This window comes from Acetoanaerobium sticklandii (assembly GCF_000196455.1).
GTDB lineage: Bacteria > Bacillota > Clostridia > Peptostreptococcales > Filifactoraceae > Acetoanaerobium > Acetoanaerobium sticklandii.
The window spans coordinates 17,501-75,171 of the sequence record NC_014614.1 but is presented as its reverse complement, the minus strand read 5'-3'; the positions used below and the strand labels follow the sequence as shown (position 1 = coordinate 75,171).

The 57,671-nt window shown below is 34.8% G+C and carries 39 protein-coding genes, 2 rRNA genes, 1 pseudogene and 2 other annotated features (2 of these 44 running past the window's edge); of the genes and pseudogenes, 11 read left to right on the top strand and 31 right to left on the bottom strand.

Translation table 11 applies throughout. From position 1 onward, the window contains the following. Both CLOST_RS00465 and CLOST_RS00460 read left to right on the top strand, forming a co-directional pair. On the top strand, window positions 1–903 hold the 3' portion of the coding sequence (locus CLOST_RS00465) for a Y-family DNA polymerase (protein WP_013360278.1). 405 nt of this gene lie to the left of the window's left edge; 903 of the gene's 1,308 nt are visible here — the last part of the coding sequence; the start codon falls outside the window, past its left edge; the stop codon is at window positions 901–903. Then, window positions 900–1,082, top strand: coding sequence for a hypothetical protein (locus tag CLOST_RS00460; RefSeq protein ID WP_013360277.1), 183 nt, complete (start codon window positions 900–902; stop codon window positions 1,080–1,082). Before CLOST_RS00465 ends, CLOST_RS00460 begins: the two co-directional genes overlap by 4 nt. A gap of 63 nt (window positions 1,083–1,145) precedes the next feature. On the opposite strand, the gene CLOST_RS00455 is transcribed toward CLOST_RS00460, so the two are convergent. From CLOST_RS00455 to CLOST_RS00430, 6 genes are all read right to left on the bottom strand, one after another. Further along, window positions 1,146–1,958, bottom strand: a complete 813-nt coding sequence (locus CLOST_RS00455; protein WP_013360276.1) for a radical SAM protein — start codon at window positions 1,956–1,958, stop codon at window positions 1,146–1,148. Between the two features lie 20 nt (window positions 1,959–1,978). Next, window positions 1,979–3,430, bottom strand: a complete 1,452-nt coding sequence (locus tag CLOST_RS00450; RefSeq protein ID WP_013360275.1) for an alpha-amylase — start codon at window positions 3,428–3,430, stop codon at window positions 1,979–1,981. 54 nt (window positions 3,431–3,484) lie between these two features. Then, on the bottom strand, window positions 3,485–4,762 hold the full coding sequence (gene serS / locus CLOST_RS00445; protein WP_013360274.1) for a serine--tRNA ligase: 1,278 nt from the start codon (window positions 4,760–4,762) through the stop codon (window positions 3,485–3,487). A gap of 131 nt (window positions 4,763–4,893) precedes the next feature. Beyond that, window positions 4,894–5,106, bottom strand: a binding site (T-box leader). A gap of 77 nt (window positions 5,107–5,183) precedes the next feature. Further along, window positions 5,184–5,786 carry a rubrerythrin gene (gene rbr, locus CLOST_RS00440; protein ID WP_013360273.1) on the bottom strand — a complete coding sequence of 201 codons (603 nt, stop codon included), beginning with the start codon at window positions 5,784–5,786 and terminating at the stop codon, window positions 5,184–5,186. A gap of 367 nt (window positions 5,787–6,153) precedes the next feature. Further along, window positions 6,154–7,047, bottom strand: coding sequence for a mechanosensitive ion channel family protein (locus CLOST_RS00435; RefSeq protein WP_013360272.1), 894 nt, complete (start codon window positions 7,045–7,047; stop codon window positions 6,154–6,156). A gap of 15 nt (window positions 7,048–7,062) precedes the next feature. Beyond that, entirely contained in the window at window positions 7,063–9,861 is a 2,799-nt protein-coding gene (locus CLOST_RS00430) for a UPF0182 family membrane protein (RefSeq protein WP_013360271.1), read from the bottom strand. A 748-nt stretch (window positions 9,862–10,609) separates the two neighbouring features. On the opposite strand from CLOST_RS00430, the gene CLOST_RS00425 reads away from it, so the two are divergent. After that, a complete protein-coding gene (locus tag CLOST_RS00425) occupies window positions 10,610–12,115 on the top strand; it encodes an alkaline phosphatase (protein ID WP_013360270.1) in 1,506 nt (501 codons plus the stop codon). Window positions 12,116–12,218: 103 nt separating this feature from the next. After that, window positions 12,219–13,385 (top strand): YibE/F family protein, encoded by a 1,167-nt coding sequence (locus CLOST_RS00420; RefSeq protein WP_013360269.1) that lies wholly within the window; start codon window positions 12,219–12,221, stop codon window positions 13,383–13,385. On the opposite strand, the gene CLOST_RS00415 is transcribed toward CLOST_RS00420, so the two are convergent. After that, window positions 13,382–14,476 (bottom strand): alanine racemase, encoded by a 1,095-nt coding sequence (locus CLOST_RS00415; protein WP_013360268.1) that lies wholly within the window; start codon window positions 14,474–14,476, stop codon window positions 13,382–13,384. The genes CLOST_RS00420 and CLOST_RS00415 overlap by 4 nt on opposite strands. Before the next feature lie 187 nt (window positions 14,477–14,663). Here CLOST_RS00415 and CLOST_RS00410 point away from each other — a divergent pair, with 187 nt between their 5' ends. The 4 genes from CLOST_RS00410 (at window position 14,664) to speB (ending at window position 18,864) form a co-directional block, all read left to right on the top strand. Next, window positions 14,664–16,139 (top strand): aminotransferase class I/II-fold pyridoxal phosphate-dependent enzyme, encoded by a 1,476-nt coding sequence (locus tag CLOST_RS00410; RefSeq protein WP_013360267.1) that lies wholly within the window; start codon window positions 14,664–14,666, stop codon window positions 16,137–16,139. A gap of 590 nt (window positions 16,140–16,729) precedes the next feature. Further along, the gene (speD, locus tag CLOST_RS00405; protein WP_013360266.1) at window positions 16,730–17,161 is read left to right on the top strand and encodes an adenosylmethionine decarboxylase; all 432 of its coding nucleotides are present in this window, start codon (window positions 16,730–16,732) and stop codon (window positions 17,159–17,161) included. 10 nt (window positions 17,162–17,171) lie between these two features. Next, on the top strand, window positions 17,172–18,020 hold the full coding sequence (speE, locus tag CLOST_RS00400; protein WP_013360265.1) for a polyamine aminopropyltransferase: 849 nt from the start codon (window positions 17,172–17,174) through the stop codon (window positions 18,018–18,020). Continuing rightward, window positions 18,013–18,864, top strand: a complete 852-nt coding sequence (speB, locus tag CLOST_RS00395) for an agmatinase (protein WP_013360264.1) — start codon at window positions 18,013–18,015, stop codon at window positions 18,862–18,864. Before speE ends, speB begins: the two co-directional genes overlap by 8 nt. Window positions 18,865–18,968: 104 nt before the next feature. Here the strand turns inward: speB and CLOST_RS00390 are convergent, their stop codons facing one another. The 7 genes from CLOST_RS00390 to CLOST_RS00360 form a co-directional block, all read right to left on the bottom strand. Further along, window positions 18,969–19,910 carry a glycine betaine ABC transporter substrate-binding protein gene (locus CLOST_RS00390; protein WP_013360263.1) on the bottom strand — a complete coding sequence of 314 codons (942 nt, stop codon included), beginning with the start codon at window positions 19,908–19,910 and terminating at the stop codon, window positions 18,969–18,971. Between the two features lie 20 nt (window positions 19,911–19,930). Next, window positions 19,931–20,665: an ABC transporter permease gene (locus tag CLOST_RS00385; protein WP_157858269.1), complete on the bottom strand. Its 735-nt coding sequence runs from the start codon at window positions 20,663–20,665 to the stop codon at window positions 19,931–19,933. Further along, the gene (locus CLOST_RS00380) at window positions 20,634–21,758 is read right to left on the bottom strand and encodes a betaine/proline/choline family ABC transporter ATP-binding protein (protein ID WP_013360261.1); all 1,125 of its coding nucleotides are present in this window, start codon (window positions 21,756–21,758) and stop codon (window positions 20,634–20,636) included. Before CLOST_RS00380 ends, CLOST_RS00385 begins: the two co-directional genes overlap by 32 nt. Window positions 21,759–21,770: 12 nt before the next feature. After that, complete coding sequence (locus CLOST_RS00375; protein ID WP_013360260.1) at window positions 21,771–22,391, bottom strand: ABC transporter permease; 621 nt, start codon at window positions 22,389–22,391, stop codon at window positions 21,771–21,773. Between the two features lie 376 nt (window positions 22,392–22,767). Continuing rightward, window positions 22,768–24,018, bottom strand: coding sequence for a serine/threonine transporter SstT (gene sstT / locus CLOST_RS00370; RefSeq protein WP_013360258.1), 1,251 nt, complete (start codon window positions 24,016–24,018; stop codon window positions 22,768–22,770). A 322-nt stretch (window positions 24,019–24,340) separates the two neighbouring features. Beyond that, window positions 24,341–25,870 (bottom strand): carbohydrate-binding domain-containing protein, encoded by a 1,530-nt coding sequence (locus CLOST_RS13330; RefSeq protein WP_013360257.1) that lies wholly within the window; start codon window positions 25,868–25,870, stop codon window positions 24,341–24,343. A 95-nt stretch (window positions 25,871–25,965) separates the two neighbouring features. Beyond that, window positions 25,966–28,833 (bottom strand): AAA family ATPase, encoded by a 2,868-nt coding sequence (locus CLOST_RS00360; RefSeq protein ID WP_013360256.1) that lies wholly within the window; start codon window positions 28,831–28,833, stop codon window positions 25,966–25,968. A gap of 256 nt (window positions 28,834–29,089) precedes the next feature. On the opposite strand from CLOST_RS00360, the pseudogene CLOST_RS14330 reads away from it, so the two are divergent. Together CLOST_RS14330 and CLOST_RS14325 are read left to right on the top strand one after the other, a co-directional pair. Beyond that, window positions 29,090–30,193: pseudogene (locus tag CLOST_RS14330) on the top strand (cache domain-containing sensor histidine kinase); the annotation flags it as partial. A 126-nt stretch (window positions 30,194–30,319) separates the two neighbouring features. Then, the gene (locus tag CLOST_RS14325) at window positions 30,320–31,138 is read left to right on the top strand and encodes a methyl-accepting chemotaxis protein (RefSeq protein ID WP_422665478.1); all 819 of its coding nucleotides are present in this window, start codon (window positions 30,320–30,322) and stop codon (window positions 31,136–31,138) included. A 90-nt stretch (window positions 31,139–31,228) separates the two neighbouring features. Here CLOST_RS14325 and CLOST_RS00350 read toward each other — a convergent pair whose 3' ends face one another. The 9 genes from CLOST_RS00350 to CLOST_RS00310 all read right to left on the bottom strand — a co-directional run bounded on the left by CLOST_RS00350 (window position 31,229) and on the right by CLOST_RS00310 (window position 43,983). After that, complete coding sequence (locus CLOST_RS00350; protein WP_013360254.1) at window positions 31,229–33,310, bottom strand: methyl-accepting chemotaxis protein; 2,082 nt, start codon at window positions 33,308–33,310, stop codon at window positions 31,229–31,231. A gap of 118 nt (window positions 33,311–33,428) precedes the next feature. Next, on the bottom strand, window positions 33,429–34,385 hold the full coding sequence (locus CLOST_RS14130; RefSeq protein ID WP_013360253.1) for an ABC transporter ATP-binding protein: 957 nt from the start codon (window positions 34,383–34,385) through the stop codon (window positions 33,429–33,431). After that, entirely contained in the window at window positions 34,385–35,272 is an 888-nt protein-coding gene (locus tag CLOST_RS14035) for a glycine betaine ABC transporter substrate-binding protein (protein ID WP_013360252.1), read from the bottom strand. The genes CLOST_RS14130 and CLOST_RS14035 overlap by 1 nt, the downstream gene beginning before the upstream one ends. A gap of 10 nt (window positions 35,273–35,282) precedes the next feature. After that, window positions 35,283–35,855, bottom strand: a complete 573-nt coding sequence (locus tag CLOST_RS14030) for an ABC transporter permease (RefSeq protein WP_231853135.1) — start codon at window positions 35,853–35,855, stop codon at window positions 35,283–35,285. Between the two features lie 251 nt (window positions 35,856–36,106). Further along, window positions 36,107–38,137, bottom strand: a complete 2,031-nt coding sequence (locus CLOST_RS00330) for a urocanate hydratase (protein WP_013360250.1) — start codon at window positions 38,135–38,137, stop codon at window positions 36,107–36,109. A 49-nt stretch (window positions 38,138–38,186) separates the two neighbouring features. Continuing rightward, on the bottom strand, window positions 38,187–39,722 hold the full coding sequence (gene hutH / locus CLOST_RS00325; RefSeq protein ID WP_013360249.1) for a histidine ammonia-lyase: 1,536 nt from the start codon (window positions 39,720–39,722) through the stop codon (window positions 38,187–38,189). Between the two features lie 366 nt (window positions 39,723–40,088). Continuing rightward, window positions 40,089–40,916, bottom strand: coding sequence for a CPBP family intramembrane glutamic endopeptidase (locus CLOST_RS00320; RefSeq protein ID WP_013360248.1), 828 nt, complete (start codon window positions 40,914–40,916; stop codon window positions 40,089–40,091). Between the two features lie 37 nt (window positions 40,917–40,953). Continuing rightward, window positions 40,954–42,603, bottom strand: coding sequence for a M20/M25/M40 family metallo-hydrolase (locus tag CLOST_RS00315; protein WP_013360247.1), 1,650 nt, complete (start codon window positions 42,601–42,603; stop codon window positions 40,954–40,956). 30 nt (window positions 42,604–42,633) lie between these two features. Then, window positions 42,634–43,983 (bottom strand): hypothetical protein, encoded by a 1,350-nt coding sequence (locus CLOST_RS00310; protein WP_013360246.1) that lies wholly within the window; start codon window positions 43,981–43,983, stop codon window positions 42,634–42,636. Between the two features lie 140 nt (window positions 43,984–44,123). On the opposite strand from CLOST_RS00310, the gene CLOST_RS00305 reads away from it, so the two are divergent. Then, window positions 44,124–44,753, top strand: a complete 630-nt coding sequence (locus CLOST_RS00305) for a TetR/AcrR family transcriptional regulator (RefSeq protein ID WP_013360245.1) — start codon at window positions 44,124–44,126, stop codon at window positions 44,751–44,753. 165 nt (window positions 44,754–44,918) lie between these two features. On the opposite strand, the gene CLOST_RS00300 is transcribed toward CLOST_RS00305, so the two are convergent. The 8 genes from CLOST_RS00300 to CLOST_RS00265 form a co-directional block, all read right to left on the bottom strand. Then, complete coding sequence (locus CLOST_RS00300; RefSeq protein WP_041487057.1) at window positions 44,919–48,359, bottom strand: pyruvate carboxylase; 3,441 nt, start codon at window positions 48,357–48,359, stop codon at window positions 44,919–44,921. Between the two features lie 301 nt (window positions 48,360–48,660). Beyond that, a complete protein-coding gene (gene gatB / locus CLOST_RS00295) occupies window positions 48,661–50,088 on the bottom strand; it encodes an Asp-tRNA(Asn)/Glu-tRNA(Gln) amidotransferase subunit GatB (protein ID WP_330360760.1) in 1,428 nt (475 codons plus the stop codon). Next, on the bottom strand, window positions 50,081–51,556 hold the full coding sequence (gene gatA / locus CLOST_RS00290) for an Asp-tRNA(Asn)/Glu-tRNA(Gln) amidotransferase subunit GatA (protein WP_013360242.1): 1,476 nt from the start codon (window positions 51,554–51,556) through the stop codon (window positions 50,081–50,083). Before gatA ends, gatB begins: the two co-directional genes overlap by 8 nt. Window positions 51,557–51,654: 98 nt before the next feature. Continuing rightward, window positions 51,655–53,757, bottom strand: coding sequence for an aspartate--tRNA ligase (gene aspS / locus CLOST_RS00285; RefSeq protein ID WP_013360241.1), 2,103 nt, complete (start codon window positions 53,755–53,757; stop codon window positions 51,655–51,657). 60 nt (window positions 53,758–53,817) lie between these two features. Further along, window positions 53,818–54,078: a binding site (T-box leader), on the bottom strand. 146 nt (window positions 54,079–54,224) lie between these two features. Further along, window positions 54,225–54,650 carry a hypothetical protein gene (locus CLOST_RS00280; protein ID WP_013360240.1) on the bottom strand — a complete coding sequence of 142 codons (426 nt, stop codon included), beginning with the start codon at window positions 54,648–54,650 and terminating at the stop codon, window positions 54,225–54,227. A 68-nt stretch (window positions 54,651–54,718) separates the two neighbouring features. Beyond that, a complete protein-coding gene (locus CLOST_RS00275) occupies window positions 54,719–55,702 on the bottom strand; it encodes an aspartate-semialdehyde dehydrogenase (RefSeq protein ID WP_013360239.1) in 984 nt (327 codons plus the stop codon). A gap of 272 nt (window positions 55,703–55,974) precedes the next feature. Then, window positions 55,975–56,091, bottom strand: a 5S ribosomal RNA gene (gene rrf / locus CLOST_RS00270). Between the two features lie 45 nt (window positions 56,092–56,136). Beyond that, window positions 56,137–57,671 (bottom strand): 23S ribosomal RNA (locus tag CLOST_RS00265) (it continues 1,383 nt past the right edge of the window).

Below are 57,671 nucleotides of genomic sequence, written 5' to 3'. Positions count from 1 at the left end.
GAAATTGCAAGAAAAATCCAAAAAATTATATGGGATGAGCTTAAACTAGTAGTGTCTGTTGGAATAGGAGACAATCCTCTGCTTGCCAAGCTTGCTCTTGATAATGAAGCCAAGAATAATAAATCTCAAATTGCCTACTGGTCTTATGAGGATGTGCCTCGCACTGTATGGAGGATTCCAAAGCTCACTGACATGTGGGGAATTTCTTACGGCTATGAAAAGAAACTAAATGATTTAGGAATAAAATCTGTATATGAACTAGCTCACCGTAATCCACTTTTTTTAAAGAGCTATCTAGGAATCATGGGCCTTCAGCTTTACTATCACAGCTGGGGTGTGGATTACAGCAGAATCTCAGAAAAAGTAGAATCCAAGCACCACAGCTATAGCAAGGGGCAGATGCTAATGAGAGATTATGATTCTAAATTAGAGATTATGGCTGTACTTAGAGAGATGGTTGAGCAAATCTGTATTAGGCTTAGGAAATACGACATGGTTTGCGAGGCTGTGAGTCTTTATATCAGCTTCTCTAAGCACGAGGCTAGCTTTGGATTTAAAAAAACCAAAAAACTTCCTAGAGCTACTAATCACACCTCAGAGATAGCGCTTTATTTCGATGCTATATTCGAAGAGAACTGGCGTGGAGAGCTAGTAAGACAAATCAACGTTTCTTGTGAAGAAGTAAACCCTGCTGAAGCTTATCAATTAGATTTATTTGGCTCTATACAGTCAGAAAAAACAAATAAAATAGATAATATTATAGATGAGATAAGAGAAAAGTATGGAAAGACTTCAGTATTTAGAGCTTATAATCTTTCTCATGGAAGTACATTTTTGCACCGCTCTGGTTATGTAGGTGGTCATAAAGGAGCTAGTAGCTTAGATAAGGAGGAGAAAAAATGAAGGAAATAAGGGGATATAATAAGCTAGAGATGCTTTATCCAGATAGGTGTATGCTCAAATGGAAACCTATGCTTTTGTCAGAGCATGGTGAAAAGCTTTTAGATCACAAACTAGAGGTTGAAAAATTAGAAAAAGATTTTAAAAAATCTTCAAAATCACAGAAAAAAGAATTATTATGAAAAAAGCATAGTATGTTAATTTATTTCATATCAAAATAATGATATTTTTTCATTGTGTAATTTTTAATCTAGCTTTGCTAAAAGTTTAGCTTTATCATCAGGTAGTGTTCCTAATAACTTAACTATATTTGTAGGATGAGTGGTATCAAATACCGTCTTCTCAATAGGATTAAACTTTTCAAGTAGTGTTTTTATTTCTAACAACCTCTCATTCCTGTCTGCTGGAATAAAATTACCTGAACTCACCATCTGAGCTAGGTCAGTATCATCAAATATTTGCAAATTCATAGTTATTATCTTATGAGACTTGAACTGACTTAGCATTTTTGCTGTCGCCAAAGCATTTTCTACAGATTTGCCTTTTCCTGCTATTCCATACATTATAATAGAATTAAATAAAAGTCCTGCTTTATTTAACTTTTGTGCTTGCTCTATAGCTTCATTTACAGTATGTCCTTTTTTCATGAGAATTAACGCTTCTTCTAGACCACTTTCAAACCCTATATAAAGCTGTCTTAATCCCATATCGTGTAGGATTGATAACTGCTCTACTGTATACATTGAGATATTTTTTATAGAGGCATAAGACGATACAAGTGCACAGTATGGCAAATATTCATGTATCAGTTCCAAAAGCTCTTTCATTTTTTCATAACCTATAGAGAGAGGCTCTGCTCCTACCAAAAATACCTTTTCTGTATATTTATATCCGTTCATAAGCTGAGCCTTAATATCAGTTAATGACACATGGGCAAATTTTTCACCTTTGTACATATTGCAAAAAGCGCATTTATTGTATGAACACCCAATGGTGACTGGGATTAACATATTTGTCATTTCATCAAGCGGATAGTGAATTCTCGCATCTGTATACATACTAATCTCCTTTGTAAGCCTTAATCTTTACAGATATAAACGCTTACTGAGCCATCACTTACTATAAATTTTCCGTTACCCTTTTCGTCGATTTCTACCTCAGCATCTGTATGACCTAGCGCATCAATCCAAATTTCCCCTTTATGCATTTCGCCTACATTCATGGTCTTTTCCCCAGCTTCTGTACTAGTCATTATGACTGAGCATCCTTTAGGATTCTCTTTATCTCCTAGTCTCACCCATCCTATGACATGTTTATGGTCTAAGTAGTCTTCTTGAATACCATAGGCATGGTTCATTCTTAGCTTTATAAGCTTGTCAAGCATATCTGGCAAAGGTCTGATTTTATTTTCTCCACGAGTTCCATAATAATCTCCATAGAATATACATGGATAACCATCTTTTCTAAGAAGTATTGATGCATATGCAAGAGGCTTGAACCATTGTTTTACATGTGATTCTAGAGACTGATTAGGCTGAGAATCATGGTTGTCTACAAAAGTAACAGCATTTAGTGGATATTTGCTCACTATAGTGTCATTAAAAAGCTGTCCCATATCAAAGTTGCTCGCATCATAAGATGCTGCATGGAATTTAAAATGAAGTGGTACATCAAATACATCTAGCTGGTAATCCACTTCGCTCAAATAGCTTTCTATAGTTGGCATTTCAACTGACCAATATTCTCCAACAGCATAGAATTCTTCGCCAAAATCTGCTCTACTTTTTAAAACCAAGTCTTTTATAAACCAGTCATTGATATGCTTGATAGCATCTATTCTAATTCCATCTACTTTAGTTTCATTTATAAACCAGATTATCCAGTCCATAGTGCTCTTGTATACGTCTGGATGCTTGTAGTCTATATTTGTAAACATCAAATAATCATAGTTACCAAATTCCTCAGCTACATCCTGTGCCCAGTCTTTATTTTCTCCAAGGATAAGATATATTGCAGATTTCTCTGTTTCTTGATTATAATCAGTTCCATTAAAATGCTCCCATGACCATTTGAAATCAGAATATTTATTGTTTCTACCTTCAAAGTTAAACTTCGTCCAGCCTTCAATTTCATAAGGCTCCGATACTTCTTTGTTTCTATCCATAGGGTCGACTTCTACAGCCATGAACCTCTGAGTCTCATCAGCTGCAGCTTTATGGTTTAGCACTATATCTGCATACACTTTTATATTGTTATCGTGTAGCACATTTATGGCTTCTAAAAGCTCTTCTTTAGTACCATATTTCGTTCTGATACTGCCTTTTTGATCAAACTCGCCAAGATCGTAAAGGTCATAAATTCCGTATCCCGTATCATTTGTAGATGTAGCCTTCATGCAAGGAGGTATCCATATAGCCGTTATGCCTAGTTCTTTAAGATGATTTGCATCGTCTTTAAGTTTTTTCCATAGCCTGCCATCATCTTCTAAATACCATTCAAAGTATTGCATCATGATGCCATTTAAGCTCATAGCGTTCCTCCTTGCAAATGAAGACCCTAAAAATACAAACTACATAAAGTTATATTATTTTTTTATTATTTTATCTGTTCCCATGTATGGGCGAAGTACCTCTGGCACTACTACTGTTCCATCAGCTTGCTGATAGTTTTCAAGTATAGCGGCAAGAGCACGTCCTATAGCTACTCCAGAACCATTAAGAGTATGAACAAACTCAGGCTTAGATGCCTTGTCTCTTTTGAATCTAATGTTTGCTCTTCTAGCTTGGAAATCTTCAAAGTTAGAACAAGAAGAAATCTCTACGTATCTGTTGTAGCTAGGCATCCATACCTCTAGGTCATATTTGTATGCTGCAGTAAAGCCTAAATCCCCTGAGCATATACGAACTACTCTATATGGAAGTCCTAGTAGCTGAAGCACTTTTTCTGCATCTGCAGTAAGAGTTTCTAACTCTTTGTAAGAATCCTCTGGCTTTGTAAATTTAACTAGCTCTACTTTGTTAAACTGATGCTGACGGATAAGTCCTCTAGTATCTCTTCCAGCAGATCCAGCCTCTGCTCTAAAGCAAGGTGTGTATGCGCAGTATTTTGTAGTTAAATCATCGCCATTCATGATTTCGTTTTGGTGAATATTAGTAACTGGAACCTCTGCTGTAGGCACTAGGAAATACTCAAAGCCCTCTAGTTTGAACATATCTTCTTCAAATTTAGGAAGCTGTCCCGTTCCTATAAAGCTAGTACGGTTAGCAATAAAAGGAGGAAGTACCTCTGTGTAGCCATGCTCAGCTGTATGTGTATTTAGGAAGAAGTTGATTAATGAACGCTCTAATCTAGCTCCTAAATCTTTGTACAATGTAAATCTAGAACCAGTGATTTTCCCAGCTGCTTCAAAATCTAGAATATTGAGGTCTGTTCCTATATCCCAGTGTGCTTTTGCTTCAAAATCAAATGCAGTTGGCTCTCCCCATTTTCTTACTTCTAAGTTGTCTTCGTCAGTATCTCCAGTTGGTACATCTGGATGTGGCACGTTTGGTATTCTAAGAAGCTTTTGGAATAAGTCCTCTTCTACTTCTTTTACTTTATCGTCTAGATTTTTGATTTGCTCTGATAGCTCTTTTAATCTAGCCATAAGCTCATCTGTATTTTTTCCTTCTTTTTTATACTGAGGAATAAGCTTAGAGTCTACATTTTGCTCATTTTTTAAAGCTTCAACTTCTTGAAGAAGTTCTATACGCTTGTCATCAAGCTCTATTACCTCTTCAAAGCTAAAATCTTTTTCTCCTCTTTTTGCCATTAAAGGTTTGATTTCTTCTAAATCTCTTTTAATTCTTTTAATATCTAACATGTAAATCCCCCTCACTAAAATTAATATTTGATTTAGATAATAACTCAGTATTTACTAACTACCCATAATACAAAAGAATAATACTGATGTTATTATCAAATTTTGTGAAATCAAAAAAGCTCCCGTCCCTAAAAAGGGACGAAAGCTTATACTTCCGCGGTGCCACCCAAATTGTCTACAAAGACCACTTGAACCTGTAACGTAGGTAGACGTTATCTCCTAGAGCTAGCGCCTTCAAAGATAAAGCTCAGAAACGGATTCAAAAGCTTAGTACGTGAGTTTTCACCTACCACTCACTCTCTGTAGAACTTGGACTTTTTACTACTTTTCATCATAGCCTATACATATGATTTTGTATTGCTAAAAATTATATCACTTATATCAAGCTATTTCAATTGCAAAAATAAAATTAAATTTATATTTAGAATCTTTCGCAGTGAAGTTTAAAGAATGCCTTAGGCTGTTTACAGACAGGGCAGATATTTGGAGCTGCTGAGCCATCGAATATATATCCACAGCACATACATTTCCAAAGCTCTTTGTCTTCTCTTTTGAATACATTTTCAGCTTTTACATGCTCTGCAAGTGTACGATATCTTTCTTCGTGGTCTTTTTCGATATCTACTATCATTCTAAATGAAGCTGCTACCTTTGGGAAACCTTCTTCATCAGCTATTCTTGCAAACTCTGGATAAAGCTCAGTCCACTCTTCGTTTTCACCCATAGCTGCTGCTACTAGGTTAGTGTATGTATTTCCCATAACTACAGGATAATCCGCATCTACGTGAAGTGCTACTGGAAACTCTTCTCCCTCTAAGCCTGCTACTGCATGATCATAAAATATCTTTGCATGAATACGCTCGTTGTCAGCTGTCTCGTTAAAAACCTCTGCGATTCTCATGAAGCCTTCTCTTTCAGCTACTTCTGCAAACATATTGTATCTGCCTCTAGCTTGAGACTCTCCAGCAAATGCTTTGATAAGATTTCCAAGAGTTCTTGTACCTTTTAATGATTTTTCTGCCATGATATTACCTCCTGATAAAGTTATTTTGGTCAGACGACCTCTAATTCACATTTACCCACTAATATAGCTAAAAAACAGCTATATTTATGATTATAGTATAAAATCTGTATATTTTCTAATATAAATTCCAAAATCCATTATTTTTTTATTATTATTCTAAATTTATTTTCAAGATAATCCAATATTTAAAATTAAATTGTATTTATTACATTTGATATGTTTATATCACTATCATAAAAAACAGATTGAACTTTTAATAAAAAATTCAATCTGCTACTTTACTTTTAATATAGCAAGCTACTAGAAATCTGAGATACATCTTTGATTTCATTAAGGTGAGCTCACTTGAGATATTTTAATTTTTATCTTAATCTAAGTTTTTCATGTAAAGCATTCTGTGAGGATATGGAATTTGAATGTTATTAGCATCAAAATCGTCCTTTATCCTTTGCATTATTCTATAGTATGCATTCCAGTAATTCTCATTTTTTACACTAGGTAATGCGAATATCTTTATACCACTCTCTCCAAATTCTCGAAGCGCCACTGTAGGTTCTGGTTCATCATAAATATCTGGGTCCTCTTTGAATATAGTTTTTATTAGCTCGATAGCTTTTTTATAGTCTGAATTGTAATCGACCTCTATCATAAGCTGAATTTTCCTATCTATAGCAGAAGAAAAGTTCACTACATTCTCAGATGTAAGCTTTGAGTTAGGAATTATTATTTTTCTATTGTCTACTGAGTATAAAATAGTATTCATAATTTGGATTTCATTTACGCTTCCAGACACCCCAGCTGCCTCAATGAAATCTCCTACTTTAAAGGGTTTAAATATAAGTATTAATATCCCTGATGCAAAGTTAGAAAGATTATTTTGAAGAGCTAATCCAATAGCAAGTCCTAGTGCTCCTATTGCCGCTACAAATGAATTCGTAGGAACTCCTATCCTTCCAAGAGCCGCTATAGCAACTATTATAAGAAGTAGAAAATAAAGTATCTGCGATATAAATCCTATAGCAGATGGATCTACATTTGATTTTCTCATGATACGCTTAGACAAATTCCTTACGTATCTAGCAATATAAAGTCCAACTAAAAATATCAATATTCCTATTATTATGTCCATCCCATAAGCTAAGAATAGCGCCTTTAAGGTTTTTATTAAATTAAAACTTTCTTCTACTGCTGTTTGTACTTCATCTGTGACAGCCTCTGTGACTTTCTCTGTTACAGCTGCCAGATTGAAATAATTAATCATCTAGTGTCACTCCTTTTACTGCTCCAAAAGCTTAAGAATATTTCCAAGCTCGTTTATTTTCTTTTCGTACTCACTTAAGCTTCCTGATTTCAAAGCTTCTTGAGCTTGCTCATACAGTTCATTTGCCTGCTTTATAAGCCCAGCCTCATCCTCTGGTAGAGGACTATCTACTGGCATCTGCTCTATATCAATAGGTTCATCACTTACAGACGATTCTATCTGCTTATTTGGATCTGACGGACCTCCAAACAAGCTTGTAAGCGCTTTTTCGAGTGTATCTTCCATAACTACTTTATCATTGTAAGATGCTATTATTCTTCTAACCTCAGGTATAGCTTTTTCCGAATCAGCTCTGATATAAAGTGGCTCAATATATAAAATAGAGCTATTTATAGGTATTGTTAATATATTGCCCCTTAGAACCTGAGAACCTCTGCTATCCCATAAAGAAAGATCTCTAGATATAACATCGTTATTACTTATTCTGGCTTCTACTTGCTCTGGTCCAATTATAGTCTTGGATTTTGGAAACTCATACAGCTTCAGCTTGCCATAATTATCTCCATCATTTCTAGCTACTAAAAATGCTGTCATATTTTGTTTTCCTGTAGGTGTATATGGTATGCTCAGAACAAATTCAGGCTTGCCTTCACCTGGAAGCTCAAAAGTAAAGTAAAGAGATTCCATCTCCTGAATTTTGTCTTGATAATTCTGCTTTGCTATTTCCCATTTGTCTTCACGATTATAGAATATATCTGGTTGATTTGTGTGGTAGGTTCCATACATCTTAGCCTGAATGTCAAACATAGTCTGAGGATATCTCAAATGTGATATGAATTCTTTTGGCATATCTGACATAGGCTTAAATAGCTTAGGAAAAATCTTCGAATAGGTCTCTACTAAAGGATCTTTTTCATCTACTATATAGTAGTTTACATCTCCATTATAGGCATCTATTATTACTTTAAATGAGTTTCTTATATAGTTTGCATTTTCATTAAAAGGCTCTGCATAAGGAAAATATTTTGTAGTCGTATATCCGTCTATAATGTAATAAATCTTTCCATTTACAACTACTGCATATGGATCCTCATCATAACTCAAAAATGGAGCTATTTTATTTACTCTATCCATAATATTTCTGTTTATTATAATCTTGCTATCAGAATTTACTCCACCTGAAACTAAAAGCTTAAAGCTTCCTTCTCTGATTGAATATAGTGCTTTGTTTAAAAAGTTAAGCTTAATACCAGCTGTTCCTTGATATTTGGTGGTTTGAAGTTCTTCACCCATTGGATAGTCAAATTCTTGTTCATCTGTATTTACTACTACATAATCATTTGTAAGCTCTCCGAAATAAATCTGTGGTACAGTAACCTCTAGCTCTTTATAATCTGAAACTGGAGGGACATTTCTTACTACCATACTAGGCTGTCCAGATGAAGTTACTTTGTTTACAGGAGACATAGTAAGGCCGTAACCATGAGTATATTTAAGATGCTGGTTTACCCAGGTTTTAGCATTGTCGTCAAGAGCCTCTTTATCTAGCTCCCTAACAGATAGAAACATCTGAGTAAGCTTTCCATCGATTATATACCTATCTATGTCCACATCGTGAAATTTATAGTAGTTCCTAAGTCCTTGTAACTGGTTATATGCTTCCTTAGTAGGTCTGTAATCGTTTAAGCTTATATTACTTATAGTATCTTGGTTCTCAAGCAAGTCATCATAAGTTAAATCTTGATCTACAGAAAAGTTCTCTACGTCTATGTCATCAAGTCCATATGCCATCTTAGTGTATTCCAGACTGTTAGTTATATATTTTCTCTCTCTTGCCAATTCATTAGGTGATACTATGACAGCTTGGACAGCAATCTCAGCTCCTAGGCCTAGAAGGTAAACAGCAACAAGAGCTATAGGTCCAATAGCGGCTAATTTCTTATTTCTTTTATATCTTGCTAATATAAGTGCTATTGCCGATGCAATGCTTACTACCATTTGAATTCTATATACACCTAGAGTTACATTGATGTCAGTAAATCCAGCTCCATATATAGCTCCAGTTTCTGAATATAAAAGTGCAAATGAAGCTAAATAGCTTCTAAGAGCTATTATTACAAAAAACACTACCCCAATTAGCATAATTTGATCTAAAGCCAATTCCATTACTCTTTTTTGAAGACTTACAAAGCTATTCTCTGTTCGTAACCGTCTAATTTTACTACCCAATTCTTCCTTATCCATAGGCTGTCTTATAGAAATAAGTACTATATAAATAACTATAGTTATAAGCATTAAAAATATAATAAATCCAAGTAAAAAAGTGAATATTTCTGTTACTAGAGGAAGAGTAAATACATAAAAACCAATATCCTTTATAAAAATAGGGTCTTTTATATTAAAAGAAGTGGCATTTATGAATTTTAGTATTTGCATCCAAAAAGAACCTGCTATTCCAAATGAAAAGAATAGTGCAGTCAGAACAGATACTACTCCCATAGTTTGATTTAAAGTTTTTTCTTCATCTTTTGTAGTCAGTATGTTCATATATTTATAATAGTTACTCTTTATGCGCTGAAGATATATATACATAAACACTGTAAACGCAACAAAAAAAGGTATTCCTATATAAAGCTTTGCAAATACCTGCTTAATATACGTAGATGTATATCCTACTTCTTTGAACCATAAAAAATCTGTCCAAAAATCAAGTAGTTTTCCAAATGATGAAATAACTGCAATAATCACCATAAAAATTATTGTAATAGTTATTTTTTTAAAGGTTATTTTCTTTTTCGTCGATTGTGTCTCCATAATTGCCCCCATTTTATATAAATATACTATTGTTAATCTTCTAGGTTATTATTTACCCAAATATAACATAATGTATTCTCAATTAGAGTATATATTATACTTGAGGTTTTTAAAATGCTTTTCAAGGTATTAATTATATTTTTCTATAAATTTAAAAAAATCCAAATATTTTGTTTAATAAAATTTACTCGTGGTATATATACTATAAGTTCAATATAAAAGGAGCTGATTCCACCAAAATAACTCATATTATATGAAAAGATTTAGTGGCAATGCTTATTTACTTATTTAGTAGAAGGAGTGAAGGGCGTATGATTCCACCAAAAACGATAAGTGAGATTCAGATTTAAACCTAGTCTTTAGATTAAATTATTAATTTCTAACCACCCTTGAAAAAGGTGTTTATCTATAAATTAAAGATTTAGTTTATTTGATTATTGATATATTGAATTGAATTTATGGATTAAAGCTTTATTTAAAAGTAAAGTAAGTAACCTATAAAAGAATTGAAGTATTTAGATTTAAAACGAATTTAAAATATAAGTAAAGAAGACGCTGAGTAAAGCGTCTTCTTTTTTTAACTCAAATTTAAACTTAAATTCACTTATATTTAACTAACTAAGTAGTTTTTCATTCTATCATGAAATAAGAACTCCACTCATTGAAGCAATCAAAGATTGCAAATGAATTCGGGGAACCTTGTTGTATTTACAACAAAAGTACAATACTAATATTTAGGAGGAATGAAATGACTACTAGCAAAAAAATTTTATCGGCTTTATTCTTTGGTTTTATTATCATATCCTTGATAACAGCTCAGTTACTAGGGGTAAACACTCAAAGCTTTGCAGACAATTCTAACAGTATCAGCACTTCTTACAAGACTCCAAAGTACATATTCATGTTTATAGGTGATGGAATGAGCCATGTACAAGTAAATGCAGCTCAGGTCTACACTGGAAACAACGAAAGTGGCAAAGTGGCTTTAGGCGAGCTAGAGTTTACACAGTTCCCAATTGCTGGTATGGCTACTACGCAGGATTCTACTTCATTTTGTCCTGACTCTGCATCTACTGCTACCTCTTTTGCTAGTGGAGTTAAGACGCACTCTGGAGTTATAGGTAAAAAAGTAGACAAAACTCAAGATGCTAAAAATATCACTGAAATATTCAAAGAAAATGGTAAAAAAATTGGTATCATAAGCACTGTAACTATCAATCATGCTACTCCAGCTGCATATTATGCTCATGCTGAAAGCCGTAATCAGTATTATGATATTGCTATTCAAATGGCTACTAGCAATATTGATTATTTTGCAGGTGGAGCAATAAACAAACCTACTGGAGACAAAAAAGACCAAAAAGACGCCTATGAAATACTAGCAGAAAATGAATATACCATCACAAAAACTAAAGAAGATTTTGCTAAACTAGATAAAAATTCTGGCAAGATATATGCTCAGAGTCCAAAGCTTCAAGATTCTGGCTCTATGCCATATTCCATAGATTACAAGTCTGGCGATTTAAAGCTTTCTGATTTTGTAAGAAAAGGCATAGAAGTACTAGACAATGAAAATGGATTTTTTATGATGACTGAATCAGGAAAAATCGACTGGGCCTGTCATGCCAATGATGCTATGAGCACTATAGCTGATACACTAGAGCTAAACGAAGCTGTAAAGGTAGCTAAGGAATTCGCAGATAAGCATCCTGATGAAACATTAATCATAGTAACTGGTGACCATGAAACAGGTGGACTTACTATAGGTCAAGCTTACACAGGATATGACACAGCATTTAACCTTCTTAGAAATCAAAAAATGAGCTATGTAGCTTTTGACGATATGATAGCTGAAATGAAATCAAACGGACAAATCAAATCCCTAGATGATGTAATGCCTATTATAAATCAAAACTTCGGACTAAAAGCTCCATCAGATGGTAGCAGTGATTCTCTTGCTATGACTGACTATGAATATAAAAAACTCCAAGCTGGATTTGAAGAATCTATGAAGGAAGAAGAAGCTAGGACAGATAATCAAGAAGCTTCTATCATGTATGGAGGATATGATCCTCTAAGCGTATCTTTGACTCACATTCTAAATAACAAAGCTGGAATAGGCTGGACATCTTACTCTCACACCGGCACTCCAGTTCCAGTATTTGCTTATGGTGCAGGTGCAGAGCTTTTTAATGGTTCTTATGACAACACTGATGTGTTTTTCAAAACATTAAAAGCTGTAGGAATTAGATAAGCTTCATTATTCTAATAAAAACATAGCTCCCCCAAAAGTTATGTTGTTTATATAAAACTAAAAATGCCGGTATATTCCGGCATTTTTACATAGAGGTGAAAAATTGGATAAATTAAGTACTTCATTTAAAAAATCAAAAAAAGAAATTTTATTTTCTGCTTTATTTTTTATTATCATAGCTATTCTCATATTCATACCTACTGGTTTTGAAAAAAATATCTATGTTAATGCTGAAGGCGTACGAGCTAAAATAATTGATGTAGATAATACAAGTATTTATAACACTGGAATGATAAATCAAGGGGAACAAACTGCTACTATAAAAATTCTAAGCGGAAATCACAAGGGCAAAGAAATCCAAGGCACAAATATGCTGACTGGTAAGCTAGAATTCGATAAGTTTTTTGAGCCAGGCGATACAGCTTGGGCTCTTATTGAGCAAGACTCCTCAGAAAAAATAATATTTGCAAATCTAATAGATCATTACCGCATAGGAAATGAAATACTTCTAGTTAGTGTATTTGCAGTTTTGCTTATCGTTTTTTCTGGTTTTACTGGTGTACGTACTTTACTTAGCTTTTTGTTTGCCCTTCTTAGCATATGGAAGATTCTCATTCCGCTTATGCTAAAAGGATATTCTCCTATTTTAGTTTCTCTTTTTGTTGGAAATGCACTTACTATAACTACTCTACTATTAGTAGGAGGCTTTACTAAAAAGTCTTATGCCGCAATTATAAGCTCTATATCCTGCTCATTTATAACTGCAATAACCGCCCTAGCCTTTGGTCATATTTTCGAGATAAATGGTGCTGTAATGCAGTGGAGCGAATCTCTTATATATGCGGGATTCAAAAATCTAGACCTTACAGGAATTCTATACGGTGGAATCTATTTAGCTAGCTCTGGAGCTATACTTGATTTAGCTATAGATATATCCTCTGCTCTCGAAGAAATCCAAATCAATCACCCAAAAGTTTCTCGCAAGAGTTTATTTGATTCAGGTATTCGTATAGGAAAATCAGTAGTTGGAAGCCAAACTACAACACTGCTCCTTGCATACATGGGTAGCTACATCTCTGTAATGATGGTCTATATGGCACAAGGAACAAATATCATAACTATATTTAACTCAAAACCTATAGCCGCTGAAGTGCTTCATACCTTTGTAGGCTGTATAGGACTAGTACTAGTATCTCCACTTACTTCATTTGTAAGCTCTATATACTTTACACAAGTAGATAAGACTGAGGATATAAAAATCTCAGCTTAATACAAATATACTTTTTTAACTGAAGTCGAAGCTGTAAGATAAAGCATAGCCTGATAATAAAGTTCAAACTCTATTATATCTCCTACGTGAATCTCCTCTACTGCATCAGTTACATCTAGAATTACATGGTCACTACTGCTTCCTTCTACTGTTATTCCTTTTAATTTAGGAATCAGGCTGTCGTGATGCCCTATATCTTTTTTTCCTAGAGCTATAAGAGCTCTTTTTCTTATTCCCTTGTCTTCATACTCTGGCGTATTTCCAAAAGCATCTACAAATATCCTTCCAATAGGATGTGAGGGCTTCTCCTTTACCTCTATCACCTGTGCCTCAAGGACAAAAGTATCAGTGTGATAGCCTTCCATAGAATAACCCCATAAATCTATTAAATCTCTAGCTAAAAGCATAGCCTCTCCTACTCTAAGATGATTTATTCCTTTTGGCATCTTAGAATCAAATAGTAGTGGCAATGAAGTTGTAGCTCCTCCTGATACTATTTCTAGCTTTCTTCCTATAAGCGCTGAAATCTTTTCACTTATCTGAACTAATTTTCCTAGATTCGATTCATCAGGGCAGATTGCTCCAAAACAACCAAGATTAGTTCCTACTCCATACATATGAAGGTTATCTAGCTTAGTTTCTATATGTAGAGCTGTTTTTATTAGCTCTTCTTCATCAATATAACCTTCTCTTAGGTCTCCTAAATCAGCCATTAATATTACTTTATGAATTTTGTTTTGATTGTTTGCTTCTATATTAAGTGCTTCTAAAACTACTATTTCTGAGTTTAAACTTATTTCCGAGTATCTTACTACCTGCTCTACTTCGCAAAGCATAGGTACTCTAAGGAGCATCATATCTTCCTTTATACCCTCTTCTTTTAATTTTGCTAGCTTTTCTATTCTTGAATCAGCTATGCCCATGCATCCTGCTTTTATGAACTCTTTAGCTACCTCTTTAGAGGAATCGCTTCCTTTTACTACTCCAGTGATGTTTATACCATTAGTATTAGCAAAGCTTACTAGATTTTTTGCATTTTGATATATTTTCTTTAAATCAATCTGTAGATTTGGATAAGCAGTATTTTCCATAGCAAATCCTCCTTTATTGTCTTTAAGTTTTATTTTACTGTAAATACTTATAATTATAAATGAATTAAAAAGTTTAACATAAATAAATAAAATTTTACTTTACATTTCAAAATTTTTTGATAGAATTGAAACCATAGTACATTTTTGCAGTATTACTTTTTTTATTTCAAAATAAAGGAGTGATACTATGAAACAAAACCATGAAATACTGCCACTTATCGAAGCGATGATGCAGTATGATCAAAGAGACGTTGTGCCTTTTGACGTGCCCGGCCACAAGCACGGGCGAGGAACCAAGGAGTTGGTGGACTTCTTCGGTGAAAAAGTCATGAGGATAGATGTCAACTCTATGAAATGCCTAGATAATATAGGTAATCCAGTAGGTGTAATAAAAGAAGCTCAGCAGCTTATGGCAGATGCATACGACGCTGACCATGCTTTTTTCCTTACAAACGGTACTTCTTCTGGAGTACAAGCTATGATTATGAGTGCCTGCCAAGCAGGAGATAAGGTAATCTTACCTAGAAATGCTCATAAATCTGCAATAAATGCTCTTATATTAGGAGGCATTACTCCTGTATATGTTCAGCCTGAGATGAATACTCGTCTTGGCATAGCAATGGGAGTAACTGTTGAAAAAATAAAGGAAGCCATAGCTCTTCATCCTGATGCAAAAGCTGTCTTTCTTATAAATCCTACCTACTATGGAGCAGCTTCGGCGCTAAAAGATATAACCCAGCTATGTCATAAACATGACATGGCAGTACTTGTAGATGAAGCTCATGGAGCACATCTTCATTTTCATGATGAACTACCTATGTCCGCTATGGAAGCTGGAGCAGATATGTCAGCAGTAAGTCTTCATAAAACAGGAGGCTCTCTCACTCAAAGCTCAGCTCTTCTTTTAAAAGGAGACATCATAGATAAGGACAGAGTAAAAACAATACTTAACCTCACAACAAGCACAAGTGCATCCTATCTACTTATGGCAAGTCTTGATGGAGCTAGAAAAATCCTAGCTACAAGAGGAGAAAAGATGCTTACAGATACTCTAGAGCTTTCTAGAAGTGCAAGAGCTGAAATAAATGAAATAGAAGGTCTTTATGCTTTTTCTACAGAGCTAATTGATGCTCATGGTGTTTATGCTTTTGACGAAACAAAGCTTAGCATCAATGTAACTGGTATAGGGCTTACAGGGTTTGAGGTATATGATATATTAAGAGACGAATATAATATCCAAATGGAGCTAGGCGATATCAACAATGTGCTTGCTATCATAAGCCTTGGAGATACAAAAGAAGCCCTTTGCGCTTTAGTATCTGCACTAAAGGATATAAGCGTAAAATATAAAAAGCCTGAATTTGACTGTCAAGTTAAACCGCTAAAGAATCCTGAAGTTGTAATCATACCTAGAGATGCGTTTTACATGCAAAAGAAAATTCTTCCTCTAGCTGATTCTGTAGGTGAAATCGCAGGAGAATACATCATGGCTTACCCTCCAGGTATACCAGTACTAAGTCCTGGCGAGAGGATAACAAAAGAAATAATCGATTATATCGAAGTGCTTAAAACTCAAAAAAGCGTACTTACTGATAATCACGACCCTTCTGGCGAATTTATCAAGGTATTAAAACACAACAACGTGTCTTCAATAGCTATTTGAGATTAAGCTTTACTATGAAATGTTAATTCAAAGTTAGTTTTAAGACGTTAATTTCATATATAAAATTTATACAAAACTGTCAAAATTTAATTTTGGCAGTTTTATTTTTTTTGATTTTTTTCAAATTAATATCAAAATTAATATTCAATTTTTAACGAAATATTGATTTTTTAGCATTATTTTTATATCGAAATATATGAGTGAAATTTATATAAAACCTTTTCATAATATCTGCATAAAAGTTGGATAATTTAGTTTAAAAATTATAAGACAATTCTCTAAAATTCATTAGAATTACAACGTCTTCATTTTTGAAATTTTCTGATAAATTAATATGTAAATTTTTTGTTTTATTTTTGATTTAGGTGTTGACAAGCAGTCAAAAATGCTGTATTTTGTTTTAGTATTAATAAACTTAAAGTTTACTTTTAGTAAACCATATTTTAATTCAACTTAAGGTTTATCTATACGAAACCACCCCATAGATAAATATTAAGTTTACCAAAATGAAACTAATTATACTGCAAAATATACGTACTATAATTTTGCTATTAAACCAAAACTATTCTGTAAATAAAGGAGTGATACGTGTGAAAATTGAACAACTAGGAAGACATATTCTTGTTGAATTTTATAACTGTGATAAAGAGGTGTTAAATAACCATTCAGAAATTGAAAAACATATGAACGAAGCAGCTATTCGCTCTAATGCAACTATCGTGCAAAGTGCGTTTCATACGTTCAATCCATGGGGCGTAAGCGGTGCTGTTATTATTCAGGAGTCTCACCTTACTATTCATACTTGGCCTGAATTTGGATATGCCGCTGTAGACCTATTTACTTGCGGAGATAGTGTAAATCCTTGGATTGGCTTTGAATACTTAAGTAATTCTTTAAAAGCTGAGAAATGGGAAACTAGCGAAGTACCTAGAGGACCAGTTGATAAAATCAAAGCTTTTGCTAAAGAAGATTTAGGTGAGGTTCATTTCAAGCCTCAAACAGATTCAGAGATAGCATCTTAGGAGGTTTATTATGGAGTTATGGTACACAGAGCAACAAACGGATGAGGTGCGCTTTTCTATTAAAGTAAAGCAGCATTTATATACAGGAAAAAGTGAATTTCAAGATGTAGATGTATTTGAAAGTGAAGAGTTTGGTAAGTTTCTTACTCTTGATGGTCTTATGATGGTAACTGAAAAAGACGAATTCATCTATCACGATATGATTACACATGTTGCTATGGCTACAAACCCTAGTATCAAGAAGGTTCTTGTTATAGGCGGTGGCGATGGCGGTACAGTTAGAGAGCTTACTAGATATTCTCATATAGAAAAAATAGATATGGTAGAAATAGATAAGCTAGTTGTAGATGTTTCTAGGGAGTATCTTCCTATCACTGCATCTAAGCTAGATGACCCTAGAGTAAGTCTTTATTTTGAAGATGGTATTCGCTTTGTAGCTGATACTAAAGAAGTATACGACCTTATTTTAGTTGATTCCACTGACCCTATAGGACCTGGAGAAGGTTTATTTACTACTGAATTTTATCAAAATTGCTTTAATATACTTTCAGACAACGGAATACTTGTAAATCAAAGTGAAAGCCCATATTATGACCAATTTTCTCATGAAATGAAGCGCGCTCACAAAAAGATTAAAAACATCTTCCCTATTTCAAAAGTATATCAGTTCCATATGCCTACATATCCATCAGGACACTGGTTATTTGGATTTGCATCTAAAAAGCTAGATCCTATTAAGGATGTTGATTTTGATAAATGGAACGCTCTTGGCATCAAGACTAAATACTACAATCCTCAGCTTCATGTAGGATGCTTTGCTCTTCCATCTTATGTACAGGAGATGCTAGACAATGAATAAGAATATTTTTACCTTTATAGGTTTTGATAATGAATTTGAAGAGTCTCAGATAGTATTATTTGGGGCTCCTTTTGACGGTACTACATCTTTTAGACCTGGTACTCGTTTTGCTCCTAACATCATGAGAAACGACTCCTTTGGACTAGAAACTTACAGTCCTTACTTAAACAAGGATTTAGAAGATTATATGCTGTTTGATTCTGGAGATTTAGATTTCCCTTTTGGAAATCCTCAAAGAATCATAGATATGATAAAAGAGCATTCTAAGGCTATAGTAAATACAGGTAAGATTCCTTTTATGATAGGTGGAGAGCATTTAGTTACCCTAGGAAGCGTACAAAGCGTATATGAAAAGTACAATGACCTTCATATCATCCACTTAGACGCACATGCTGATTTAAGAGAGGATTACATGGGCCAAAAGCTTTCTCACGCTACAGTTCTAAGACGTTGTCACGATTTTTTAGGTGATGGAAGAATTCATCAGTTTGGAATTCGCTCTGGAACAAAGGAAGAATTTACTTGGGCAAAAGACCACGTGGATATGCATCCATTTTCATTAGATGGCTTAAAAGAAGTTATTGATGAATTAAAAGACAAGCCTGTTTATATAACTATAGATTTGGACGTATTAGACCCTTCAATCTTTCCTGGCACTGGAACTATAGAGCCAGGGGGAATAAGCTTCTTAGAGCTTGTAGGAGCTTTTAAAGAGTTTTCAAGACTTAATAACATCGTAGGCATGGATGCAGTAGAGCTGTCTCCTCACTACGACCAAAGTGGCATGTCTACAGCCGTAGCATGCAAGGTTATAAGAGAAATGGCATTAATAGCTGTAAAGTAGCTAGTAAAATTTCACAAAAAACCCTATCTAAGATTTAAAATGTCCTTGACATAGGTTCCATTTTACTCTTAAATAGGGTTTTATTTATTTTATTTAATTATTTTTTACTTATTAATTAAACCTTCTTCTTCTAACCAATTTTTTGCAACTTCTTTTGGCTCTTTTTCCTCAATATCAACTTGATAGTTCATTTTTATCATTGTTTCATTGTCGAGTTTTTCTGTTATTTTGTTGAGCACATCAGCTAATTCAGGATGTTTTTCTAAAGTTTCAGCTCTAAGTGTAGCAGCTGCGTTGTATACAGGGAAAAATTCCATATCATCTTCTAAATTTACAAAATCAAAAGCTGCTATTCTTCCATCAGTTGCAAATCCCATACCTGAGTCAACTTGTCTATCTTTTAGAGTTCTATAAACTATACCTATATCCATTACCTTCAAACTATCTCCATCAAATGCAAAACCATACTCGTCTTCTAAAGCTGGAAGACCATCTGGTCTTGCTGTAAATTCATGGTCAGCTGCAAAAGATAGTTGCCCAGGATTTTCATTTACATAGTTTGCCATATCACTAATAGACTTTATGTTTAATTTTTCGCTATCATCTTTATTCATCATAATTGTGTAAGTATTATTAAGTGAAGCATAGTCAAGCCATACTATATCATTTGCTTCTTTATCTTCACTTTTTACTTTCTCGTAGGCTTCTTGAGAATTTGTTATTACTTCGTCTTTTTGTAGATGCATCAACCATCCAGTACCTGTGTACTCCCAATAAACATCTATTTCATCATTTTCAAGTGCACTTCTCACCTGCTCTGAACCTGCTACATTTGTTTTGTCTTCTACTTCAAAACCAGCATCTTCTAAAGCTAATAATGTAATTTGCCCTAAAATCAATTGCTCTGTAAAATCTTTTGAACCTACTCTTATTTTATTTTGCGATTCATTTGTTCCTGATGTACATCCAGATAAAATTAGTAGAACCACCATAATTAAGCCAAATAACATAGATAATCTTTTTGAAAACATATTAACTCTTACCATAATATCACTCCTTTTAAATTTTATACTGCAGTTTTTTCTTCAATAAATGCAAACATAGTATCTACAAATATAGCTAGTAAAGCAGGAAATGATGCTCCTAGAACTCTTATTTGCCACCTATTTATATTGTTTCCAGAAATAATAAGGTCTCCTAAACCGCCTCCACCTACAAAGGCTGCTAATACAGCTGTCCCTATATTTATAGTTATAGCCGTTCTTATTCCTGCCAATATTATTGGCATAGCTAAAGGAAGTTCGATTTTGTTTAATATTCTAAACTGAGTCATCCCCATACCTCTTGCAGCTTCGAGAACAGACTCATCTAAATTCAAAATCCCAACCATAGTATTTCTAAGTATAGGAAGTAAAGAATAAATCCAAAGTGCAAGTATTGCTGTTTTGGCACCTATACCAAACACACCTACAAACAAAGCTACAATTGCTAAGCTAGGAATAGTTTGTCCTATATTTACAACTCCTAAGACTTTGTTTGCAAATTTTTTAAAATTAGTCCTTGTAATTAGTATTCCTAATGGAACTGCTGTAAATATAGACAATACACTTGAAATTGCAACTATATATATATGCTCTTTAGTAGCTCTAAGAATTCTTTCATAACTTATAAACCGTTCCACTATTTTATCTTGGGGATAGTTCACAACGTAGTAGCTGAGCATTGCTAGTATGACTACTATAATAGTCATAAGTGCAAACTGCCTTATATCAGCTGAGCGTATCTTCATCTTGCTCATCATCGTTCACCGCCTTCAAAAGGTCATCCATAGTTATTATTCCATCTATGCTTCCTTTTTCTTTTGATATAAAAATGGCCTTTCTTCCCATGGAAAACATCAGTGAAAGAGCTTCTTTCAAAGTAGTTCCTGGACTTACTGTTTCGCCTATTTCGTTTAAAATATCAGCTAGAGATGCATTTTGGTTTTTAAAAGCATCTTTATATCTCACATAACCTAAGATCTTATGATTCTTGTCTTTTACAATGATATTTCTAACCCCTTGCTCTTTCATTAAATTAAGAGCTAATATAGATTCAGATTCTATATCAATATTAGGAAGTTTTCTCAATACGTCTTTACATTTTATTAGATTCATCATCTTTATTGCTCCATTGCCACCAATAAGTTCAGCTACAAAATCGTCTGCTGGCTGAGATAATATTTCAGCTGGTGAAGCATACTGCACTAACTTCCCCTCTTTCATTATCGCTATCTTATCTCCCATTTTTATAGCCTCATCAATATCATGAGTAACAAATACAATAGTTTTTCCTAATTTTTCCTGAACTCTAAGAAATTCATCTTGTAATTTTCCTCTAGTAATCGGATCTAATGCTCCAAAAGGCTCATCCATAAGCATAACTGGAGGGTCTGCCGCAAGAGCTCTTGCAACTCCTACTCTTTGCCTTTGGCCTCCACTTAAATCTTTTGGCCTCTTGTCTTTATAAACTTTAGGGTCTAGCTCCATAAGCTCTAGTAATTCGTCAATCCTTGCATCAATCCTAGCTTTATCCCAGCCAAGTTCTTTTGGAACCATCGCTATATTTTCACCTATAGTCATGTGAGGAAATAAGCCTGTTCCTTGAATTACATATCCAATAGATAACCTTAGCTTTATTGGATCTACCTTATCTATATTCTTATCATCTATATATATATTTCCCGATGTAGATTTTATGAGTTTGTTTATCATTTTCATAGTAGTAGTTTTTCCGCATCCAGAAGGTCCTAACAACATGCAGATTTCACCTTTTTTGATATGCAAATTCAAGTTATCTACAGCCATCTTATCAAGCTCATTATATTTTTTTACAACATTTTCAAACCTTATCATCCATATCACCTCTTACAGTTCATATTTCTTTTGAATTAAACCTAAACTTTTATCTACTAATATAGTAATTAAAGATACCATGATAGCTCCAATTATTATCATTCTGTCATTTCCTCTGTTTATACCTTGGAATATATATTCGCCTAATCCGCCTGCTCCTATATATGCTGCTATAGCTCCAATACCAATTCCCATTACCGTAGCAGTTCTAAGACCAGCCATAATAACTGGAAAAGCAAGAGGTATCTTTATTTTTAACATTATTTTGGAATTGCTTAGTCCCATACCTTTAGCTGCCTCTATAATACTTGGATCTATTGTAATAATTCCTGTGTATACATTTCTAATTATTGGCAATTGTGTATATAGTACCAATCCGGCTATTGCAGGTGCTTTACCTATTCCCATAATTGGAATCAATACAGAAAATAAAGCTAAGCTCGGAATTGTCATAAGTATGTTAGCTATATTTAAAATTAACTTTGCTAATTGCTTATTGTTTGTAATTAATATACCTATAATAACGCCCAATACTATAGATATAATCATTGCTAAAATAACAATACTAAAATGGGATATAGTCATCTGCAATATGGCATCCCATCTAGAAATAAAAAATTCTATTATATTCATTTTTCCCTCCTTGATTAAAAATATGTATATCTTTCTATTACATAAATCTATGTTTTATAATTTATAGGTACAAAAAAGTAAGGGTATTATTCATACCTAAAAAAATGAGATATCCAGAATTTGAAATAAACTTTCTAATGTGAACTAAATAGAAGGTTTTAAAAAGAAAAAATTGAAAAAGTTTTTTAGACTTAATTTAGATGCAAGTTTAAAATCAAATTTTAAACGCATAATGAAACAATTAAGAAAGAATGTTACAACTTTTGACAACTTTAGTAGTATAGCATACAAACAACTTTATGTCAAATTTTAAGTTGTTTGTAGTGATAAAAAAAAGCCAGTTTCTAATTAAAGAAACTGGCTTTACTTTATCTTATTACTTAGCTTTGTGAGGAATCATATCAAAAACTTTACCCTCTTTACGCATTTTAGCAAATTCAGCTGTAGCAGTGAATAATACGTCTGTAGAAGAGTTAAGAGCAGTCTCGCATGAATCCTGAATAACTCCAACAATGAATCCAACTCCAACCATCTGCATAGCTACATCATTTGGAATACCAAATAAGCTACAAGCAAGAGGAATAAGAAGTAATGATCCACCAGCAACTCCAGATGCTCCACAAGCAGATACTGCTGCTAGAACACTTAGGATTACTGCTGTAGCTAAATCAACTTCAATACCAAGAGTGTTAACCGCTGCAAGAGTAAGTACTGAAATAGTAATCGCAGCTCCTGCCATGTTAATAGTTGCTCCTAGAGGAATAGATACTGAGTAAGTATCTTTATCAAGCTTTAACTCCTCGCAAAGACTCATATTAACAGGGATGTTCGCAGCTGAACTACGAGTAAAGAATGCTGTAATACCACTGTCTTTAAGACATTTTAATACAAGTGGGTAAGGATTCTTACGAGTGTAAACATAAACAATGATAGGGTTAACTACTAATGCTACGAAGAACATAGTTCCTACTAGAAGCATGATTAACTGTCCATATCCTAAAAGTGTGCTTATTCCGCTAGTAGCAATAGCATCAAAAACTAATCCCATGATACCAAACGGAGCTAGATTGATGACCCATCTAACCATCTGAGCTATACCATCAGCAAAGTTAGAAATCATATCTTTAGTTGATTGAGCCGCATGCTTAAGAGCTAATCCTAAAAGAACAGCCCATGCAAGAATACCTATGTAATTTGCATTGAATATTGCTTTTACAGGGTTATCAACTATGTTCATAAGAAGAGTTTTAAGAACTTCTGTAACGCCTCCTGGAGGAGTTAAATCTCCAAGTCCTTCAGTTCCTGGAAGTGTTAATGTAAGTGGGAATACAAAACTTGCAAGTACTGCTATAAGTCCTGCTAAGAATGTTCCTAGTAGGTAAAGTCCTATTATAGACTTCATGTTTGTTTGCTGTCCTGCTTTATGCTGAGAGATTGCAGACATTACTAGGAAAAGTACTAATACTGGAGCAATCGCTTTCAAAGCTCCTACAAATAGAGATCCAAGAATCACTACACCTTTTGCTTGCTCTGGAACTGTAAGTGCTAGTATGATACCGATAACTAAACCGATGATTATACGTTTAACTAGACTTATTTGGTTCCATTTTGCCAATAAGTTATTCATTTCATTCCTCCTAAAAATTATAATATTAATGATTACTTCTTCGGTATCATTTTACCATAAACAAGGTGTTTAGTGAAGAGCAAAAAGTACATTTTGTCCACGGAGACAAAACAAATTCGAAATTTCGTTGAAAATTCAAAAATATAAATTTTTTTATATGTTAACGCAAGAGGTAATTTTCAGAATCTTCTATACACAAGAAAACTCCTCTGGTGTAGTAGAGGAGTTTTCAAAATGAGCTTATATATATAAATCTATAATTAACCTAGTAAAATACAAATTTCCATAATTTATTGCCATTTTTTTACATCAATCTTAAAGCTTATTTAGAAATGGTCTCTAGTATAGTATCACCTATTTGAACAGTGTAGTTTTTAGCCTTAACTAAATCCTTGCTACTATATACTAAAGCAGAAAATGCTTTTTTGTTGATATGCTCATATAAAATTTTACCTGCTTCGTCTTTAATAGTAATTTTTGCTCCTACTGCTATCAATTCTTTAGCTGTTACTACTATATGACTCTGAGCAGATTCACTAGAAAAGCTTTGAAGCATATCACTTCCTCCAAGAGCTAACACTTCTCCACCTTTTACTAAGCCTGTTCCATTATAATCTATCGCTCCATCTCCTCGACTCCCTGAGCCTTCGATTACAGCCTTGCCTCCAGATACAGTTAAGTTTCCATTAGAGTCTATGCCATCGCCACTCGCATCTATATATAAGTCTCCTCCTCTTATGATAATTTCAGTTCCTTCCTGAATTTCAAAGCCTGCACCACGAGGCATTCCCTCTGGTCTTTGCATTTGGCCTTCAGGAACAGCTTCACCTTCTGGTCTTTCTGGTCTATTTTTGATTTTTTCTTGCACATCTGCTGGCAAATCTTCAAAATTTGCTGGCATTTTATCAAATCCCTCAGGAGGAATTTGTCTATTTTTTATATTTTTATTTAAAGTTTCTTTGCCATCTGCTGTTTGAGGTGTAGCTGTTGATAAAGTATCTGTCTTCAAAGAAGAATCGGTAGCATTTATTCCATCATCAGAAGATTTTATATCAATATCCCCACTTGCTATATCTACAACTTTCCCTTCTATACCTTCTTCACTTTCTTTTATATTAAGGCTTTTTCCATCTATATATACATTTTTATCACTGTGAATTCCATCGCCTTTTACAGAAATTTCTATTACTGAATCTTTGATATTGAGTGCATCGTTTGCATTTAGTCCATCATTTGCAGCTGTGATTACAAAGCTTCCTCCAAGCATTTTAAGGTCATCACTCGACTTAATCCCATGCTCGTACTTTCCATTTACTATTAACTTTCCACTTCCATTGATTGTTAAATCGCTTTTGCTATATATTGCAGCATTTAGTTCTTCATTCTCTGCCACGTCTATATCTTCAATAGTATTTTTTGAGCCCGTAGCAAGGGTAATGAATACCTTATCTGCTGTTAACACTTGAATAGGAGCTGAAACTCCTTTCATAGAAATATTATCAAATACCAGCCATACTTTTTCTGTGTCAGCCGCTTCGACAACTACATTTAATCCATCACTGCTACCAGATAAAATATAGGTTCCTTCTTTAGTTATCTTTACAGTCTTATCTTCTAGCTTCGCTCCATCTCCAGTTATTTTAGCAGTGGTCGAGCTGAGCACGATTTTAGATGCTGTACTTTCTTCGTAGTCAATTTTGCTGTCTCTGTCAGTAAAATAAGTTGAATCAATTTGTAATGCACTAGAAGTTTCTGTTACTGTAGTTCCTACTGCATCTTGAGCCGTACATCCTGTAAAAGGCATAATTATAAGCATCAAAGCTAGAAACATACCTGCCAGTCTTTTTTTCATTTTATATTCCTCCTAAAGTTTTTTTAATTCCATAAAGTCATTATAGGGGAGTAACTTAAAATGAACTTAAAAAAGCACACCTAGATTTCAGATTTTTATCTGCTTTCTAGATGTGCTTTAGCTTCTTGCTTTGCCCAAGCTACCAGTCCTATTTCTTCAGGGTTTTTCATTTTTTTAGCTTCAGTTTCAGCAGTTTTTATCAGCTTCATACCAGAAGCTTTATCTTTATTAATTATATAAATCAGGCCTAAATAGACATCTAGTACAGCCTTTTTCCAAAGTATGTCTACCATAGACTGACAATGTTTAGCATAATCTAGGTACTCTTTTGCCTTATCGTAATCTTTTTTATGATACATAGCTTGCCCAGCATTTATGCAAAATACCATAAGACTGGTATAGGCATTTTTCGATTTTCCTATCTCTATAGCTTTTTCATAGGCTATTATTGCTTCATGGTAGTTATTGTTTATCCTATGTATCTCCCCTATATAATTATATGCAGCTGCAATATTAAGTGCATATTTTTCTGCCACCTCTTTACTTATAGTAAAGGTGTTAATAGAGCTAGTGAGAACTTCCCTAGCAAGGGTATACTCCTTTTTAAGTATATAGTAAAGTCCCTTAAATCTAAGTATTATACCTGTTTCCTTATGATAGTTTCTCCTTATGGCAATATCTAGAGCAAGCTGAATATATTCTTGCATCTTATCAGCTTCACTAATTTGTATGCAGTAGTAAATCATTTGCTTATATGCCTCTAGAGCGTAGTCATCGTCGTTTATTTCTATTGACTTGCTAATCATTTCATTTATATATTTAGTTCCTTCTTCATAGCTACCTTCCCTGATTAGATATCTGCCTTTCATATGTAAAAATGCAATTTCTCCTATAATTACATCTCTGGTCTGACCTTCTTTTTGTCTTACCTCTTTTAGCAGATTTTCTATTTCTAATAAGTAAGCCTGGGTTTGCTTTCTGCTCATATATGCATCCTTAAATAAAGCTTCATCCCCAGATGCAAGTATTGGAAACAGCTCATGAGAGTAGTTAAGATAGCGATTAAGGCTCTTTACACTATAATCTAGCGCCTTTACTTTATTTGCCCCTCTCATGTAATGAAATATCAGTCTATGGTATAAATCCATATCTGCAGGCTTGTCGTGAAGCTGCTTTTCGATAACATCTCCAATTTGATTATGAATGAACCTTCTTTTGATTTCCGTTTGACTTTCGTATATGTACTGTCTGAGCTTCGGATGAGTAAAAGAAAATCTTATACTGTCATTTTGAATGCTTTCTTTGAGGATGTCTTTATCTGTAAGCTCCTGAATTACATCTATAAGCTTGCTTTCCTTTATGTCAGAAAGGCTATTAATCATTTCAAAGCTAGTATCTTCAAAGAAAAACGAGATTAGCTTTGCCACATCCTGAGCAGGGTTTGATAAATCATTTAGTCTTTCCTCAAAATAAAAAACCATGTCACTACTTATTCTCTTTGGATCTTTTCCACTTAAAACTGCAGCTACATAATACTTTATAAACAAGAAGTTCCCTTGAGTTTCAAAATAAACATCATCAAATAGAGTTTCTGTTTGCATATGCTTTGGAAGCTGCTGACTTATAAATAGCTTTACCTTACTGTAATCCCAGCGTGAAAGACTAATAAATTCAAGCCTTTGATTTTCAATCAAAGCTAAAAACTGCTTCGAAATCATATTTTTATCTTTAATGCTACTGCTTCCTATCATGTATGTGCTTATATTGTTAGTGAGCAAATACTCTAAAAGATTCCTGCTTTTTTCATCCATGTTATGAATGTCTTCTATATACAGTATTATTTTAGAATTGCTGTCTTTAAACATAGCCACAAAAGCATCCCAGAAAAAACTCTCCATGAGGTCTAAAATGCTTTCTTCATTACCTTCCATCATGCTAATTATGCTTTTAAGATGCTCATTCCAGCTATTTATTAGAGCCTTGTCACCAATTTCGTTTACCAATAAATTCTTAAAATAGCTATATGGATGATTTTTCTGAGTTTTGATACACTTGGACTTGAAAATCAAAACTGTTTTTTTATCTAATCTATTTAAAAAGTTTGATATCAGATTGGATTTTCCTATTCCTGCCTCTCCTAAAATCACAAATGAGGTAGGAGGCTTATCTAGCATAAATTCCTCTTGATTTTGCTCTAAAAGTCTGAGCTGAGAATATTTTCCAAAGGACTCAGAAAAATCTGAGACTGTATTTTGTCTTTTCTCATTCATAGCATCTAGTACTTCATTAAATATAGTCGTAGTTGCTTCATCTGGCTCTATGCCAAGTTCCCTTTCAAGCGTAGACTTTAGCTTATTATAGCTCTCTATAGCTTGACTGTACGCTTTGGTATTCTTGTAGCCTTCTAAAAGAATTTGATATGCTTTTTCATCAAAATCATCTACTTCAGTGAGTAGCTTTGCGTATTTTATTATTTTATTCCAGTTTATTTCAGATTTTGCTTTTTCTTCATTTATGGATGTGTATAAATTTTGAATATACTTTTCTTTATATTGCTGTTTTGCTTGCGTATACCACTGCTCAAACAAAGGCGCATTCTTAATTGAAAATCCTTGCAGAAACTCCCCTTTATATGCTTTGATAAATACTTCTGGCTCAGACAAAGCTTCAGGATTTGTATAGGTAATTATGTCCGTATTAAGTACCACAAGAGATTTTTCAGAGGATAGCAGTATGTCATCACCGAGTAAACTTCTTATCTGATAAAGCGCATTCCTGAGATTTTTCTTGGCAAGAGAATCTGATAACTCATCCCAGAATAAGCTAGCAAGCTCATCTCTAGTTGAGTGATTATTTACTAAAAGATAGAAAAATATTGCTTTGGCTTTTTTATATGGAAAAGATACCTCTGCATTACCTTTTTTTATAGATGGAATTCCAAATATATTGCATACAATACTCATAATGGCAACCCTCACCTCTTTTCTCTTAGTAATTTATATACTTATAGCTTTATATGCTTATGGATTTACATTTTAATAAATTTCTATATATACTTTATCATAAATTTATAAAAGCTGACATAATCCATAACTCTTTTTTATAATTCCAAAGTTTAAAGTTCATAAATTATATCTTAAGAACTATATATAATTTTTTTTATATATAATAAGATATATAAGGTATTTATAAACAATTCATTAATTAGGGGGCATCAAAATGGGTTTTAGCTCAATAAAGAAAAAGCTAGTTTTTATATTTTCATTAATCATACTTATTCCTATGCTTACAACAGGCTTTGTTTCAAATATGATCCTGTATAAGACGCTTAGTAATTCTTATACTGAGCAGCTTAACACTACAGTAGGCAATATAAGTTCTATCATCGATGAAAATTATAGTGGTTACGAAGCTATACTATCGCAATTAACAGAGAATTCTATAGCAAAATCATCTGCAGTGATAGAGGCAGATATTGTAAAAAAAGAATTAAATGGTTTCATTAATGCAAACAATGAAATCTTAAATGTATATATAGCTACTAAGAACAAAAATATGTATATATATCCAGAAACTGAGCTTCCTGAGGGTTATGACCCTACTGGAAAGTCTTGGTATAAAGAATCATTAACCAATAGTGGTGCTATTTTATGGCAAGATGCCTATACAGATGTGGCTACTGGCAATACTGTAGTTACTGCTACTAAAGAAATTAAAGATGAAGCTTCAAATCAGATAGGCGTTGCAGGTATAGACATAGATATTTCAAATCTATCTAGCTTATTTAGTGATACTAATATAGAAAAAACAGGAGAAGTAATTCTTCTAGACAAAACAGGTATGATACTAGCTTCTAAAAGAGAAGATTTACTAGGAAAAAATTTAAATCCCAATAGAATTGATACCGATGAGGACACTAAAGACCAAGTCGTAGAAAATGCATTCACTAATCCTGAGGAAGCAGACTGGGTAGGTGAATTAATAGACAAAGAAACTAGCTCATTTGAAGCCAATGTATTTGGAACAGATAAATTTATTTATTCACTTCGCAATGATAAAACAGGCTGGGTACTAATCGGAATGATTGATAAAAAAGAAGTGTATTCAGAGATTATGTCCATGATGATGACTCTTATCGGCTTGTTTGCTGCATTTATTATAGTTGCCCTTATTATAGGTATCTATGTATCTAAAAGTCTAACTAACCCTATAAAAACATTAAAGGAATCAATGGAAAAAGGAGAGCAAGGAGACCTTACTGCAGTAGCTCATATAAAGAGCAAGGATGAGCTAGGAGAACTAGGAACAAGGTTTACCAATATGCTAGCTAGCGTAAAAAATCTAGTTTATACTGTAAAGCTATCTTCTAACAATGTCGTTAACGTTTCTGAAGACTTGACTACAAAAGCCAACGATGTAAGCTCTATTTCTGAAGAAATCGCTAAGGTTATGGATGAACTATCCCTCGGAATACAAAATCAAGCTGAAGAAACTGAAAAAGCTTCTCAAATATCTGTAGAGTTCAATGAAAATCTCTCTAAAGTAAAAGATTACAGCAATAAAATAGCTCAAGAAAGCGAAACTATGGAAACTAGTAATATAGAAGCAAAAAATGCTGTACTAGAACTAAAATCTAAAAACGAAAACACTATATCAGGTATGTCTTACATCGAGGATAGTATAAACACCTTGGTTAAAGAAACTAAAAATATCGAGCAGATACTAAGTACTATTTTGGATATATCTTCACAAACTAACTTATTGGCTTTAAACGCGGCTATAGAAGCTGCAAGAGCTGGTGAGTCAGGAAGAGGATTTGCTGTAGTAGCTGAAGAGGTAAGAAAGCTAGCCGAGCAATCAGGTAATTCAGCAGAAAACATCCGCGAAATAATAACAACAATTGTTGATACCACTAAGGTCGCATCTGGCAATATGGATAATATAAAGGAAGATTTACAAAAGCAAAGCTCTGCTGTTTCACTAACAGAAACTAGCTTTGATAAATTAAATTCAGCTATTGATAATATAGTTGATAAATTGTCTGGAATGAACGATAGTATCGAAATTATGACAAATAACAGTATTTTACTAACAACTAATATCCAAAATATTTCAGCTGTATCGGAGCAGTCCTCAGCAGCTACCCAAGAAGTAAATGCTAGTATTATGAATCAATTAAATGATATCCAGAATGTAAAAAACCAAGCTAATGAGTTATATGAGCTTGCAAGAGATTTAGACGTGCATATAGAAAAATTCAAAATATAAATAAACTCCCTTAATTAAAAATAAGCTGGTGCATATGCCCAGCTTATTTTTAATCTATATATTAATTTTTAAAATCATAGGTCTAAATTTTTAGTCCATCTTAAAAAACTCAACTCTTTCTTTCATTTCCTCTGTCATGGAGTTAAGTGTAATTGCTGATGAGGTTACCTCTTCAACTGATGCACTCATCTCCTCGGCTGATGCAGCTATTTCCTGAGCTGTTGCTGCTGAGTTTTCAGATATCTCGCTTACTAGATTGATGTTTACTAGGATATCATCTTTTTTCTCTATAATTCTCTGAGATTCTTCGTATGCCTTGTCTATCTTTGGCTTAATCTCATCTACTGAATCCTTTATATTCTCAAAGGATTCTATGGCTTTTTGAATATTGGATTTTTGTTCATTTATTTCTTCACTTACGGCTTTAGTAGAGTTAATCATTCCATCTGTTTCTACTGCTACTGAGCTTATGATTGAATTTATTTCTTCAGAAGATTCCCTGCTTTTTTCTGCTAGCTTTCTGATTTCATCAGCTACTACTGCAAAGCCTCTTCCTGCTTCTCCAGCTCTTGCAGCTTCTATGGCTGCATTTAGTGCTAGAAGGTTTGTCTGGTCTGATATTTCGTTTATGAGCTCTGTAATTTCATTTACCTTGCTTACGTTATCTCCTACTAGCTTAACCTTTTCTATAAGAGAACTAAAGTTATTGTAAAGTCCATCAAAGGATTCTGTAACCATATTCATTTCTGTAGAGCTTGAATCTGCCAAGGTTTTTATATTACTTGAAGATTCTTCTATGCCTTTTACTTCTTTTGACATCTGCTCTATATCCTCTGCAAAGCCGTACATGGTTTCTGAAATTAGCTTAAGCTTTTCGAACTGGTCAGCTGAGCCAGCTGCCACATCACTTATTGCCATAGCAACGCTTTCAGCTGTAGTACTCATATCTTGAGAAAATGAAGATAACAGTTTAGAGCTTTCGTCTATTTTTACAGAATCCTCTTTAAATCCGCCAATTATACTTTGAAGCTTTTGCTGCATATTAGAAAATCCTCTAGCAATATCTCCAAGTTCATCGTTTTTATTCACGTCCTTGGCATCTATCTCTTCAGCTAAATATCCATCAGAAATATGCTCAGCAACTTTACTGATACGCTTAGATCTCTTAGATAGATTGGATGCAAAGTAAGCTATTATAATCGCTAGTATAATAATAGAGCCTATGCATGTAGCTGCAAATATTCCAAGTAGCTTATTCAGCCCTTCAAAAAGCTGCTTTTCAGGAATTTCTATAACTACTGCCCAATTAGTTTCCTTTGCCATATCATAATAGATAAGGTTTTTTCCACCATTTGCCTCTATACTAGTATTTCCAGGCTTTCCAGATAATATATCCCCTGATACGCTGTGAAATAAAGTAGTTTCATCTTCTACTATGTTGTTTTTCATGATAGCATCTTTATTAATACCTGCCATATATAAGCCTTCCTTACTTATAAGCAAGGCACTTCCACCTTTAGCAAGCTCGACATCAGCCACCATCTTTTGAATACTTGTAAGGTCTATATCTGCTGTAATAACACCTATAACTGCAGAATCCCTTACTATAGGATATGAAAAAGTAATCATAGTCACATCTGTTCCAGGGTCGTAGTATGGCTCTGACCAAGCTCCTTCTCCACTTGAATCTGCACCTATCCTATACCATGACTCATTCCAGATATCTACTCCTTCTGTCCAGTAGCTATTGTCTATCACTACTCCTGCTCCATCTTTGTATGCATAAGGAGAGTAAGCTGGCATATTATTATAAATATTTGGCTCAAACCAGACTCCTATTCCAAAGGTGTCGGCATTTACCTCCAAATAACTCTCTAGTAGTGCTTCATATTCTGGCTGAGTCAGTGCATTAGGATTTGATGCTACTGTTTTTCCTAAAGCTTCCCCTAGTCGTTTGTGTGCTATAAGCGACTGATTTATCTCAGCTATAGTATGCTCTAGCTTATACTCCATCTGATAGGATATTTCTTCTTCTATCATCATCTTTGAATACATGTATCCAATGCTTGAAAGCACCACCATAACAATTAAAATAGGTGGCAATAAAGTCACTAGGATTTGCTTTGCAAGTCCAGACTTTGTTTGAATACTTTGTTGAACATTTTTGCCCATAGACCTCACCCCTAAATTTTAATAGATTTGACCTAACTAAATTAATATTAAACAAGATATAATTTATATTATAATGTTCTTTCCTTGAAATCTCAACAATTAAAAGGTTAAATATAATTTAACTATTCAGTTTTTTATATATTTCTGTTAAAGAAAACCATCCATATGGATTATTTTCTTCATCGACTGTTAAAATAGTCTCTTTTCCAACTTCTATGCTTTTTTGAATCCCTTGAAGTACAGTAGAATCATATTTTACTAAGCTTCTGCTGTCATAAAGGTCAAAGCTTATATCTGACTGTTTTATTACTAAATCTTTGATTTTTATTGTATTAAGATAAGCCATAAAATCCTTTGATTCAAAGAATTTTTTGGCATATTCGCTTCTGTCATCTAATAATACAAAATCTCTCTTTTTCTCATTTCTCTCTATCACACCGTCGTTTAGAAGCACTATTCTTGTACCTAATTTTATAGCCTCTTCTATATCATGAGTGACAAAGATTATTGTTTTTTTAAGCTTGCTATGGATTTTGATTAGTTCATCTTGAAGATTTCTCCTTGTTATTTCATCCACTGCCCCAAATGGTTCATCCATTAGAATAATTTCTGGATTTGCCGCTAAGGCTCTAGCAACCCCTACTCTTTGCTGTTGTCCTCCGCTTAGCTCTTTAGGATATCTTCTAAGCATGCCTTCATCCATACCTACTAGTTTTATAAGCTCCTTTGCTACTGATTTTTTCTCAGGCTCTGGCTTTTTTAATAAATCTAGTACAAAACAAATATTGTCTTCGACTGTCAAGTGTGGAAGCAGTCCGATTTGCTGGATAACGTAACCTATACCTCGTCTTAATTCAATTAAATCATACTCATCTATTAGCTTACCCTTTACTTTTATTTCTCCTGAATCAGGTATGAGTAGTCCGTTTATCATTTTTAATATAGTCGTTTTTCCACAGCCCGAAGGACCTAGTAATACCAAAAACTCACCTTGCTCTATAGCTAATGAAAATTTGTCTAATACTACATTTTCACTATAGGCTTTGCTTACATCATTAAATTCAATTATTGCCATTATATCAGTCCCTTTGCTTTTAAAAACTGCTCTGCCACATCTCTTGGATCCATATTTTCTTTTTCAACTTGATAATTCATCTGTATCATTTCATCATCTGATATCTGCCCTGTTAGCTTTCCAAGAACCGCTTCAAGTTCAGGATATTTGTCTAGGGTTTCTTTTCTTATAAGAGTAGCTGCCTGATAGGCTGGGAAGAAATTTTTATTATCTTCTAGCACCTTTAAATTATATTGCTTGATTAGTCCGTCAGTTGAAAACGCATTTATTACATCTACTTCATCAGAGCCTATAGCTTCGTACTTAAGTCCAATATCCATTTCCTTAGTATCCTTGAACTCAAATCCATAAACATCCTTTAGAGCTTCATATCCATCGTCTCTTTCAAAGAAATCATGTTCTGCTCCAAACACTAAATCCTTGCTAGCTAAAGCTAAATCATCATAGGTTTCTAAATTATAAGTCTGAGCTGTAGATTCCTTTACAGCAAGGGCATAGGTGTTATTAAATCCATATAAGCCTAGCCACTTAATATTGTATTCCTCTAGATATCTATCTTGTACTCTTTTATAAAGCTCATCTGAATCTGTTATAAGATCCTCTTTTAGTACAAACAATAATCCTGTTCCAGTGTACTCAGGATATATGTCAAAATCACCACTTAACATAGCTGGATGTATATTAGATGTTCCTCCACCTATTCCAAGCTTTTTCTCCACTTTTATGTCAGTATGATTCTCTATAAGAAGAGATAGCATCTCAGCCAAAATATACTGCTCAGAATGAGGCTTTGATGCAATTACTACAGTTTTTGGTTCTTGACTAGAGCAAGCTGTAAGCGTCAAAAGTATTGCTGTTAATATCAGTCCTGCTAGTATTCTTTTCATTTTATCCTCCTTAGGTGCTCACATATTGATTTTTCATGAGCCTTTCAATCAATCCTAATATAAAATCAACCACAAATGCTAAGCCTGCAACTAAAAGACTCCCTGCAAAAGTCATTTCAGGAAAATTAGTCGTTATTCCTCTCCAGATTGCTACACCTAGTCCTCCAGCTCCTATAAATGACGCAATTGCTCCAAGTGCTATAGTCATTACTACCATAGTTCTAAACCCTGCAAAAATAACAGGAAGAGCAAGAGGAATTTGAACCTTTAGCAAAAGCTGTCTATCCGTACTTCCCATTCCTGTGGCTGCTTGGATTAAAAAAGGATCTACCTCGTTTATACCAACATATGTGTTTCTAATTACAGGAAGAAGCCCATATATGCAAAGTGCAATAAGAGCACTTTTATTTCCTACCCCAGTTAATGCCACCAAAAATCCAAAAAGAGCAATAGATGGAATAGTGTATATTATATTCACTGTTCCCATAATAAACCCTGCTAAAACCTTATTTCTCGTCATATAAATACCAACCGCAATACCTATAACTGTGATTATTAATATAGCTAAAAATGTTAGATACATATGCTGTATAAATAATGTGAGGAAAAATTCTTTTCTTTCCATAAAAAGACTAAAAACATTTTTTATAAAGGTTATTTTGCTCACCCTCTTTCTCTTTTTTTATTATTAACATGGAACTTTAATATTCATACCCAAAACTACTTGAATTTATATATTTTTCTAATAACAAAAAAACTCATAGTCTGAGCTTACAATTAAAAAACCCCCTGCCAATTAAGGCAAGGGGAATATTTATTTGGTTTATATACTTATTATTTTCCTTCAAATATCTTTGCTACAGCAGATTTTACTGCGCTGTCATCAGCCACATATGGAAGTGTAATATGACCTGAGCCAGCATAGTTTTCATTGAATTTTGCACTTGTTTCGATTGAGTTTTCATTTCTAGCCCATGAACGTCTAGCAACTCCACCCATTACGTCCCAAAGCATAGCTGATTTGATTATTTCATCAACTCTATGGCTTCCGTCTAGTACTAGTCCAAAGCCTCCGTTGATTGATTTACCAATACCAACTCCGCCTCCGTTGTGAAGAGCGATAAGGCTCATTCCTCTAGCTGCGTTTCCTGCATAGCACTGTACAGCCATATCAGCCATCACGTTACTTCCGTCTTTGATGTTTGAAGTTTCTCTAAATGGAGAGTCTGTACCTGATACATCGTGGTGGTCTCTACCTAGCATTATCGGTCCTACTTCGCCTTTTCTAACCATATCGTTAAATTTAAGAGCTATATTTACACGACCTTCTGCATCTTGATAAAGAATTCTAGCCTGAGTACCTACTACCATCTTGTTTTCTTCAGCATCTCTTATCCAGTTGTAGTTATCAAGGTCTTGGTAACGTCTATTTGGATCGATGCAGTCCATAGCTGCTCTATCAGTTTTTACTAAATCTTCATGGTCTCCTGTAAGGCATACCCATCTAAATGGTCCGTAGCCATAGTCAAATAGCAGTGGTCCCATAATGTCTTCTACATATGATGGCCAGATAAAGCCGTCTTTTTCGTCTATACCATTTTTAGCTATTTCTTTTACTCCTGCATCATAGATTGATTTCATAAATGCATTTCCGTAGTCAAAGAAGTATACTCCTCTTGATGTAAGCGTCTTGATAAGCTCATAGTGATGCTTAAGTGTAGACTCTACCATAGCTCTGAATTTTTCTGGTTCCTGCGCTAATAGTCTAGTACGCTCTTCAAATGTAATGCCTTCTGGACAGTATCCGCCGTCATACACGTTATGGCAAGATGTCTGGTCAGATAGTAAATCTATATGAATGTTGTTGTCTACAGCGTATTTTAATACATCTACAATATTTCCATGATAAGCAATAGATATTGATGTTTTGCTTTCTTGAGCTTCTTTAGCCCATGCAAATACCTCTTTTAAATCTGCTGATTTCTTGCTTACCCAGCCTTGAGAATGTCTAGTTTCTATACGAGACTCATCTACCTCAGCTATTATTGCCACACCTTTTGCAATCTCGCATGCTTTACCTTGAGCTCCACTCATTCCTCCAAGTCCTGAAGTTATGAATAGTTTTCCTTCTAGGTTTGCATCTTTTCCTAGACCTAGCTTTAATCTTCCTGCATTTAGAAGTGTGTTGTAAGTTCCATGAACTATACCTTGAGGTCCTATATACATCCAGCCTCCAGCAGTCATTTGTCCATAGTTTGCAACACCCATCTGCTCAGCTATTTCCCAGTCTTTCATATTGTCAAACATACCTATCATAAGGGCGTTTGTGATGATAACTCTAGGTGCATCAGGCTTTGATTTGAATAATCCAAGCGGATGTCCTGATTCTATTACTAGAGTTTGATCTTGAGTCATAACTTCTAGGTATTTTTTGATTAATTGATATTGCATCCAGTTTTGGCATACGCTTCCTGTTTCTCCATAAGTTACTAACTCATATGGATATAGCGCGATTTCAAAGTCTAGGTTGTTGTCTATCATAACTTGGAAAGCTTTACCCTCTACGCAGTTTCCTTTGTAATCATTGATAGATTTTCCGTAGATTCTACCTTCTGGTCTGAATCTATATCCATAGATTCTTCCTTTTGTAGTTAGTTCTTCTAAAAACTCAGGAATCATTTGAGCATGGTATTTTTCAGGTATATATCTAAGTGCATTTTTAAGTGCTACCTCTGTTTGCTCTTTTGTCAGTCTAAATCCTCTGTCTGGAGCTCTTCTGATACCTTCCTCAAACTTTGGCATCTCAGGTAAGAAGTCATCTAGTTTAATTGTCATAGCTCCTGCAATTTCAGTATTCTTCATCATAATTTGAAGTTCCACCTTTCTATATAATCAAATACTTTTAATCAAAATTTTAGTACTCTAACTCAACAGCTTTTTCAACTGCAGTCAGGATTTCACGAGAATCTATAAGAGCAGTTATTTTATCAAGCTCTTTGTACATTTCTATGTCATTATCTCTTTCCATAAACTTTACATCTCTTCTGATTACATCGTAAGCTGGCTGAGTTCCTTTTCCTAGAACAAATCCATCATTTGCTCTAAAATCTATAGCCTGGCAAGCTGCCATAAGCTCAGTAGTAAGAACTCTTTTAACATTATCTATTATATCTCTAGCTGTACGAGCAGCTATTGTTCCCATACTTACTATATCTTCTTGGTTTGCAGATGAAGGTATAGAATCTACTGATGCAGGGTGAGCAAGTATTTTATTTTCTGATACTAAAGCCGCTGCTGCATACTGAGTAATCATAAATCCTGAGCTTAGGCCTCCGTCTTTTGTTAAGAAAGCTGGAAGGTCATTTAATTGAGGATTGATAAGTCTTTCTAGTCTTCTCTCAGAAATACCTCCTATTTCAGCTGCTCCTATTCCTAAAAAGTCAAATACTACTGCCATAGGTTCGCCGTGGAAGTTTCCTCCAGAGATGATATCGCCTTCTCTTGTAACTATTGGATTATCTGTTACTGCATTTAGCTCTAGCTCAACTTTTTCTTTTACATATAATATAGTGTCTTTTGAAGCACCGTGAACTTGAGGCACACATCTTAATGAGTAAGCATCTTGTACTCTTAACTCGCCTTGTCTTGTTGCATAAGTACTTCCTTCAAGTAGCTTAAGCATATTTTTAGCAGTAACCATCTGTCCTCTTTGGTTACGAATCACGTGAATACGTGGATCATAAGCATCAGTAATACCTCTAAGTGCCTCTACGCTAAGAGCTGCTGTAATATCGCTAAGCTTGATTAAGCCTATTGCATCATAAACTGCAAGAGCTCCTGTAGATGTAAGCACCTGAGTTCCGTTTATAAGTGCAAGACCTTCTTTTGCATCTAATTTAATTATAGGAATGCCAGCTTTATCCATAGCTTCTTTTCCGCTCATATGTACGCCTTGATATTCTGCTTCTCCTAGTCCAAGCATAGGAAGAACCATATGTGATAATGGAGCTAAGTCTCCAGATGCTCCTAATGAACCTTTTTCTGGAACTAGAGGATGAACGCCTTTGTTTAGCATAGCAATAAGAGTCTCAAGTGTCTGAGGTCTTACTCCTGAATATCCTTTAGAAAGTGCATTTGCTCTAGTAAGCATGATAGCTCTTACTATATCAGTAGTAAAATATGGCCCATATCCGCAAGCATGAGATCTGATAAGGTTTTCCTGTAGCTGAGCACAGTCTTCCTGAGAAATCTTAACCTTAGAAAACTCACCAAATCCTGTAGTTATTCCGTATACTACCTTATCTTTTGCAACTATATCTTCAACTATAGCTCTAGATGTAATTACATTTTGTCTAGCTTCTTCGCTTAGCTCAACTGTAGCCCCATGTCTTGCTACTTCTACTAAGTCCTCAAGTGTAAGAGTATTTCCTGTTAAAATGATGTTTTGCATTTTTTCTCCTCCTAATCTTTTTACATAACTCGATGTTTATAGGATAAATCATATCCGTCAAATTTTAGTCTAGCTTATTAATTAAATTTTAACATTATTTTGAAGATTTTATAATGAGTGTAAGTTTGCTAAATTGATTTAATTCTAAAAAAAGAGACCAATTCATTAAAAATGAAGCTAGCCTCTTTTCCCATTTGTCATATAAAAAGTTCGATTTTGTAGGCATTTACTGACATACTATCATAATTTTATAGGTTGTAAATTATAAATCTGTGCGTCAATAAAACGTCTAATTTTTTATTTTCATGTATCAAGATTTCCTAAGTCGTTAGTAAACTTTTACTACATTAATAGACGATTTCTTTTTTAGTATTCCTCAGATGTCCACTCATTTCTAGTTTTATATAGATATTTTAAAGTAAATGGAAGAATAAATAAAAGCGATAAGCCTATCCATATTCCAAATCCAATGTTTACAATATCAGAGCTTGCATCTATATATTCTGACATAAGGGCACTCGAAAGATTGTTTGCTATATGAATAATCATAGGCGCCCAGATAGAGTTTGTCCAGTGAAGTGTAAGTCCCATAAATATAGCTAGTATAAAGGTATAGATGCCTTGAGCTACATTCATATGATAAAGTCCAAACAGCAGTGCCTGAATAAAAAGCACCCATTTATAGGACATGACTCTATCTAGCTCATTTGTTATAAGTCCTCTAAACATGACTTCCTCTATAAATGGAGCAGCTAGTCCTACACTAAATATCATCCATAATCCACCAGAAGAGGTAAGCCCCATCATGTTTTCTACGTGAGCTTCGTATGCTTCTGGAAGTAACATGCTTATACCTACTACTACAAGAGCATTTAGAGACACTAGCGAAAGCCCTGCAAGAATAAGCGCTGTAGTTTTTGGTAGTGATATAGGATTGAATTTGCAGTAATCGAATATATCCTTTTTCTTAGAAGCCTTTACTATCCATGCATATACTAAAAAGGATATCGCAGCTGCAAAAACTATCGCCGATGGAAGCTTGTTATTTAACCAGTCCATGACTTCTAGGTTTTGTAGCTTAGTATCTGAAACATAGTAATATGTTGTTGCTACTATAATATATGTGTACTGAAACACATAGTATACAGCAAGGTAGATAAGTACAAACATCCCTGCTGAAAAAATTTTTTTCATTCATTTCCTCCTAGCAACTTTTTATCGTCATTTTCTCTTATCCTAGAATATTTTGAAGCACATGGTCTATGAGCCTAGGCGTACGATTTAATAAATCTACTTTATATACTCTCTCGGTCAGCTTGTGAAGGTCTTTTCCCCATGGTCCAATATTTACGCACGGCATAGCTATTTCCTTTATATCCTCTATAGGAACATCATATAAAGTCTCGAACAAAGGCATAGCATCTTTTAGAGCCTTTTTCGTTTCATCTGCATTTATAACATTGGTATAGCTCAGGTCTGAAATTCCTGGAAAGAAATTAACCTTATTGTATTGTTCTCCAAAATTCGCCACCGTAAACTCGTTAATTAAATTATTTAAAGCTGTGATTTTAGGGTCCGTATTTTCAAATAATTTATTTGAAACATGAGGATAATAAGGCGGCATAAGTCCATAAACTACAGTAGGCTCACTTGGAATATAGCCTATTACAAAATCCACTAGCTCAAAATTCGCATCTAGCATAGTAAGCTCTCCTGAGGCAAAGCCAGTTTTTAGTTTTGAGAACTTTTCCTTATATGCCATTTCAAAGCTTTCTCCATAGAGGTTCTTTGCTTCAGTGTATATGCCATAAAAATCCTTGACCTTTACCTTGTAATTCATAGGCTTAGTCTGATACCTGCTATATACCTCATAGTTTTTCTTCATGGTTTCGAGGACATTCTCAAATGAATCTGTGCATATTTTTTCTAGCTTTAGAAGTATGTCCTTAGGGGTGTTACTAAGAGTAAGTACGCTCAGGCATCCATACATGCTAAGAGGAAGCGATACATCATAAAAGCTCTTGCTATCTTTCATATATAGCCAAGTAGGCGGCACTGTCACCTCATCATCAAGACTGTCTGCTAGCTCCATATTAATCTCAGTTCTTCTTACTATTTCACTCATTAGATTTACTGGGTTAAAGCCATCTAGTACATTACCTGCATGGGCAAGCACTCCTCTTACATAGACAAAGCTCATAAGCTTTCCTATCGAGCCTTCATAAAAAGCGCCCTTTGCTTCATCCTCTCTTCTATGAGGTTCAGAATTTATCATAAGCTTATAATCAAAGCCATAGATTTCCTTTAAAGTGCTTAAAAGCTTTACTCCTCCTCTCATGCCAGCTGATAAATTTTCTTCATCTGGTACAACGATTAGAACTATATTTCCTTTAAAATTTTCTGCCTTGGCATACTGCTTCATAAGTGCGAGCTGAATAGCTCCTCCGCCTTTCATGTCAGCAGTTCCTCTTCCAAAAATGTAATCGCCTGAATCAAGATCCGTTTTTATTTCTTCATCAAAAGTCTCTTTTATTTGTCTAAGCTTTCCTATAAGTGGCTCTGGATTAAAAGCATCTGATTTAAATCTACCATAATCATCTATTTCTACTATATCGGAGTGATGGATGAATACTATTGTTTCATTGCCAGTTCCTTTAACCATATTCCAAAAAACTCTTCTATTATGAGGATCGTTCTCTATTTTATAAAGTCCATAGTAATCAGGATTAGCTTGATAATAAGGCTGAGTTTTGCAATAGCTCATCAAAAACTGCTCTACTAGACGCTCTGATTTGGTATTTGTATAGCTAGGAATAGCTATATATCTTTTTAATATGTCTAAAACATCCTTTTCAATCTCTTCAAAATCAATTTTGACCATATCATCAGCTCCCCAAAAACTAAATTGTTCTTACATTAATATGCGGTGGTAAAAAGGGTGTCTGTCTTTGTCCAACTTATCATACAGCTTAAGCTCTGCACTTTCTCCATCATAGACATATATATACAGCTTATCCTCCTCTTTTGTCATCACCAAAAATTCGCCCTCATTCTTAGAATTTACTACCTTTATTATAGACTGTATTTTACTTTCGTTGTTAAATTTTTCTTTGACCAAGCTCTCATCTGCCCAGTTTATTTCAGGCTCACTCGTAACCAAATAAAATCTCGAATCTAATCTTCCGTTTTTCTCTACCTTCACTTCTATATTACTTGATTCATTGTAGATGTCATTGTCTTTATTATTGTAATAAAAAGTCATATAATCAAAATCTCTATTATCATTTTCGCTTACATATTCATACTTGTTTTTCTCACTGCTTACAAACTCTCCACCTATGCCTAGTTTATTTATGTGCTCATCTGCTAGAGCTCTCATCTTATCTTCTGTCAATTCCTCTTGCTCTTCATTAAAAATTCTATATGATTGATAAAAATTCACTTTATTTTCTGCTATTACATATTCAAAGGTATAAACATCTTCATCTGTTCTATCTAGAGACTTAGGGTCTTTTTTCGTAGTATATGACCAGCTATATCTTTCATCTGCATAAGGCTCACCAAAATATGAAAGCGTATCTAAACCAGTAACTCTTTTAGAGATTTTTGCTAGCTTCTCTCTTACAGATTCTTTACTAATATTATTTTCCTCTTTAGCTACTTCCATTTGCAATTTTAAATTCTCTGGGCTCGATTTTTCATAAGCTTTGCTCATAAACTCAATATGCTCTTTATATATCTCAAATATTTCTTTTTCCAGTTTTTTTCTTTCATCGTAATTGTTGTTATCATATTCAATTAACTGCTTTGCATTTTCTAGATTAGCTCTATTAAATTTACTAAGCTCCTTAATATATATTAGCTCTTTTTCCGAAACGCTATCATCAGAGATAATTGCCTCTATATTTTTATTTACCCCTGAATACACTTCGATAGCATCAAAAAAATATTCAGAATTCACGGATTTTTTCTGAACTATAGCCATGTTCATTCTATTTCTTTCCATCAAAGTCATAACTGAATTTTCTATATATACGGGTCTTATTTCATTGATATTATTTATCTCCTGAACTGAAGTGAGATAGGTATCTAGACTCTCAAGCTGATTGACATATAGCTCAAAATTTACATACAAATTGCTCTTATATGCGTTCTTGGAGCCTATTACTTCCTCCACGTAATTTTGACTTAAAAATAGCACTAGTACTCCCAGTAATCCAATGAGTTTATTTCTAAAAGCTTCTTCAGTAAAAAACTTCACCTTCTATCATCCCCCTGCATGCATTTTCCTTAGATTACCATATATGACTCAGATAAAAATAAAAATATATTGACAAAAAAAATTATAAATTATAGCATGACTTATAAGAATCATAGAATATAACCAAATGAGGAGATATAATGCCAAAAGAAACTTTTTTTAACCTTCCTGAAGAAAAGAGACAAAACATATATAATATTGCTATAGATGAATTTTCTAACAAGCCTTATGAAAAAGTAAGCATAAGCCAAATTGTTTCACGTGCAAAGATTGCAAAAGGAAGCTTTTATCAGTATTTTGAAGATAAGGAGGACCTCTACACTTACCTTATAGATATAATAGGTCAAGAAAAAATCAAATTTATGGAAAAGGATTTTGACAAAATCGAGGATATGGATTTTTTTGAATTTGTGAGATTGCTATATAGAAATGGGGTCAAATTTGCAGCTGCCGAGCCAAACTTGACAAAAATAGCAACTGGCTTCATGGTGAATATCCCAAAGGATTTAAAAAATAAGATTATATCTAGAAATACAACAAGTGCAGTGGATTTATTCAATGCCTTTATCCAAAAAGCCATGGACAAAAATGAGCTAAGAGATGACATCGATGTAAACCTAACCTCTCAGATACTCACTCATATGAGTATAGCCATAACTGAATTTTACTTTGATAACTCAAATAATGTCAGCGAAGAAAACTTTGAAAACCTTCTAAAAAGTGCTGATGCAATGATAGATATTTTGAAATTCGGACTAAAAAAGCAGTAGTTTACAATAGAAAATCCTAGATTAAGCTCTACGCTAATGCTTTGCAGATGCTTTTTAATCTAGGATTTTTAGTATTAAAAATACCACTCAAAAGTCTTTTATATAAGACCTTTGCATGGTATTTTTAATTTTTGTCACTTATAAAAGACTTTTAGTCTCTATTTATTATATTTCCTCAAGCTTTATAAGAAGCTCTCCAGATTTTACTTGCTGCTGTTCTTTTACTAGGATAGCCTCTATTTTTCCTGCTTGCATAGCTACTATATTGGTCTCCATTTTCATGGCTTCTACTACCATTAGGCTTTGTTTTTCTTCTACTACATCGCCTTCTTTTACTAGGATTTTGAGTACCGTGCCTGGTATGCTTGCCCCTATTTCCATTTTGTTGTCAGGGTCAGCCATTTGAGTAAAGGTAACTTTATTTTCCTGTCCACTGTTTTTATCGTAGATTTTTATTTCTCTTCTGTTTCCGTTTACTTCAAATGCAAGCAATCGGCTTCCTTCCTTGTCAACCTTCCCTATTTCTAAAAGTTTGATAACTAGGATTTTACCTTTTGCTATTTCTACTTCACAAGTCTCTCCTTCTGAAAGTCCATGGAAGAAGATGTCGCTTCCCATTCGGCTAAGATCACCGTAATCCTTGATATATTTTAGGTAGTCCTCAAACACCTTTGGATATAGGGCGTAGCTTAAGGCATCCTTCATATTAGGCTCTATTTTATGAGTCTTTTTAAGATACAGCATTATAGCTTCAAAATCTTCCTCTTCAAGTAGCTGTCCTGGTCTTACTGTTACAGGCTCTTCACCTTTTAGCACCATTTCTTGGATGTCTTTTGGAAATCCTCCCATAGGCTGTCCCATCATACCTTTAAAGTAAGTCACTACTGAGTCTGGATATGTTAAATCCTGTCCTTTTTGAGTGATATTTTCAGGAGTAAGATCATTTTGAACCATAAAGATTGCAAAGTCTCCTACCATTTTTGATGAAGGAGTAACCTTTACTATATCTCCTACCATCTCATTTACGTTTTTATACATCTCTTTTACTTCTTTAAATTTATGTCCCAGTCCAAAGCTCTCTACTTGAGGCTTTAGGTTTGAATACTGTCCTCCTGGAATTTCATATTTGTATACTTCAGTAGTCCCTGATTTTAAATCGGATTCAAACTTTGCATACACTGGTCTTACTGCTTCCCAGTATCTAGATATTTCTTCAATATTATCCAGATTTATGCCTGTAGCTCTTGAAGTGTTTTCTAAAGCTGCAACTACAGAGTTTAGTGCAGGCTGGCTAGTAAGTCCAGACATGCTGTTAAATGCAGTATCTGCTATATCCACTCCTGCTTCAGCTGCCATAAGCACTGTTGCTACTCCATTACCTGAAGTATCATGTGTGTGAAGATGAATAGGAATAGAAATCTCTTGCTTAAGTGCTCTTATTAATTTATCTGCGGCATAAGGCTTAAGTAAAGCTGCCATATCTTTGATTCCTAGGATATTTGCTCCTAGTCTTTCAAGCTCCTTTGCCATATCTACATAGTATTTTAAAGTATATTTATCTCTAGTCTCATCTAAAATATCTCCTGTGTAGCAAATGCAAGCCTCTGCAACTTTGTTGTTATTTCTCACTTCTTCTATTGCCAGCTTCATACCATCAAGCCAGTTAAGTGAGTCAAATATTCTAAATATATCTATACCTGAAATCGAGGACTGCTTTATAAAAGCTTTGATTACATTGTCAGGATAGTTTTTGTAGCCTACTGCGTTACTTCCTCTAAGTAGCATCTGAAACATAACGTTTGGAATTCTTTGTCTTAAGTCTTCTAATCTTTCCCAAGGAGATTCATTTAGAAATCTATATGCCACATCAAAGGTTGCTCCACCCCACATTTCTAGAGAGAACAAATCATTTCCATAAACTGATGTAGCTCTTGCTATACGAGTCATATCTCTAGTTCTCACTCTAGTAGCCATAAGTGACTGATGGGCATCTCTCATAGTAGTATCTGTGATTAGAAGCTTTTTCTGCTCATGAATCCATGATACTAAGCCCTCTGGACCTTTTGCATCTAAAATCTGCTTTGTTCCCACAAGCCCTGAAGGTCTAGGTGGCATAGGTGCTACTGGTACATCGAAATCTTTTTTGCTTCCTTTTGTTTCATTTACTACCTTTTCACCGATATATCTGAGTACCTTTAGCTCCTTGTCAGTCTTAGGTGCTATGTCAAATAACGATGGATTGTCAGCTATGAAATGAGTATCACAAAGTCCTTTATGAAACTCTTCTCTATTTAAAACATTGATTAGAAATCCAGTATTAGTTTTTACTCCCGCAACAGAAAGCTCTTTGATTGAGCGTATAGCTTTTCTTATTGTGTCTTCAAAGGTTCTAGATTGAGCAGTTACCTTAACAAGCAAGCTGTCATAGTATGGACTAATTACAGAGCCTGTAAAGCCATTTCCTCCATCTAGTCTTATACCAAAGCCTGAGCCTGTACGATATACATCTATTTTACCTGTATCTGGAGCAAAGTTATTTGATGGATCTTCTGTTGTAACCCTGCACTGAATAGCAAAGCCTCTAGGCTTTATATCTGCTTGAGATGCAATTCCAACCTCAGGAGAATCTAGTGAGTAGCCTTGAGCTACTAATATTTGACTTTGAACTATGTCATAGCCTGTAACCATCTCTGTAACTGTATGCTCTACCTGAATACGAGGATTCATTTCTATGAAGTAATGGTTTCCATTTTTATCAACTAAAAACTCAACTGTACCTGCATTGCAGTAATCTACTGCTTTTGCTATCTTTAGAGCATCTTGGCATATCTGCTCACGTTTTTTCTGTGTAAGAGAAACAGCAGGAGTAAACTCAATTAGCTTTTGATGTCTTCTTTGAATTGAGCAATCTCTTTCATATAGGTGAACTATATTGCCGTGAGTATCACCTAATATTTGTACTTCTATATGCTTAGGCTTTTCTAGGTATTTTTCTATGAATATATCATCTATCCCAAAGGCTTTTTTCGCTTCACTTTGAGCACTGTGAAAAGCTTCTAGTAGCTCTTCTTCCTTTGTTACTATACGCATACCTCTTCCGCCGCCACCTGCTGCTGCTTTTATCATTACAGGATAGCCACAAAATGCTGCAAATTCCTTAGCTTCTTCATCTGATTTAATTGGTTTTTCTACTCCTGGTATAGTAGGAACGTTGGCATTTTTTGCAACTATTTTAGATTTGATTTTGTCTCCTAAATTATCTATCATGTCGCCAGTCGGTCCAATAAATACTATTCCTGCCTCAGCGCATTTTCTTGCAAACTCAGCATTTTCAGATAAGAATCCATATCCAGGGTGAATTGCATCTACGCCTTTTTTTAATGCAAGTCCAATGATTTCATCTATCCCTAAATAAGCCTCTACAGGTCCCTTATTTTTACCCACAAGATAGGATTCGTCTGCCTTGGTTCTAAATAATGAGGTTCTATCTTCATTTGAATATATTGCTACTGATCTAATTCCCAGTTCCTTACATGCACGAAAAACCCTTATCGCTATTTCACCACGGTTAGCGACTAAAATTCTTTTGAATTTTTTCACTTTCATGACAGCCTCCTTAAAAAATCTTGCAGATAATTATGACAAACACGAACATTAATCAATATTATCCGTTTATAGTTTAGAAAAGTTATAAGATAGATTATATATACTAAGGACTCATTTTACAAGTATTTTTGAACAAAAATAATAAGTTTAATCATAAAATTTTGTTTTTATCTATACTCGTTTTAGTTCTGTTTTATAGGAAAACATTTTTCTCTTTGCAAGTTGATGATTTTTTTTGCAAGATATAGCTATCTTTATTTAGCTTTTCATAGCTGTCCATTTTATAATAGCATTGTATTTTTTACTTAGTGATTAGCTCGCTCAAAATCTTAGCTGTAAGACTTGGACTTGCCTTGCCCTTTGTTTGTCTCATCACGCTTCCTACTAAAGCTTGGAAAGCTTTCTCCTTGCCTGCTTTATATGAGCTTACTATATCTTCGTTTTCTGCTATGAGCTTTGATATTATACCTTCAAGTAAAGCTACATCTGTAATCTGACGCATATCTTCTTTTTCTATTATCTCATCTACGTCTTTATCGCTCTTCCATAGAAGCTCAACTATTTTCTTTGCCATGCTTTGACTGATTACATCCTCTTCTATGCGCTTTGCTAATACTCCAAGCTTTGAAGGTGCAAATGGAATCTTTTCTGCTTCTTCTTCCTTGCCAAGAAGTCTAAATACTTCGCTGAGCATAAGGTTAGCTACCAGCTTTGCACTACCTTCTTTTACTGCCTCTTCATAAAAATCTGCTATAAATTTTTCTGATACTAACTTATCTGCTTCATAAGCTGTAAGGCCGTAGCTATCCATATAAGTTTTCTTTCTTTGATCAGGAAGCACTTCTATTGAGTCTTTAATCTCTTTTAGCTTTTCTTTTGTTATAACTATAGGAGCAAGATCTGGATCTGGGAAGTATCTATAATCATGTGCATCTTCTTTAGTTCTCATGCTAAATGATTTGCCTAGCTCTTGGTCCCATCTTCTAGTTTCCTGAATTACTTCATCTCCTGATTCTATCACTTCAATTTGTCTTTTGAATTCGCTTTCTATGGCTTTTACTATGAAGCTAAAGGAGTTTAGGTTTTTCATTTCTGTACGAGTTCCTAGAATTTCGCTTCCCTTTTCTCTTACTGATAAATTGACATCACAGCGAAATGAGCCTTCGTTCATCTTGCAATCTGATATTCCTGCGTACATTATTATGGATCTTAGTTTTTGCAGATAGGCTTTAGCCTGAGCAGCACTTCTTATATCTGGTTCAGACACTATTTCAATAAGTGGAACTCCTGCTCTGTTGTAGTCTATAAGAGAGCCCCCATCAGTATGGATTAGCTTGCCTGCATCCTCTTCTATATGAATTCTAGTTATTCCTATCTTGTAGTTTTCATTTTCTTCTTCTATTTCTATATATCCATCGTGACAAAGTGGAAGGTCATATTGAGAAACTTGATAAGCCTTTGCTAAATCTGGATAGAAATAGTTTTTTCTATCTTGCTTTCCTCTAGGAGTGATACTGCAGTTAGTAGCTATACCTGCTTTCACTGCATAATCTACAACTTTTTTATTTAGTACTGGAAGACTTCCTGGAAGTCCCATGCAAACTGGGCAGGTCTGAGTGTTTGGACTTGCTCCAAATTTTGTACTGCATCCGCAAAATATTTTCGTGTTTGTATCTAGCTCTACATGGACTTCTAGTCCAATTACCATTTCATATTGTTTTTTAGCCACCGTATACCCCTCCTGTCTTTGTGATTTCAGTTTTATATGCCTGTTCATAGTTATAAGCAGCTCTTAAAAGAGTGTCCTCAGAAAATGTGCTTCCAATAAGCTGCATCCCTACAGGAAGCTCCTCCTTATCGAATCCACAGTTCATAGAAAGCGCTGGAAGTCCTGCTATGTTTACAGGCACTGTATAAATATCTCCCATATATGCCTCTACTGGATCTGTTCTCTTCTCTCCTATTTTATAAGCTGTAGTAGGTGCTACAGGAGATAGTATCATGTCATAATCCTTAAATATCTCATCATAAGACTGCTTTATAAGAGTTCTTACTTTTAGAGCTTTTTTATAATAAGCATCGTAGAATCCAGAGCTAAGAGCATAGGTTCCTAGCAGTATTCTTCTTTTTACTTCTTTTCCAAAGCCTTCTTGTCTAGATTTTTTATATAGTTCCTCCAAAGATGCATATTCATCTGTTCTGTATCCATACTGGATAGAGTCAAATCTAGCAAGGTTTGATGAGGCTTCAGCTGATGAGATGATGTAATAAGCTGATAGTGCATAGTCTAGATTTTTTATTTTTACATCCTCTACTATAGCGCCTAGCTTTTCAAATTTTTCTGCAGCTTTTAATATGCTCTCTTTTACGTCTGATTGAACTCCCTGCTCGAAAAACTCTCTAGGAAGAGCTATTTTCATGCCTTTTATATCTTTTTTTATCTCTGTTTCATAGCTAGGCTTTTCAAATTTCACACTAGTGCTGTCCTTTGCATCGTGTCCTATAAGTACCTCTAAGGTAAGCGCTGCATCTTCAACGTTTCTAGCTATAGGTCCAATTTGGTCTAAGGATGAAGCAAAAGCTACTAAGCCGCTTCTAGATACTGAGCCATAGGTAGGCTTTATTCCTACTGCCCCGCAAAAGCTTGCTGGCTGTCTTATCGAGCCACCAGTATCAGAGCCTAGAGCTACTAGTGCCTGATGAGATACAACTGAAGCCGCTGAACCTCCTGAGCTTCCACCTGGTACTCTTGATATATCGTGAGGATTTGTGGTTATTTTATAATAAGAGTTTTCTGTAGAGCCACCCATTGCAAACTCATCTAGGTTTACTTTACCTAGCATTATGGCATCCTCACCTTTTAACCTTTTAACTACCTCAGCATCAAATGGAGACATATAGCCCTGCATCATCTTTGATGCACAGGTTGTAGGCATATCCACAGTACACATATTGTCCTTTAATGCCATTGGCATTCCTGCTAATCTTCCAAGCTTTTCACCGTTTTTTCTTTTAGTATCTAAAGCTTCAGCTTGTTTTACAGCCTCTTTGTTTATATATAAATAAGCTCCTATTTTATCATCTACCTTTTCAATCTGAGCTATATATGACTTAGCTATATCTACACTTGATATTTCACTTTTATCTAGAGCAGATTCCAGCTCCTTTATCGACATATCTATAATTCTGGTTTTCATAATCCACCTCGTGACTTTCTATTTAAATTTAAGCTTGATTGTAAGCTTCGTTGTAAACAAATGGTAAGCACATGCAATTTATATTATTTCCAAGCTTCCTATTCTATGATTTGAGGAACAAAGAAGCATCCTTCTTCCTTTGTTTTAGCATTTTTTAGAAGTTCATCTCTATCGTAGGATTTTTCTAGTTCATCTTCTCTAAACACATTGCACACTGGAAGTATATGATCTAGTGGCAAAGTATCAGAAGTATCGAGCTTTGAAAGCTCATCTGCAAAAGCTATAATATTACTTAGGTCTTCACTTAGACTCATTTTTTCAGATTCATCTAAATGAATTCTAGCAAGGTCAGCTACATACTCTATAGTTTCTTTTGTCACAGCTGATTTTGACTCAGATTTTTTAATTACTGCTCCTTGAGCTTTTGTATATAGCTCAAGCTCACTCAGCTGGTCGTCACTAACTGTCGATGGAGAGCTTATCATTACGCAAGAGCCGTCTCTCATCTTAGGAAAAGCTATTACCTCTCTGATTGATGATGATCCAGTAAGTAGCATCACTAATCTGTCTATCCCAAAAGCAAATCCTCCATGAGGCGGTGTTCCGTATTCAAAAGCTTCTAGCATAAAGCCAAAACGCTCCTTTGCTTCTTCCTCGCTAAATCCAAGTAGCGAAAACATTTTTGCTTGCAATTCCTGCTCATGGATTCTTATGCTTCCACTTCCAAGCTCTACTCCGTTTAGCACTATATCATAAGATTTTGCTCTAACTAGTCCTGGGTCACTTTCCATAAGTGCAAAATCCTCATCCTTTGGCATAGTAAATGGATGATGCATTGCTACATAGCGTTTTTCTTCTTCTGACCACTCAAGAAGAGGAAAATCAGTTACTACTAAAAACTCAAAATCATCTTTTTTTCTCAGCCCTAGCATATCTGCAGCATCTAATCTTAGTCCTCCAAGTATCTTATAAACTGCTGACTCCTTGTCAGCACAAAAGATAATGAGATCTCCAGGCTCTGCCTGCATTTTATCTAAAATACTATCCATTTCTTCTTTTTTGAAGAACTTGGTCAGTACAGATTTAAGCTCTTTATCTTGACCTATAGCTATCCATGCCATTCCTTTTCCGCCATAGCTCACAGCTTTTTCAGTTAACTCTTCTATTTGAGTTCTTGTAAAGCTATCTCCACCTTTTACATTTATGGCTTTTACTATGCCAGTAGAGTTTGCAATCTTAGAAAAAACTTCAAAGCTACAAGTCTTTGCTATATCTGTAAGATCCACCATTTCAAATCCAAATCTCGTATCTGGCTTATCTGAGCCATATAATGACATTGCTTCATCATAGGTCAGTCTTCTAAATGGGGTTTTAAACTCTCTTTTTAGTACATCACTGCCTATCTTGCTAAATAAGTGCTCTAGTAGCTCAATTACATCTTCTTGATCCACAAATGATAGCTCCATATCTAGCTGTGTGAACTCAGGCTGTCTATCAGCTCTTAAATCTTCATCTCTAAAGCATTTTGCAACCTGGAAATATTTATCCACTCCCCCTACCATAAGTAGTTGCTTATATATCTGAGGTGACTGAGGCAGAGCATAAAATGTCCCTTTGTCCATTCTGCTTGGTACTAGAAAGTCTCTAGCTCCTTCAGGAGTACTCTTGGTTAATATAGGAGTTTCAACTTCTAGAAAATCCTGCTCTATAAGATAATTTCTAACTGTAGATATAACTTGTTGTCTCATTTTTAGATTCTCTAGCATAGCAGGTCTTCTAAGATCTAGATATCTATGTGTAAGTCTCAATTCTTCCTTTACTAAGCTAGCATCCTCTATCATAAAAGGTGGAGTTTTTGCTTTTGAAAGTATTCTAACCTCGGTAGCCCTTATATCTATAGTTCCAGTCTCTAGGTTAGGGTTTATAGTATCCTCATCTCTTTTTTCTACTCTTCCTTTAATTGCAACAACATATTCACTTCTTATTCCTTCAGCTTTTTCAAAATCTTCCTCTGAAACATTTTTCGCATCTATAACTACTTGGATGATTCCAGTTTTATCTCTTAAATCTAAAAATATTACGCCTCCTAAATCTCTTCTTCTTTGTACCCATCCCATTACTATTTGATTAGTATCTATATCCTTTTCTCTTAATACGTTACAGTATACTGTTCTTTTTAATCCAGCCATAAATTCAGCCATTTCATTTCCTCCTTAAAAATATTCATATATTTATGCAAATAAAAAAACCTTCCATCCCTATACAGGGACGAAAGGTTAATAGACTTTTCGCGGTACCACCCAGATTGATTCACTTAATGAATCCTCCTCATTCGATACGGACAATAAATGCTGTCGATATCTACCAGATATAACGGTCTGGCTCCGACTAAGTCTACTCACTCAAGGCTTTCGGTTAGCAACTCTGAGATGTTCTTCAATCAAAAATCCGTACCGCTTTCTCACCATCTGCGGCTCTCTGTAACTACCAATCTGATTTACTCTTCTCTTCATAGTCTTTTGGGAAATATTAAATTTAAATGTTGAAATTGATTATAGGATAGATTTCAATTAGTGTCAACACATAAAAATTTAATTTTTCATATTAAAACAATGAGATTATAGAAACATAAAGTTATGCTAGCAAATAAATTAATTTAAATTTCAGGCTAATTTTTAAATTTTATAGGCATCGTTTTAATAGCTGCCACTATAATCATCAACGAAACTACAACAATATCTATCCATATAGATAAATTTAATACTAGGCTAGATATGAGATAAATAAAGCCTTTTATAAATACATTTCTGAATTTTTCTAAATGAGCTCTAGCATATTCTTTTCGAACTTCTGAGCTAGCATCTTTTGCCTCTTTAAAGCTAGGACCACCATTAATCCAATACACATATTCTCCATGATAAATAATTAGAATCAAACCATATACAGATAGCATAAGCATCGCTAAAGTTACAGCTATTTCTATTTTATCTGTAAATTCACTTAACAAAATTGATGGAAGGGTTAATATAATTGGGAAGCTAATCATCCAAGCAATAAGAGGCTTATAGGTCTTCTTATATTGTTCTTCACTCATTATAGAACTCTCCTATACAATGACTTTGAAATAAAAATTGTGGAACTGAGTTCCACAATTTAGTTATTTTATAAAAATAATTCAGCTATCTGAACAGAATTTGTCGCAGCGCCTTTTCTAATATTGTCTGCCACTACCCACATATTCAATCCGTTTTCTATACTGAAATCTCTTCTTACTCTACCTACAAATACTTCATCTTTTCCTTCTGCGTGTATAGCCATAGGATATATATTATTTTTTACATCATCTACAACTACTACTCCATCAGTTGATTTAAGAAGTGAAAATACTTCATCTAGCTCAAAAGGCTTTTCAAACTCTAGATTAATAGATACACTGTGAGAGTATTTTACTGGCACTCTAACTGTTGTAGCTGTAACTCTTATACTTTCATCCCCTAGTATCTTTTGAGTCTCCTTAATCATCTTAATTTCTTCTTTAGTGTAGCCATCCTCATTAAAAACATCTATATGTGGAATACAATTATAAGCTATAGGATGAGGATATTTTTGAGGAGGCTGACCTTTCATGCCTTCTTCTAAATCTTTTATTCCTCCAACGCCTGAACCTGATACTGACTGATATGTAGAATAAACAATCCTTTTAATTTTAAATCTTTCATGAAGCTTAACTAAAGGAACTACCGACTGTATAGTTGAGCAATTAGGGTTTGCAATAATTCCACTTTGCCATTTTACATCATCTGGGTTTACCTCTGGTACTATAAGAGGAACATCTTTATCCATCCTCCACGCACTACTGTTATCTATAACTACTGTACCTTTTGACTTTGCTATAGGAGCATAAGTTTTACTAACATCTCCTCCAGCTGAAAATAGTGCTATGTCAATTTTTCTATCAAATGAATGCTCATCTAATTCTTCTACCGTATATTCTTTATCACAGAAGGTTATCTTCGTTCCCTTTGACTTTCCTGATGAGAATAAATATAGATTTTCGATAGGAAAAGTTCTTTCTTCTAGTACTTTGAGCATCATTCTTCCTACCATACCTGTTGCTCCTACTACTGCTACGTTAAATTTTTTCATGATATTTCCTCCTGTGTCTGAAATTTTAGCATTTTGCTATACTTGGATATGTCTTATCCTGCAAAAAGTTTATTAAGTAGTATACTAACACCGTTTTTTTATTAAATCAACATATTTTTAATTAATAGCCACTTAATTTTTCAAATTTCTTCCATTTTGATATCATGCTTATATATACTTATCTTCTATTTCTTATCTCTTAATAGTAATATACTTGATTCCACCTATTTTTTGCATTAAAAAACCACAGAATATGATTTCTGTGGTTAGTCAATTGGCTACGTCCTACTCTCCCGGGACCCTGCGGTCCGAGTACCATCGGCGATGAAGAGCTTAACTGCTGTGTTCGGGATGGGAACAGGTGTATCCTCTTCTCTATAATAGCCATATTGTTAGTGTTTGCACACTAAAAACTGCATATCATAATCCTAAGTTAGGTCAAGTCCTCGACCTATTAGTACTCTTAAGCTCAATACATTACTGCACTTACACCTAGAGCCTATCAACCAGGTAGTCTTCCTGGGGTCTTACCCTTGCGGAGGGAAATCTTATCTTGAGGTTGGCTTCGTGCTTAGATGCCTTCAGCACTTATCCATTCCGCACGTAGCTATCCAGCTGTGCCACTGGCGTGACAACTGGTGCACCAGAGGTGCGTCCATCCCGGTCCTCTCGTACTAAGGACAGATCCTCTCAAATTTCCTACGCCTGCGACGGATAGGGACCGAACTGTCTCACGACGTTCTGAACCCAGCTCGCGTACCACTTTAATGGGCGAACAGCCCAACCCTTGGGACCTACTACAGCCCCAGGATGTGATGAGCCGACATCGAGGTGCCAAACCTCCCCGTCGATGTGGACTCTTGGGGGAGATCAGCCTGTTATCCCCAGGGTAGCTTTTATCCGTTGAGCGATGGCCCTTCCACGCGGTACCACCGGATCACTAAGTCCGACTTTCGTCCTTGCTCGACCTGTATGTCTCGCAATCAAGCTCCCTTTTGCCTTTACACTCTACGCACGATTTCCGACCGTGCTGAGGGAACCTTTGAGCGCCTCCGTTACATTTTGGGAGGCGACCGCCCCAGTCAAACTGCCCGCCAAGCAGTGTCCCAGATGAGGATTCACTCATCGTGGTTAGAATCCAGATAGTACAAGGGTGGTATCCCAAGGATGGCTCCAGCAAAACTGGCGTCCTACTTTCAAAGCCTCCCACCTATCCTGTACATATACTACCTAAATCCAATGCTAAGCTACAGTAAAGCTCCATGGGGTCTTTCCGTCCTGTCGCAGGTATCCGGCATCTTCACCGGAATTACAATTTCACCGAGTCTGTTGTTGAGACAGCGCCCAAATCGTTACGCCTTTCGTGCGGGTCGGAACTTACCCGACAAGGAATTTCGCTACCTTAGGACCGTTATAGTTACGGCCGCCGTTTACTGGGGCTTAAGTTCAGTGCTTCGATTGCTCTAACACATCCCCTTAACCTTCCAGCACCGGGCAGGCGTCAGCCCCTATACTTCACCTTGCGGTTTAGCAGAGACCTATGTTTTTGGTAAACAGTCGCTTGGGCCTATTCTCTGCGGCCTCTTCATGCGTTAACACTAATGAGGCACCCCTTCTCCCTAAGTTACGGGGTAATTTTGCCGAGTTCCTTAACAACAGTTCTCTCGCTGGCCTTGGGATTCTCTCCCCACCCACCTGTGTCGGTTTGCGGTACGGGCACCTTTTATCTCGCTAGAAGCTTTTCCTGACAGCGTGAAATCAACGACTTCGCTACTAAATTTCGCTCCCCATCACATCCCAGAATTGTAACCGCGGATTTGCCTGCGGCTACTTCCTCAATGCTTGGACACACAAATCCAACTGTGTGATCGCCTATCCTTCTGTGTCACTCCATCACTCAAACGATAATTGGTGGTACAGGAATCTACACCTGTTGTCCATCACCTACGCCTTTCGGCCTTGGCTTAGG

What these genes read in the sequence shown, in the direction of transcription:
- CLOST_RS00315 (WP_013360247.1), bottom strand. Translation starts at nt 42,603, where the DNA reads ATGGTCAAAATTGATTTTGAAGAGATTGAAAAGGATGTTTTAGACATA.
- CLOST_RS00450 (WP_013360275.1), bottom strand. Translation starts at nt 3,430, where the DNA reads ATGAGCTTAAATGGCATCATGATGCAATACTTTGAATGGTATTTAGAA.
- CLOST_RS14030 (WP_231853135.1), bottom strand. Translation starts at nt 35,855, where the DNA reads ATGTATCTAACATTTTTAGCTATATTAATAATCACAGTTATAGGTATT.
- serS (WP_013360274.1), bottom strand. Translation starts at nt 4,762, where the DNA reads ATGTTAGATATTAAAAGAATTAAAAGAGATTTAGAAGAAATCAAACCT.
- CLOST_RS00380 (WP_013360261.1), bottom strand. Translation starts at nt 21,758, where the DNA reads ATGATAAGGTTTGAAAATGTTGTAAAAAAATATAATGAGCTTGATAAG.
- CLOST_RS00435 (WP_013360272.1), bottom strand. Translation starts at nt 7,047, where the DNA reads ATGATTAATTATTTCAATCTGGCAGCTGTAACAGAGAAAGTCACAGAG.
- aspS (WP_013360241.1), bottom strand. Translation starts at nt 53,757, where the DNA reads ATGGCTGAATTTATGGCTGGATTAAAAAGAACAGTATACTGTAACGTA.
- sstT (WP_013360258.1), bottom strand. Translation starts at nt 24,018, where the DNA reads ATGAATAACTTATTGGCAAAATGGAACCAAATAAGTCTAGTTAAACGT.
- CLOST_RS00455 (WP_013360276.1), bottom strand. Translation starts at nt 1,958, where the DNA reads ATGTATACAGATGCGAGAATTCACTATCCGCTTGATGAAATGACAAAT.
- CLOST_RS00460 (WP_013360277.1), top strand. Translation starts at nt 900, where the DNA reads ATGAAGGAAATAAGGGGATATAATAAGCTAGAGATGCTTTATCCAGAT.
- CLOST_RS00385 (WP_157858269.1), bottom strand. Translation starts at nt 20,665, where the DNA reads ATGATGAGCAAGATGAAGATACGCTCAGCTGATATAAGGCAGTTTGCA.
- CLOST_RS00410 (WP_013360267.1), top strand. Translation starts at nt 14,664, where the DNA reads ATGAAACAAAACCATGAAATACTGCCACTTATCGAAGCGATGATGCAG.
- CLOST_RS00305 (WP_013360245.1), top strand. Translation starts at nt 44,124, where the DNA reads ATGCCAAAAGAAACTTTTTTTAACCTTCCTGAAGAAAAGAGACAAAAC.
- CLOST_RS13330 (WP_013360257.1), bottom strand. Translation starts at nt 25,870, where the DNA reads ATGAAAAAAAGACTGGCAGGTATGTTTCTAGCTTTGATGCTTATAATT.
- CLOST_RS00320 (WP_013360248.1), bottom strand. Translation starts at nt 40,916, where the DNA reads ATGAAAAAAATTTTTTCAGCAGGGATGTTTGTACTTATCTACCTTGCT.
- CLOST_RS14325 (WP_422665478.1), top strand. Translation starts at nt 30,320, where the DNA reads ATGGATGAACTATCCCTCGGAATACAAAATCAAGCTGAAGAAACTGAA.
- hutH (WP_013360249.1), bottom strand. Translation starts at nt 39,722, where the DNA reads ATGCAAAACATCATTTTAACAGGAAATACTCTTACACTTGAGGACTTA.
- speB (WP_013360264.1), top strand. Translation starts at nt 18,013, where the DNA reads ATGAATAAGAATATTTTTACCTTTATAGGTTTTGATAATGAATTTGAA.
- CLOST_RS14130 (WP_013360253.1), bottom strand. Translation starts at nt 34,385, where the DNA reads ATGGCAATAATTGAATTTAATGATGTAAGCAAAGCCTATAGTGAAAAT.
- CLOST_RS00350 (WP_013360254.1), bottom strand. Translation starts at nt 33,310, where the DNA reads ATGGGCAAAAATGTTCAACAAAGTATTCAAACAAAGTCTGGACTTGCA.
- CLOST_RS00330 (WP_013360250.1), bottom strand. Translation starts at nt 38,137, where the DNA reads ATGATGAAGAATACTGAAATTGCAGGAGCTATGACAATTAAACTAGAT.
- speE (WP_013360265.1), top strand. Translation starts at nt 17,172, where the DNA reads ATGGAGTTATGGTACACAGAGCAACAAACGGATGAGGTGCGCTTTTCT.
- CLOST_RS00275 (WP_013360239.1), bottom strand. Translation starts at nt 55,702, where the DNA reads ATGAAAAAATTTAACGTAGCAGTAGTAGGAGCAACAGGTATGGTAGGA.
- CLOST_RS00390 (WP_013360263.1), bottom strand. Translation starts at nt 19,910, where the DNA reads ATGGTAAGAGTTAATATGTTTTCAAAAAGATTATCTATGTTATTTGGC.
- CLOST_RS00360 (WP_013360256.1), bottom strand. Translation starts at nt 28,833, where the DNA reads ATGAGTATTGTATGCAATATATTTGGAATTCCATCTATAAAAAAAGGT.
- CLOST_RS00280 (WP_013360240.1), bottom strand. Translation starts at nt 54,650, where the DNA reads ATGAGTGAAGAACAATATAAGAAGACCTATAAGCCTCTTATTGCTTGG.
- rbr (WP_013360273.1), bottom strand. Translation starts at nt 5,786, where the DNA reads ATGGCAGAAAAATCATTAAAAGGTACAAGAACTCTTGGAAATCTTATC.
- CLOST_RS00415 (WP_013360268.1), bottom strand. Translation starts at nt 14,476, where the DNA reads ATGGAAAATACTGCTTATCCAAATCTACAGATTGATTTAAAGAAAATA.
- CLOST_RS14035 (WP_013360252.1), bottom strand. Translation starts at nt 35,272, where the DNA reads ATGAAAAGAATACTAGCAGGACTGATATTAACAGCAATACTTTTGACG.
- CLOST_RS00375 (WP_013360260.1), bottom strand. Translation starts at nt 22,391, where the DNA reads ATGAATATAATAGAATTTTTTATTTCTAGATGGGATGCCATATTGCAG.
- CLOST_RS00300 (WP_041487057.1), bottom strand. Translation starts at nt 48,359, where the DNA reads ATGAAAGTGAAAAAATTCAAAAGAATTTTAGTCGCTAACCGTGGTGAA.
- CLOST_RS00430 (WP_013360271.1), bottom strand. Translation starts at nt 9,861, where the DNA reads ATGGAGACACAATCGACGAAAAAGAAAATAACCTTTAAAAAAATAACT.
- CLOST_RS00425 (WP_013360270.1), top strand. Translation starts at nt 10,610, where the DNA reads ATGACTACTAGCAAAAAAATTTTATCGGCTTTATTCTTTGGTTTTATT.
- gatA (WP_013360242.1), bottom strand. Translation starts at nt 51,556, where the DNA reads ATGAAAACCAGAATTATAGATATGTCGATAAAGGAGCTGGAATCTGCT.